The 57,671-nt window shown below is 72.5% G+C and carries 41 protein-coding genes (1 of these 41 running past the window's edge); 21 read left to right on the top strand and 20 right to left on the bottom strand.

Annotated elements, in window-relative coordinates:
- The 3 genes in view from ACFXPK_RS07540 to ACFXPK_RS07530 are tightly spaced (at most 49 nt apart) and all read left to right on the top strand, a layout consistent with a single transcriptional unit that may run on beyond the window.
- Window positions 1-189: the 3' end of a helix-turn-helix domain-containing protein gene (locus ACFXPK_RS07540; RefSeq protein WP_385072720.1), read on the top strand. 687 nt of this gene lie to the left of the window's left edge; 189 of the gene's 876 nt are visible here — the last part of the coding sequence; its start codon lies beyond the left edge, outside the window; it ends in the stop codon at window positions 187-189.
- 26 nt (window positions 190-215) lie between these two features.
- On the top strand, window positions 216-404 hold the full coding sequence (locus ACFXPK_RS07535) for a DUF397 domain-containing protein (RefSeq protein WP_385072717.1): 189 nt from the start codon (window positions 216-218) through the stop codon (window positions 402-404).
- A gap of 49 nt (window positions 405-453) precedes the next feature.
- Window positions 454-2,121 (top strand): serine/threonine-protein kinase, encoded by a 1,668-nt coding sequence (locus ACFXPK_RS07530; RefSeq protein ID WP_385072714.1) that lies wholly within the window; start codon window positions 454-456, stop codon window positions 2,119-2,121.
- Window positions 2,122-2,152: 31 nt separating this feature from the next.
- On the opposite strand, the gene ACFXPK_RS07525 is transcribed toward ACFXPK_RS07530, so the two are convergent.
- Window positions 2,153-3,004: a helix-turn-helix domain-containing protein gene (locus ACFXPK_RS07525; RefSeq protein WP_384999796.1), complete on the bottom strand. Its 852-nt coding sequence runs from the start codon at window positions 3,002-3,004 to the stop codon at window positions 2,153-2,155.
- A gap of 364 nt (window positions 3,005-3,368) precedes the next feature.
- Here ACFXPK_RS07525 and ACFXPK_RS07520 point away from each other — a divergent pair, with 364 nt between their 5' ends.
- The 3 genes from ACFXPK_RS07520 to ACFXPK_RS07510 all read left to right on the top strand — a co-directional run bounded on the left by ACFXPK_RS07520 (window position 3,369) and on the right by ACFXPK_RS07510 (window position 5,144).
- The gene (locus ACFXPK_RS07520; protein WP_385072711.1) at window positions 3,369-3,788 is read left to right on the top strand and encodes a cupin domain-containing protein; all 420 of its coding nucleotides are present in this window, start codon (window positions 3,369-3,371) and stop codon (window positions 3,786-3,788) included.
- 55 nt (window positions 3,789-3,843) lie between these two features.
- On the top strand, window positions 3,844-4,011 hold the full coding sequence (locus ACFXPK_RS07515; RefSeq protein WP_384999790.1) for a zinc-binding dehydrogenase: 168 nt from the start codon (window positions 3,844-3,846) through the stop codon (window positions 4,009-4,011).
- A gap of 98 nt (window positions 4,012-4,109) precedes the next feature.
- On the top strand, window positions 4,110-5,144 hold the full coding sequence (locus ACFXPK_RS07510; protein WP_384999787.1) for an alcohol dehydrogenase catalytic domain-containing protein: 1,035 nt from the start codon (window positions 4,110-4,112) through the stop codon (window positions 5,142-5,144).
- Between the two features lie 130 nt (window positions 5,145-5,274).
- Here ACFXPK_RS07510 and ACFXPK_RS07505 read toward each other — a convergent pair whose 3' ends face one another.
- Window positions 5,275-6,738 (bottom strand): glycoside hydrolase family 16 protein, encoded by a 1,464-nt coding sequence (locus ACFXPK_RS07505; protein WP_385072708.1) that lies wholly within the window; start codon window positions 6,736-6,738, stop codon window positions 5,275-5,277.
- Between the two features lie 198 nt (window positions 6,739-6,936).
- Here ACFXPK_RS07505 and ACFXPK_RS07500 point away from each other — a divergent pair, with 198 nt between their 5' ends.
- The gene (locus ACFXPK_RS07500) at window positions 6,937-7,356 is read left to right on the top strand and encodes a MerR family transcriptional regulator (RefSeq protein ID WP_385072705.1); all 420 of its coding nucleotides are present in this window, start codon (window positions 6,937-6,939) and stop codon (window positions 7,354-7,356) included.
- Entirely contained in the window at window positions 7,353-7,709 is a 357-nt protein-coding gene (locus ACFXPK_RS07495) for a thioredoxin family protein (protein ID WP_385072702.1), read from the top strand. Before ACFXPK_RS07500 ends, ACFXPK_RS07495 begins: the two co-directional genes overlap by 4 nt.
- A gap of 144 nt (window positions 7,710-7,853) precedes the next feature.
- Here the strand turns inward: ACFXPK_RS07495 and ACFXPK_RS07490 are convergent, their stop codons facing one another.
- Window positions 7,854-8,726, bottom strand: coding sequence for a hypothetical protein (locus ACFXPK_RS07490; RefSeq protein ID WP_385072699.1), 873 nt, complete (start codon window positions 8,724-8,726; stop codon window positions 7,854-7,856).
- Window positions 8,727-9,086: 360 nt separating this feature from the next.
- On the opposite strand from ACFXPK_RS07490, the gene ACFXPK_RS07485 reads away from it, so the two are divergent.
- From ACFXPK_RS07485 to ACFXPK_RS07465, 5 genes are all read left to right on the top strand, one after another.
- Complete coding sequence (locus ACFXPK_RS07485) at window positions 9,087-9,851, top strand: DeoR/GlpR family DNA-binding transcription regulator (RefSeq protein WP_385004672.1); 765 nt, start codon at window positions 9,087-9,089, stop codon at window positions 9,849-9,851.
- A gap of 223 nt (window positions 9,852-10,074) precedes the next feature.
- On the top strand, window positions 10,075-11,679 hold the full coding sequence (locus tag ACFXPK_RS07480) for an amino acid permease (protein ID WP_385004674.1): 1,605 nt from the start codon (window positions 10,075-10,077) through the stop codon (window positions 11,677-11,679).
- A 2-nt stretch (window positions 11,680-11,681) separates the two neighbouring features.
- Window positions 11,682-13,118: an FGGY family carbohydrate kinase gene (locus tag ACFXPK_RS07475; protein WP_385004684.1), complete on the top strand. Its 1,437-nt coding sequence runs from the start codon at window positions 11,682-11,684 to the stop codon at window positions 13,116-13,118.
- Entirely contained in the window at window positions 13,115-14,716 is a 1,602-nt protein-coding gene (locus ACFXPK_RS07470; RefSeq protein ID WP_385072695.1) for an NAD(P)/FAD-dependent oxidoreductase, read from the top strand. The genes ACFXPK_RS07475 and ACFXPK_RS07470 overlap by 4 nt, the downstream gene beginning before the upstream one ends.
- Window positions 14,713-16,002, top strand: a complete 1,290-nt coding sequence (locus ACFXPK_RS07465; RefSeq protein ID WP_385004678.1) for an NAD(P)/FAD-dependent oxidoreductase — start codon at window positions 14,713-14,715, stop codon at window positions 16,000-16,002. The genes ACFXPK_RS07470 and ACFXPK_RS07465 overlap by 4 nt, the downstream gene beginning before the upstream one ends.
- An 87-nt stretch (window positions 16,003-16,089) precedes the next feature.
- Here the strand turns inward: ACFXPK_RS07465 and ACFXPK_RS07460 are convergent, their stop codons facing one another.
- Window positions 16,090-16,605 carry a hypothetical protein gene (locus ACFXPK_RS07460; protein WP_385004680.1) on the bottom strand — a complete coding sequence of 172 codons (516 nt, stop codon included), beginning with the start codon at window positions 16,603-16,605 and terminating at the stop codon, window positions 16,090-16,092.
- Window positions 16,606-17,000: 395 nt separating this feature from the next.
- Between ACFXPK_RS07460 and ACFXPK_RS07455 the strand changes: the two genes are divergently transcribed.
- Window positions 17,001-19,349, top strand: coding sequence for a HelD family protein (locus tag ACFXPK_RS07455; RefSeq protein WP_385072692.1), 2,349 nt, complete (start codon window positions 17,001-17,003; stop codon window positions 19,347-19,349).
- Between the two features lie 100 nt (window positions 19,350-19,449).
- Here ACFXPK_RS07455 and ACFXPK_RS07450 read toward each other — a convergent pair whose 3' ends face one another.
- The 7 genes from ACFXPK_RS07450 to ACFXPK_RS07420 all read right to left on the bottom strand — a co-directional run bounded on the left by ACFXPK_RS07450 (window position 19,450) and on the right by ACFXPK_RS07420 (window position 32,353).
- Complete coding sequence (locus tag ACFXPK_RS07450; RefSeq protein WP_385072689.1) at window positions 19,450-21,354, bottom strand: glycoside hydrolase family 97 catalytic domain-containing protein; 1,905 nt, start codon at window positions 21,352-21,354, stop codon at window positions 19,450-19,452.
- 55 nt (window positions 21,355-21,409) lie between these two features.
- The gene (locus ACFXPK_RS07445) at window positions 21,410-22,240 is read right to left on the bottom strand and encodes a Tat pathway signal sequence domain protein (RefSeq protein WP_384998725.1); all 831 of its coding nucleotides are present in this window, start codon (window positions 22,238-22,240) and stop codon (window positions 21,410-21,412) included.
- The gene (locus tag ACFXPK_RS07440; protein ID WP_385072686.1) at window positions 22,237-23,940 is read right to left on the bottom strand and encodes a glycosyl hydrolase family 28-related protein; all 1,704 of its coding nucleotides are present in this window, start codon (window positions 23,938-23,940) and stop codon (window positions 22,237-22,239) included. Before ACFXPK_RS07440 ends, ACFXPK_RS07445 begins: the two co-directional genes overlap by 4 nt.
- A 256-nt stretch (window positions 23,941-24,196) precedes the next feature.
- On the bottom strand, window positions 24,197-26,674 hold the full coding sequence (gene glgB / locus ACFXPK_RS07435) for a 1,4-alpha-glucan branching enzyme (protein ID WP_385072684.1): 2,478 nt from the start codon (window positions 26,672-26,674) through the stop codon (window positions 24,197-24,199).
- Between the two features lie 112 nt (window positions 26,675-26,786).
- Window positions 26,787-28,349, bottom strand: coding sequence for a phosphotransferase (locus ACFXPK_RS07430; RefSeq protein WP_384998734.1), 1,563 nt, complete (start codon window positions 28,347-28,349; stop codon window positions 26,787-26,789).
- Between the two features lie 264 nt (window positions 28,350-28,613).
- The gene (treS, locus tag ACFXPK_RS07425; RefSeq protein WP_384998737.1) at window positions 28,614-30,350 is read right to left on the bottom strand and encodes a maltose alpha-D-glucosyltransferase; all 1,737 of its coding nucleotides are present in this window, start codon (window positions 30,348-30,350) and stop codon (window positions 28,614-28,616) included.
- Window positions 30,347-32,353: an alpha-1,4-glucan--maltose-1-phosphate maltosyltransferase gene (locus tag ACFXPK_RS07420; protein WP_385072795.1), complete on the bottom strand. Its 2,007-nt coding sequence runs from the start codon at window positions 32,351-32,353 to the stop codon at window positions 30,347-30,349. Before ACFXPK_RS07420 ends, treS begins: the two co-directional genes overlap by 4 nt.
- A gap of 619 nt (window positions 32,354-32,972) precedes the next feature.
- Here ACFXPK_RS07420 and glgP point away from each other — a divergent pair.
- Both glgP and ACFXPK_RS07410 read left to right on the top strand, forming a co-directional pair.
- Window positions 32,973-35,681, top strand: coding sequence for an alpha-glucan family phosphorylase (glgP, locus tag ACFXPK_RS07415; protein ID WP_385072679.1), 2,709 nt, complete (start codon window positions 32,973-32,975; stop codon window positions 35,679-35,681).
- 213 nt (window positions 35,682-35,894) lie between these two features.
- Window positions 35,895-37,127, top strand: a complete 1,233-nt coding sequence (locus tag ACFXPK_RS07410) for an alginate lyase family protein (protein WP_385072677.1) — start codon at window positions 35,895-35,897, stop codon at window positions 37,125-37,127.
- 12 nt (window positions 37,128-37,139) lie between these two features.
- Here the strand turns inward: ACFXPK_RS07410 and ACFXPK_RS07405 are convergent, their stop codons facing one another.
- Window positions 37,140-38,099, bottom strand: a complete 960-nt coding sequence (locus ACFXPK_RS07405) for a threonine/serine dehydratase (RefSeq protein ID WP_384998746.1) — start codon at window positions 38,097-38,099, stop codon at window positions 37,140-37,142.
- Between the two features lie 101 nt (window positions 38,100-38,200).
- Here ACFXPK_RS07405 and ACFXPK_RS07400 point away from each other — a divergent pair, with 101 nt between their 5' ends.
- Complete coding sequence (locus ACFXPK_RS07400; RefSeq protein WP_384998749.1) at window positions 38,201-38,854, top strand: TetR/AcrR family transcriptional regulator; 654 nt, start codon at window positions 38,201-38,203, stop codon at window positions 38,852-38,854.
- A 75-nt stretch (window positions 38,855-38,929) separates the two neighbouring features.
- On the opposite strand, the gene ACFXPK_RS07395 is transcribed toward ACFXPK_RS07400, so the two are convergent.
- From ACFXPK_RS07395 to ACFXPK_RS07380, 4 genes are all read right to left on the bottom strand, one after another.
- Window positions 38,930-40,960: a M4 family metallopeptidase gene (locus tag ACFXPK_RS07395; protein ID WP_384998752.1), complete on the bottom strand. Its 2,031-nt coding sequence runs from the start codon at window positions 40,958-40,960 to the stop codon at window positions 38,930-38,932.
- 381 nt (window positions 40,961-41,341) lie between these two features.
- Window positions 41,342-42,427, bottom strand: a complete 1,086-nt coding sequence (locus tag ACFXPK_RS07390; RefSeq protein WP_385072672.1) for a bile acid:sodium symporter family protein — start codon at window positions 42,425-42,427, stop codon at window positions 41,342-41,344.
- The gene (locus tag ACFXPK_RS07385) at window positions 42,420-43,058 is read right to left on the bottom strand and encodes a hypothetical protein (RefSeq protein ID WP_385072668.1); all 639 of its coding nucleotides are present in this window, start codon (window positions 43,056-43,058) and stop codon (window positions 42,420-42,422) included. Before ACFXPK_RS07385 ends, ACFXPK_RS07390 begins: the two co-directional genes overlap by 8 nt.
- Before the next feature lie 19 nt (window positions 43,059-43,077).
- Window positions 43,078-43,953, bottom strand: coding sequence for an oxaloacetate decarboxylase (locus ACFXPK_RS07380; protein WP_385005781.1), 876 nt, complete (start codon window positions 43,951-43,953; stop codon window positions 43,078-43,080).
- Between the two features lie 375 nt (window positions 43,954-44,328).
- Here ACFXPK_RS07380 and ACFXPK_RS07375 point away from each other — a divergent pair, with 375 nt between their 5' ends.
- Together ACFXPK_RS07375 and ACFXPK_RS07370 are read left to right on the top strand one after the other, a co-directional pair.
- Window positions 44,329-46,941 carry a Yip1 family protein gene (locus tag ACFXPK_RS07375; protein ID WP_385072665.1) on the top strand — a complete coding sequence of 871 codons (2,613 nt, stop codon included), beginning with the start codon at window positions 44,329-44,331 and terminating at the stop codon, window positions 46,939-46,941.
- Window positions 46,938-47,591, top strand: coding sequence for a hypothetical protein (locus ACFXPK_RS07370; RefSeq protein ID WP_385072662.1), 654 nt, complete (start codon window positions 46,938-46,940; stop codon window positions 47,589-47,591). Before ACFXPK_RS07375 ends, ACFXPK_RS07370 begins: the two co-directional genes overlap by 4 nt.
- Window positions 47,592-47,627: 36 nt before the next feature.
- On the opposite strand, the gene ACFXPK_RS07365 is transcribed toward ACFXPK_RS07370, so the two are convergent.
- The 4 genes from ACFXPK_RS07365 to glgX form a co-directional block, all read right to left on the bottom strand.
- A complete protein-coding gene (locus ACFXPK_RS07365; RefSeq protein ID WP_385005787.1) occupies window positions 47,628-48,194 on the bottom strand; it encodes a TetR family transcriptional regulator in 567 nt (188 codons plus the stop codon).
- A gap of 71 nt (window positions 48,195-48,265) precedes the next feature.
- The gene (locus tag ACFXPK_RS07360; protein ID WP_385072659.1) at window positions 48,266-50,287 is read right to left on the bottom strand and encodes an ABC transporter ATP-binding protein; all 2,022 of its coding nucleotides are present in this window, start codon (window positions 50,285-50,287) and stop codon (window positions 48,266-48,268) included.
- Window positions 50,284-52,152, bottom strand: coding sequence for an ABC transporter ATP-binding protein (locus tag ACFXPK_RS07355; protein ID WP_385072656.1), 1,869 nt, complete (start codon window positions 52,150-52,152; stop codon window positions 50,284-50,286). Before ACFXPK_RS07355 ends, ACFXPK_RS07360 begins: the two co-directional genes overlap by 4 nt.
- Window positions 52,153-52,377: 225 nt before the next feature.
- Window positions 52,378-54,684 carry a glycogen debranching protein GlgX gene (glgX, locus tag ACFXPK_RS07350; protein WP_385072653.1) on the bottom strand — a complete coding sequence of 769 codons (2,307 nt, stop codon included), beginning with the start codon at window positions 54,682-54,684 and terminating at the stop codon, window positions 52,378-52,380.
- Window positions 54,685-54,835: 151 nt separating this feature from the next.
- On the opposite strand from glgX, the gene ACFXPK_RS07345 reads away from it, so the two are divergent.
- Complete coding sequence (locus ACFXPK_RS07345; RefSeq protein WP_385072650.1) at window positions 54,836-56,068, top strand: Ig-like domain-containing protein; 1,233 nt, start codon at window positions 54,836-54,838, stop codon at window positions 56,066-56,068.
- A 302-nt stretch (window positions 56,069-56,370) separates the two neighbouring features.
- Complete coding sequence (locus tag ACFXPK_RS07340; RefSeq protein WP_385072792.1) at window positions 56,371-57,621, top strand: Ig-like domain-containing protein; 1,251 nt, start codon at window positions 56,371-56,373, stop codon at window positions 57,619-57,621.
- Window positions 57,622-57,671: the final 50 nt, after the last annotated feature.

Raw genomic sequence — 57,671 nt, 5'->3', positions numbered from 1 at the left:
ATCATTCGCTTCCGGGAGGAATCGGCGGTCAAGCCGATCGTGTACCTGGAAAACCTGGCTGACCACTGGGTACTGCGGCGCTCGCCGGATGTGGAGATGTACGAGGAGGCGTTCAATGAACTGCGAGCCTTGGCGCCGGGACCGCAGGAGTCCCTGAACCTGATCACGAAAGCGATGAAGGAGCTTTGATTACTGTGACGATCACGCCTCACTCGTTGGCTAGCGTTGACTGGTTCACGTCGAGTTACAGCAATGACACGGTCGCCGGCGACTGCGTCGAAGGCGCCCACCTCCCCGGTGGCCGTATGGCCGTGCGTGACTCCAAGAACCCCCACGGCCCCGCCTTCGTCTTCACCGGCCCCGCCTGGGCCGCCTTCGTCGGGGCTGTCGGGGCCCGGTCGTAGGTCACGGCCACCCTTCGGCCGGGTGCCGTTGTCTCGTATGCTCCCCGCCATGAGCGACGGGGCGGGCGGCAGACGGGTCATCGACGGGCGGTTCGAGCTGGAGGCGCGGCTCGGCGGGGGCGGGATGGGGACCGTGTGGCGGGCGCGGGATCTCGTGCTGGACCGGGTCGTCGCGCTGAAGGAGGTCCGCCCGCTCGATCCCGCGCTCGCCGAGTACGACCCCGAGGCCGCGTATCTGCTGCGGGCCCGGGTGTTGCGGGAGGCCCGTGCTCTGGCGCGGGTCAGCCATCCCAATGTCGTGACCATTCACCATGTCGTCGACGGTGACGCCTACCCGTACCCCTGGCTGGTGATGGAGCTGGTCACCGGCGGGACGCTCCACGACCGGCTGGCCCGGGGGCCGATGGAGCCGGTCGAGGCGGCGGCGCTGGGGCGGGAGGTGCTGGCCGCGTTGCGGGCGGCGCACGGGGCGGGGATCCAGCACCGCGATGTGAAGCCCGCGAACGTTCTGCTGCGGCCGGACGGCCGGCCCGTTCTCACCGACTTCGGGATCGCCGCCATCCGCGAGGCGACCGCACTGACCGCGACCGGGTCCATCATCGGCACCCCCGACTACATGGCGCCCGAGCGGATCAGCGGGGACGACGGCGGGCCCGGATCCGACCTGTGGTCGCTGGCGATGATGCTGTACGTGGCCGTGGAGGGGCGGCATCCGTTGCGGAGGGGGTCGACGCTGGCCACCCTCGCCGCCGTACTCAAGGAGCCGCTTCCGCCGGCGACCAAGGCAGGGCCGCTGGCCGCCGTCCTCGACGCCGTGCTCGTCCGGGACCCGGCCGCGCGGCCCGACGCGGAGACCGTGGACGGCATGCTGGCGGCCGTGGCGCGCGGGGTGGTGGGCGCGGGCGCCGGGGCCGCCCCGGGAGCGACGGAGCCGGGGCCGCCGGAGCCGGGGACGACGAAGCGCGGGACGCCGGAGCCCGGGACGACGTCGTACCGTCTGGCGCCGCCCGGGGCCGTTCCGCGTACCACCGTGCCGGACGGCGACGTACCGCCCCCGGCCGGCGGGCGGTCCCGGGTGGCGCGCCGGGTCGCGATCGGCGCCTCGCTCGCCGGTACGGCGCTGGCCGTGGTCCTCCTGTGGACGCTGCTACCCGACCTGGGCGACCTGACCCGGTGGAACGTGCCCGACTCCGGCGCGCAGTCCGGGACCTCGGGGGTCTCGGGGCCGTCTTCGGGGCCGTCGTCGGGGTCGCCGGAGGCGGGGCGGGATCTGCTGACGCCGGCCGGGATCCGTACCGCGGTCAAGGCGCTCAAGGCGGAGATGGGCACCGACCGGGTGGGCAGCTTCTCCGTGTACGCGGACTTCGTCGCCGCGCACGGCATGGTCAAGGGGAGCGACACGCGGTACGACTCGTACACGTACCGCGTGGACGAGGGGGTCACCAAGGGCCCGAGCAGCGGGACGCTCATCGGCGGCCAACTGCCGGTGAGCATGGACGCGTTCGACTGGGACGCGGTGCCCGCGCTGCTGAAGCGGGCGGCGGAGGACCTGAACGTCGACAAGCCGACCTCGCGCTATCTCCTGGTCAGACAGCCGAACGCGCTCCTCGGCTCGTCGGAGGGGATGACCCTCTACCTCACGAACGCGTACGGCGCCGGCTATCTGGAGGCCGACAGCAACGGCAAGGTCGTCAAGGTGAACCCGGCGCGGTCCTGACCCCCGGGCGGCGGGCTCCGGTGCGGCCGGGTCAGGTGCGGGAGACGTCGGCGGACCAGGAGGCGAGGAGGCGCAGCCGTTCGTCGGTGGGGGAGCCGACCTCGGCGGTCCAGACGACCATCTGCTGATCCGGGTCGGTGGTGGCGGTCAACGTGTCCCACTCCAGGGAGAGTTCGCCGACGACCGGATGCTGGAGCACCTTCACACCGACGCTCAGGGTGGCGACGTGGCGCGCGGCCCACCACTGGCGGAAGTCCGCGTCCTGGACGGACAGTTCACCGACGAGGGCGGTGAGCCGGGGATCGTCCGGATATTTCACCGCCTCCATGCGCAATTGCGCGACGCAGGTGCGTGCGACGCTTTTCCAGTCGGCGTACAGCGTGCGCATCGCGGGGTCGGTGAAGAGAATGCGGACGTAATTGCGGTGCTTCTCCGGTACGGCGGAGAAATCCGTGACCAGCGCCGCCGCGAGTGGATTCCAGGCGATGACGTCCATGCGCCGGCCCATCACGACGGCCGGTGTCACGGTGAGGTCGTCCAGAACCCTGCGCAATTGCGGCTGCACCTTTTGCAGGGCACGGCGGCGGGGCCTCGCGGTCTCCTTCCCCGCCAGACCGAACAGATAGCGGCGCTGGTCCTCGTCGAGGTGCAGCGCCTCGGCCACCGCGCTCAGTACGGACGCCGAGGCGGGCATACGGCCCTGCTCCAGCCGGGTGTAGTAGTCCGTGGAGATCGCCGCGAGCCGGGCGACCTCCTCCCTGCGCAGCCCGGCCACCCTGCGTGGGCCCGCGCTCTCGGGCAGGCCCACGGCGCGCGGGCTCAGCTCGGCCCGGCGGGCCTTGAGGAACTCGCCCAGCTCGTTGAGATGCGGTGTCGGACTCATGCCCCCAGTGTGACAGTGAGCGCCCTTCGTGTGAGGGGGAGAAAACCCTCCCAGGATGTTCCTCTCCCAGGAGGGAATTCTCCTCTCCACGGCGGCGCGCGCGAGTGCGAGCCTGGGAGCGGAACACGTGGAGATCTGTCGTACGACCGGCCGACCGGTGGAATGGACGCCGGTGGAAGGACGCCGCCGAATGGGCGGCTCCGAAAGGCCGACGTGGAATCCGGAGCGGAATCCGGAGCGGAATCCGGGACGGAGTCCGACGGGGAATCCGGGACGGAGAAGAGGTCTCCCGTGGGAAGGCGCCGGGCGGGAGGGCACCGACGAGGTGCCGCCGCCCGCGACAGGACGAGAGGAACGGCGCGAGATGAAGTTCGTGGAACAGCAGGCCAGCGGCAAGGGACCGGAGGAGTGGTTCACCGGGGATGTGTGGTTCGACGCCCTGTACGCGGGCACCGAACCCTCCCGGATGCGCGTCAACATGGTGCGCTTCGCGCCCGGTGCCCGGACCGCCTGGCACCACCACGCCGTGGGCCAGACCCTGCACGTCGTCGCCGGGGTGGCCCTGATCGGCACCCGTGACGGCACGGTCTTCGAGGCACGCCCCGGCGAGACGGTCGCCTGCCCGCCCGGCGAGGACCACTGGCACGGCGCCACCGAGGACCGCTTCATGGAGCACCTGGCGCTGTGGGAGGCCCCCGCCCCCGGTGACGACCGGCCGGAGACCACCTGGCTGGAGAAGACCACCGACGCGCAGTACACCGGCCCGCGCACCCGCTCCCACTGAGCCCCGTGGCCCTTCCGGCACGCCCGCCCCGTACGACACATGGAGGAGACCGTTCATGCCGTCCACGACGACCGCCCTGTTCGGCCGCGCGGCTCCCGCCGTCGCCGACGGGCGGATACGCCCGGTGGTCGGCGCCACCCTCCCCTTCGACACCGCCGCCGAGGCCGCCGGACGCCTCCGCTCCCACCGGGCCCGCGGAAAGACCGTCCTCACCGTTCCCTGAACACGCGGACCCCGGCACCCCCCCCAAGAACTTCGGGCCACGGGCCACGAGCCACGGGCCGAGAGCCACGAGCCACGAGAAGAAAGCGAGACGTCCCCATGCGGGCCACCTTCATGTACAAAGCCGGCGACGTACGCGTCCAGGACGCCCCCGACCCGGTCATCGAGCAGCCCACCGACGCGATCGTGCGGATCGTACGGTCCTGCGTGTGCGGCAGCGACCTGCACCCGTACCACACCATGACGGCCGCCGACGGGCCCGCGCCCATGGGACACGAGTTCCTCGGCACCGTCGAGGAGGTCGGCTCCGAGGTGACCGGCCTCCACCGGGGCGACCTGGTCGTCTCGCCCTTCGCGTACGCCGACAACACCTGCGAGCTGTGCCGCGAGGGCCTGCACACCTCCTGCCCGAAGGGCGGCTTCTTCGCCGCCGGGATCGGCGGCTGCCAGGCCGAGGCCGTCCGCGTCCCCCAGGCCCAGGGCACCCTGGTCAAGCTCCCCAAGGGGGTCGACGAGGCGCTGCTGCCCGGTCTGCTGACGCTCGCGGACGTCTACGGCACCGGGTACCACGCCGCCCACCAGGCCCGGGTGCGGGACGGCGACACCGTCACCGTCATCGGGGACGGCGCCGTCGGACTGCTCGCCGTCCTGTCCGCCAAGCAGCTCGGCGCCGAACGGATCATCCTCATGGGCCGCCACAAGAGCCGTACCGACCTCGGACGCTTCTTCGGCGCCACCGATGTCGTCGCGGAGCGCGGCGAGGAGGGCATCGCCAAGGTCCGCGAACTGACCGGCGGCCAGGGCAGCCGCGCCGTGCTCGAAGCCGTGGGCCACATGCCCGCGTACGAGATGGCGATCGGCGCCGTCCGCCCCGGCGGCGTCATCAGCCGCGTCGGCGTGCCGCAGTACGAGGACGCCCCGGTCGGGTTCGGCAGCCTCTTCGGCCCGAACGTCACCCTGACCGGGGGCCCGGCCCCCGTACGCGCCTACATCGACGAGCTGCTGCCCGCCGTCCTGGACGGCACGGTCGAACCCGGCCGTGTCTTCGACCGCACCGTCACCCTGGAGGAGACCCCCGAGGGATACCGCGCCATGGACCAGCGCGAGGCGCTGAAGGTCCTCGTCACCCCCTGACCGGTCACCGCTCGGGGACCGGTCAGGGACCGGTCGGGGGAGAGCGTGCGGGGGACGGTGACGGGGACAGGGGCGGGGACGGTTCGCTTCCGTTCCCGCCCCCGCCCCGTCCGTCCCGCGCGGTGGCGGGTCAGCCGAACGGGATCCGTACCACCGACTGGTTGCCGATGCCGAGCGTGCTCGCGCCGTTGCCGATGGCGTTCCACACCTCGACGCGCACCTTGCCGTTGACCAGGTTGCCGTGCGATCCGGTGGCCGACTTCAGCCCCTTCGCCTGGGTGTAGTGCTCGTACCCGGCGACGGGGTCGGTCGCGAAGTACTGGTACGTCTCCGTACGGTCCCAGACGCCGTCGCCCGTACGGTCGTAACTCACCCTCACCTGCGAGCCGTTGGCGACCGACGTGCCCGCGTCCACGAAGAGGTCGAACTGGGTGGCGCCGCCGTTGTACGTCCGTGTGATGGCGCCGGAGGTGAAGACCTGCGGATTGTTCACCGTGCCGTCGTGGTTGGCGCCGCCCGCCGAGGCGATCGTGGCCGTGGCGGCGGAGCCGGTGGAGTCGCCGAGGCCGCCGCCCGTCCGCGCGTACAGCGTGGAGGAGCCGGTGGGGGGATCGGTGGGCGGGTCGGTGGGCGGTGTGCTGCCGCCGCTGGTCCACACGGCCACGTAGTCGACCAGCATCGGGTGGCCGGGGACGGTCGCGGCGGTCGGCGTCTGCCCGCCGAGCGCGTCGGGGAAGGCGCCGCCGATCGCGACGTTCAGCAGGATGAAGTACCCGGCGTGGTCGGTCATGTTGGACCAGGTCGTGGCGTCCATCTGGTTCTGGCCGACGGAGTGGAAGAGCTGGTCGTCCACGTACCAGCGCAGTTGGTTCGGGGTGGACGAGCGGTCCCACTCGAAGCGGTACGTGTGGAACGCGGACTGGCAACTCGACCCGGGGCAGGCCCTGCTGGCGCCGAGCCCCGTCGTCTCGTTGCAGGGGCCGCCCGGGTTCACCCCGCAGTGCAGCACGCCCCAGACCGAGTTGAGGCCGTTGACGTTCTCCATGATGTCGAACTCACCGGTGGCCGGCCAGTTCCAGTAGTTGCCCCGGTACGGGGAGCCGAGCGCCCAGAACGCGGGCCAGTAGCCGAGCGCGGCGCTGCCCGTCACGTTGGGCATCTGGATGCGGCCCTCCATGCGCAGCGTGCCGCCCGCCGGAGCCTTGAAGTCGGCGCGCTTGGTCTCGATCCTGGCCGAGGTCCAGTTGCCCGCGCCGTCCCGCAGCGGGGTGATCCGGAGGTTGCCGCTGCCGTCGAGGCTGAGGTTGCCGGCGTTCGCGGTGTAGTTCTGGATCTCGCCGGTGCCCCAGTTGCCGGGCCCGCCGGGGTAGCTGTGACCGGTGTCGATCTGCCAGTTGGTGGCGGAGGGCGAGGCACCGGCCGCGCCGTTGAAGTCGTCGCTCCACTGGAGGGTCCAGCCGGGCGCGGGCGGGATCGCCCCCTGCGCGGGGCCGGCGCCGGTGACCCCGACGAAGCCCGCGAGGGCGACGACGAAGGCGATGAGCGCGGCGAGGACGGGCGTGCGGGACGTGCGTCTTACGTTGCTCGTGCTCAAGGAACACCTCCGGTACGGATGGTGCTGGGGATGGTTCGGGCGGGGTCGCCACGAGGGATGAGAGCGCTCTCAGTGCTGTCAGTACGTCTTGTAGCGGCGCCCCGGCTGCTCGTCAATGGACCGGACCCGTCCCCGTCCCCTCCCTGTCCGGTTCAGGGCGTTGCCTTGACGTCGGCGTCAAGGATTACGGTCGGCGTCATGCGCATCGGTGAGCTGGCGAGGCGGGCCGGGACCACCACCCGGGCCCTGCGGTACTACGAGTCGCGCGGGCTGCTGCCCGCCCGGCGTGCGGTGAACGGCTATCGCGCGTACGACGAGAGCGATCTGCGGCTCCTGCGGCAGATCAGGACGCTCCAGGACTCCGGGTTCGATCTGGAGGAGACGCGGCCGTTCGTCGAGTGCCTGCGCGCCGGACATCCGGCCGGGGACTCCTGCCCCGCCTCGCTCGACGTCTACCGGCGCAAGCTGACCGAGCTGGACGGTCTGATCGACCAGCTCGTCTCCGTACGGGCCCAGGTGGGCGAACAGCTCGCGCGCGCCGAGGCGTTCCGGGCGGAGACGGAGCCGCTGTGCGCGATGACGACCGTACCCGTGGACGAAAAAAGGGGACAGGGATGATCGAGATCGAGGGCGTCGAGTCCGTGACCGACGCGGACTTCGACGAGCGGGTCCTGGGGGAGGCGAGCCTGCCGGTCCTGGTGGAGTTCACCGCCGACTGGTGCCCGCCGTGCCGCCAGATCGCGCCGGTCCTCGGCGCCGTGGCGGCGGAGGAGCGCGGCCGGATCAGGATCGTCCAGCTCGATGTGGACGGCAATCCGGCGACGACGGCGCGGTACGGCGTCCTCGCGATGCCGACGCTGATGGTCTTCCGCGCGGGCGAGCCGGTGAAGTCGATGGTCGGCGCCCGCGCGAAGCGCACGCTGCTGCGGGAGCTGGAGGACGTCCTCCCGCCGGTCGCCCACCGGAGCTGACGGGGACGAGGGGGAGCCGGGGCCGACGGGCGCGGGAGCCGACGGGAGCCGGGGTCGACGGACGCGGGGCGTGGGGCGCGGGAGTTGACGGCGTCGCGCGGCCGGGCCCCGGAGGCGGGGCGGCCGGCCGCGCAGGTGCCGGGCTCACATGGCGGGCGGGATGGCTCCGGAACTCATCATCTCGATCAGATCCTCCATCTCGTCGCCCTGCTGGTCGCCGTAGGCCGCCCGCAGGTCGCGTTCGGCCTTGACCGAGTCGGCGGCGGACGCCGGGTTGGAGATGAGCAGGCCCTTCGGCAGTGGCCTGCCGGTCATGGCCTCCCACACGTCGGAGGCGAAGCTGGCGCAGTTGTACATCGTGAGGTTGTACTTGGCGTCCTTCCTGGCGAACGCCGCCCGGTACCCCTCAAGCACCTGCTCGAACCCCACGCTCGCGGTCTTCTGCTCCTTGTCGCCCCCGTGCTTGTCGGGGCAGACGATCTCCCCCGGCACGCTGAGGACCGGGGAGGGCGTCTGCGGATAGAACCCGAACTCCGTCGAGTCGCCGAGCGGGGAGGTGACTTCGAGCCAGACGTGACCCACCTCGCCGTCGTCGCGGAACTCCCTGCTCGTCCAGGACGTGCCGGGGTCGATCTTCGCCTTGACGGTCCACTTCTTGTCCTGGGCGTCCGGCGAGATCATGCCCTTCCTGATCACCGTCCGCAGCGCCCTGAGGCTCTTGTGGTACGGCAGTTGGGCTTCCTGCTCGGGCGTCGGCGCGTTGACGGCGGGGTTCGTCACCGTCTCCGCCTCGGATTCCGACTCGGACTCCGTGTCGGATTCGAACACCGAGCGCAGCTCAGGAGCCGGGGCCGGGGCCGGGGCCTGCGCCTGTCCCGGGCCTCCCGCCGTCTCCGTGGGCACCCGCTGGACCGCCGGCCCCTCGGCGGGGCCGCGTCCGTCGCGCAGCATCTGTACCGCGACGGCGTTGCCGGCGGTGGACTGGACGAAGGACAGGGCGGCCGGATCGGACGGCACCGTGCGCGGGCCGGTCTGCGACTCCGGGGACAGGGCACGGCCGGGCGCCCGGACAGGTACACGTCCTCCGTGCCGTCCGTCGCGCTGTGCTTCTTCGTGGGTGTGCCTCGGAGCTCTCATCCCGCCACACCCTTACCGACGGGCGGCGTCCGGGGGAACGGTCGCCCGTACCTCTCCGAGGGCAAGCCCTCTGCCCGAAGGGACGCCCCTTTTTCCCGTGTCGGGACGGTGCGATCCCAGGGAGATTAATTCATGGTTACGAGGCCCGAGTTGAACTGTACGAGCCTTGACGTGCGTCGACGGCACCCTCCACACTCTTCCTCGTGAACGGTCAGGAATCCACAGGAACGGGCATTCGCCGTGCTGCCCGCTGAGCGACATCGCCGTATCTGTGAGGCGTTGCGCGCCCAGCGGATCGTCTCCACGGAGGACTTCTCCCGCATGCTGGACGTCTCCCAGGAGACCGTCCGCCGCGATCTGGTCACCCTCGAACGCCGGGGCCTGCTGGTGCGGGTGCACGGCGGGGCGACCAACACCGCGGGCGGGTTCGGCGAGGAAGCGCCGTTCGACGAGCGGTCCGGGATGGACCGGCAGGCCAAGGTGGCCATCGGGGCCGCCGCGGCGGCGCTGATACGTCCGGGCCAGACCGTGGTGATCGACATCGGCACGACGGCGGTGGAGGTGGCCCGCGCGCTCCCCGCCGACCATCGCGGCATCGTCGCCACCTGTTCGCTGCTGGTGGCCGCCGAACTGGCCGGCCGCCCGCATGTCGAGGTCCTGGTCAGCGGCGGCCGTCTGCGCTCGGGCGATCTCGCCTGCTCCAACGCGCAGGCGCTGGCGTTCTTCGCGGACATCCGCGCCGATGTGGCGTTCCTCGGCTCCGGCGGGGTGGACGCCTCGGCCGGGCTGACGGACTTCCACCTCGACGAGGTGGCCACGCGGCGGGTGATGCTCGCCAACACCGTGCGCTCGTACATCCTCGCGGACTCCAGCAAGTTCGGCCGTGTGGCGCCGTACCGCGTCTGCGGTCTGGAGGACGTCGACGGGCTGATCACCGACACCCGCCCCTCGCCGACGCTGGAGTCGGGCATGGAGCGCTCCGGTGGTGTGGTCGTCGTCGCCTAGTGCGGAACGCGCGAGCGCGCACCCGCGGGGAACGCGGGCACGCGGGGAGACCGCGCCGAGCGCCTACGGGGAGCCGTGCCGAGCGCCCGCGGACCCCCCGAACACCTGTGGAAAAGCGGTCAGGTGACGCGGCTACGTCACCTGACCATGACCGAAATCCCCACCTATCAACGTAAAGGAGTCGATCGTGCCCCAGTCTTCCACACCGGCGGAAAATGCGGCGGTGTCCCCTCTCACCCCCGGCACATCCACAAGAACTGACGGAAACGCGTCCGCCCCGGTTGCGTCGTCCGGGGACCCGGCCACCGCCGCCGCGGTCGCCGCGGCGTCCGCCGCGGACGGCCATGCCACCGGCTACAAGCCGCAGTTCGCCCGTACGCTCAGCCGCTTCGAGTCGTTCGCCGTCGCCTTCTCCTTCATCTCCATCACCACCGGCCTCTTCACCACCTACGGCACGGTGCTGGGCTCGGCGGGCCCCGCCGGCATCTGGACCTGGCCCCTGGTCACCCTCGGCACGGTCCTCGTCGCCCTCGTGTACGGGATGCTCGCCAGCCGTATCCCGATCTCCGGCTACAGCTACCAGTGGGCCAGCCGGCTCGCCTCGCCCGTGCTGGGCTGGTGGTTCGGCTGGGTGTCGTTCGCGTTCCTCGCGATCGTCGTCGTGGCCGTCGACTACGGGCTGACGCAGGTCGCGCTCTTCCCGCTGCTCGACATCACGTACACGGCGACGGGCGGCGCCATCGGCACCGTCATCGTCCTGCTCCTCCAGATGTCCCTGATCATCTGGTCGACGCCCATCACCACCAAGGTCAACAACATGGCGGTGGGCGCCGAGGTGATCGCCATGGTCGGGCTGACCGTGCTGATCGCGGGCGCCGTCCTCTTCTTCGGCAAGGGCGACTGGAGCAACCTCGGCTCGTACGGCACGATCCCGGCGGACGGGTACTACGGCTTCCTCGGCCCGTTCATGCTCTCCGCGCTGCTCGGCGCCTTCACCCTGGTGGGCTGGGAGTCCGCCGCCAACCTCGCCGAGGAGACGCACAACCCGAAGAAGGTCGTCCCGCAGGCCATGGTCCGCGCCATCCTGCTCAGCGGCGGCATCGGCATGCTCTTCCTCATCGTGATCACCGCGGGCGTCGGCGACAACGTCGCCGCGCTCACCGCCGACTCGGCGCCCGTCGCCTCCATCATCGAGTCGACCGTCGGCAGCGCCGTGGCCACCGCCATGCTGGTCGTCGTCTGCATCGCCATCTTCGCCTGCGGCCTGGTCATCATGGTGAGCAACAGCCGTCTCGTGCACTCCATGGCCCGTGACGGACGCCTGCCGTTCTCCGAGACGCTGAGCCAGGTGCCGCGTCCCACCGGCGGCCCGACGTGGGCCACCCTCACCGTCGCCCTCGCGTCCATCGCCATCGTCGCGGTCTTCTCCGGCAACGCCGACGCGCTGCCGCAGCTCCTCGGCGCGGGCACGCTGATGCCCGCCATCCTGTACGCGGGAACGGTCACCCTCTTCATCTTCACCCGCCGCAAGTACACCCCCGCCCCGGACGACTTCCAGCTCGGCAAGTGGGAGAAGCCCGTCGTCGCGGGCGCGGTGATCTGGCTCGTCCTGGAACTCTGCATCTTCATGATCCCGTCCGACTTCCGGGGCGCCCAGCAGTACGCCCTGGCCACCCTGGTGGTCGGCGGCCTGCTCTTCGCGTCGGTCTGGTTCACCCGCCGCGAGAAGCTGGTGCAGCAGCCCAGCCTGGACGGCGAGGGGCTGATCGGCGACGAACTGCCCGCGGACGGCGGCGCGAAGCCCGCCACGGAGGCCGACTCGCTGTGACCGTGCTCGCCATCGATCAGGGGACGTCGGGGACCAAGGCCCTCGTCGTCGACCCGGCGGACGGTGTCGTCGCCGTCGCCGAGGTGCCCGTCACCCCCGTCCACCTGCCCGGTGGCGGCGTGGAGCAGGACCCCGAGCAGCTTCTGGCCTCCGTCCTGGAAGCCGGCCGTCAGGCCGTCGACCAGGCCGGGGGCCGCCCCCTGCGGGCCGTCGCCCTCGCCAACCAGGGCGAGACGGTACTCGCCTGGGACCGGCGCACCGGACGGCCCCTCTCCCCGGCCATCGTCTGGCAGGACCGCAGGTCGGAACCGCTCTGCACGGAACTCGCCGACGCCAAGGAGTGGGTGGCGCACCGGACGGGGCTGGTCCTCGACCCGTACTTCTCCGCCCCCAAGATGGCCTGGCTGCGGGCCAACCTGACCAGGGACGGGGTGGTCACCACCACCGACACCTGGCTGGTGCACCAGCTCACCGGCGCCTTCGTCACCGACGCGTCGACCGCCAGCCGCTCGCTGCTGCTCTCGATCGACTCCGTCGACTGGGACCCGGAGCTGACCGCGCTGTTCGGACTCGACGGGGAGGAGCTGCCCCGTATCGCCGCGTGCGACGAGATCGTCGGTACGACCGACGCGTTCGGCGGGCAGCGGCTGCCGCTCGCCGGGCTGATCGTCGACCAGCAGGCCGCCCTCTTCGCGGAGGGCTGCCTCACCCCGGCCACCGCCAAGTGCACCTACGGCACCGGCGCCTTCCTCCTCGCGCACACCGGCGACACCGCGCTCCGCTCCACCTCGGGACTCACCTCGTCCGTGGCGTGGCGGGCGCGCGGCGAGACCCCGTACTGCGTGGACGGGCAGGTCTACACCGCCGCCTCCGCCGTGCGCTGGCTCCAGGACCTCGGCTTCGTGTCGACCGCCGCCGATCTCGACCGGGTGGCGGCGAGCGACGCGGAGGGCGTCCTGTGCGTACCGGCCCTCGCCGGGCTCGCCGCCCCCTGGTGGCGCCCCGACGCCACCGCCTCGCTCACCGGTATGACACTCTCGACCCGGCGGGAACACCTCGTCACCGCCGTCCTCCAGGGCATCGCCGCCCAGGTCGCCGAGGTGGCCGGGCTGGTCGCCGCCGATCTGGGTGCACCGCTGACCCGGCTGCGCGCCGACGGCGGACTCACCCGGTGCAGGACACTGATGCAGGCACAGGCCGACCTCGCCCGGATGCCCGTCGACGTCTACTCGTCACCGCACGCCACGGCGCTCGGCGCGGCGGCGATGGCGCGGCTGGCGGTCGAGCCGGGGCTGAGCCTCGAACAGGCGGTACCGGAGTGGACGCCCGGCACCACCTACGAACCCCGCTGGTCCGAGGACCGGGCACAGGAGTTCCGCGCCCGCTGGCTGGCGGCGGTGGACGCGACTGTGCCGCCGGCCGCAGGAGGAACCGTATGACCGACGACACCAGACCACCGGCCGGCACCCCCTACGACGTCGCCGTCATCGGCGCCGGGGTCGTGGGCTCCGCCATCGCCCGCGAACTGGCCGGGCACGCGCTCTCCGTGGCGCTGCTCGACGCCCGCGACGACGTCGGCGACGGCACCAGCAAGGCCAACACGGCCATCCTCCACACGGGGTTCGACGCCAAACCGGGCACCCTCGAATCCCGTCTGGTCCGGCGCGGCTACACCCTGCTGTCCGCGTACGCCGAAGCCACCGGCATCCCCGTCGAACGCACCGGGGCGCTCCTCGTCGCCTGGACGCGGGAGGAGCTGGACGCCCTCCCCGGGCTGCGCGAGAAGGCCGTCGCCAACGGGTACGAGCACTGCGAACCCGTCACCGCCGAGGAGGTCTACCGCCAGGTCCCGGCGCTCGGACCCGGCGCGCTGGGCGGCCTCACCGTCCCCGACGAGTCGATCATCTGCACATGGACCACCACCCTGGCGCTGGCCACCGACGCCCTGGCGCGCGGCGCGCGGGTGCTCCTCGGCCACCGGGTGGAGTCCGTACGGCAGAACGCGGCCGACCCCGACGCGCCCGGCGGTACGGGACCCACGACCACGCTGCTCACCTCGCGCGGCCCCGTCACCGCCCGCTGGGTGGTCAACGCGGCCGGTCTGGGCGCGGACGTCCTCGACGGGCTCTTCGGCCACCGGCGGTTCACCGTCACCCCGCGCCGCGGCGAACTCCTCGTCTACGACAAGCTGGCCAGGCCGCTCGCGGACCGTATCGTGCTGCCGGTGCCCAGCAAGGTCGGCAAGGGCGTGCTGATCAGCCCCACCATCTACGGCAACGTCATGCTCGGCCCCACCGCCGAGGACCTGACCGACCGCACCGACACCGGAACCTCCGAGTCCGGCTTCGCCTTCCTCCTCGACAAGGGCGCCCGGCTGATGCCCACGCTCCTGGAGGAGGAGGTGACGGCCTCGTACGCGGGGCTGCGCGCCGCCATCGACCACGGGGACTATCTGATCGAGCCCGACCAGGACCGGCGCTATCTGCTGGTCGGCGGGATCCGCTCCACCGGTCTCACCGCGTCCCTGGCCATCGCCGAACATGTACGGGGAGTCCTCGGCGGGGCCGGTCTGGCCCTGGAGCCGCGCACCGATCTGCCGGGACCGCCCGCCATGCCCAACCTGGGCGAGGCGTTCACCCGGCCGTACCAGGACGCGGCGCTCATCGCCGAGGACAGCGCGTACGGACGCGTCGTCTGCTTCTGCGAGCGGGTGACCGAGGGCGAGATCAGGGACGCCTTCCTCTCCCCGCTGCCGCCCGCCGGACTCGACGGGCTGCGCCGCCGCACCCGTGTGATGAACGGGCGCTGCCAGGGCTTCTACTGCGGGGCGCGGACGGAGGCCCTGCTCGCCGGGCGCGGCGCCGCCGAGCCGGGCGCCGGGTGCGCCACGCGGCAGCCGTCGGAGCAGTCGCAGTCGCGGCAGCCGTCGCAGCAGTCGGAGCCGCGGGAGCCGTCGGAGTCGCGGACCCCGGACCGCCCGGCACAGGAGCGGCCGGCGCAGGCCCCGGCCGCGCAGGACCAGGAGACCTCCACATGACCACGCCCCTCCCCGGCACCGGTGCCCCCGAGGCCCGGCCGGCCGCCGCCACCGTGCTCACCCCCGACGTCGTGATCGTCGGCGCGGGCCCGGCCGGGCTCACCGCTGCCGCAGAACTCGCCCCGCACCTGCGCGGCGGCGTCCTCGTCCTGGACCGCGAACCGGACGCCGGCGGCATCCCCCGCCACAGCGACCACACCGGTTACGGCGTCCGCGACCTCAAGCGGTGTGTCACCGGCCCCGCGTACGCCCGTACGCTCGTCGGCCGCGCCCAGCTCGCCGGGGCGACGATCCGCACCGAGGCCACCGTCACCGGCTGGGCGGGCGACCGCTCGCTCGATGTCACCACGCCCCAGGGGCGGGTACGGGTCGACGCCCGCGCCGTCGTCCTCGCCACCGGCGCCCGGGAGCGGCCCCGCTCCGCGCGGCTGATCCCCGGCGACCGGCCCGCCGGCGTCCACACCACCGGACAGCTCCAGAACCTCGTCCATCTGCACCACCGCGAGGTCGGACGGCGCGCCGTCGTGGTCGGCGCGGAGCTGGTGAGCTGGTCCGCCGTGCTCACCCTGCGCGAGGCGGGCTGCCGTACGGAGCTGATGACGACCGCGTACCCGGTCCCCGACTCGTACGCCGCGTTCCATCTGCCGGGCCGGGCGCTGCTGGGGGTCCCGGTGGCGACCGGCACCCGCGTCACCCGGATCATCGGCCACGGCAGGCTGCGGGCCGTGGAGATCGAGGAGATCGCCACCGGCCGGCGCCGCACCGTCGAGTGCGACACCCTGATCCTCACCGGCGACTGGATCCCCGACCACGAACTCGCGCGCTCCGCCGGGCTCGACATCGACCCGGGGACGAAGGGGCCGCTGGTGGACACCGCGCTGCGGACCAGCCGCGCCGGGGTGTTCGCCGCCGGGAACCTGCTCCACCCGGTCGACACGGCGGACATCGCCGCGCTGGACGGGCGGCACGCCGCACGGCAGGTACGGCTCTGGCTGGACGGCCTGGTCCCCGCCGCCGTCACCGTGCCGATCGTCGCCGACGAGCCGTTCCGCTGGGTGGCCCCCGGGCTGCTGCGGGTCGGCGACCCGGCGCCGCCGCGCGGGCGTCTGCTGCTCTGGACGGACCGGCTGGTCCGCGCGCCCCGGGTGACGGTCCGCCAGGGCTCCCGGATCCTCAACCGGCGGACGGTGCCGTGGCCGGCGGCGCCGGGGCGGGTCTTCCGTGTGCCGTGGAATCTGCTGCGCGGTATCGACCCGAAGAAAGGGCCCGTACGCATCGGGCTGTGAATTCGGTTCCATCGCCCTCTCCACCGGGAAAGTCCGCTTGCCGACTTTCCCGGTGGAGAGGGAATTCCCCGGGCGGACCGCGCGGTCCTACTTGCTCAGCACGTTCGCTCCCACGATGAGGAACCCGAGCAGCATGTCCACCCCGCCTGCCCGGCAGGACGAGGCCCACCCGCGCCCCGCGGCGCGCGCCGCCCACAGCCCCCACCCGAAGAGCGCGACCGTGTTGATGAGCAGCGCGGCGTCGATCGCGGCGTCCTCGCTCCACCAGCCCCCGTACGCGCCGAGCAGCACGGCCACCGTCGGCACCACGGCGGCCACCAGCGGCCACTCGGTCAGCACCGAGCGCGCGGTGCTGGTGGTGACCGTGGTCTCGCCGGCCGTACGGTGCGCGATCGCGTGCGCGTAGCCGTGCGCCGCCGCCGAGGCGAGGGCGGCCAGCAGCACCCACACCGCGTCGTACCCGGGATCGGGCCGCCCGCTGTCGTGGTCCAGCGCCGCCACCAGCACGCTGGCCAGCACGGTGCCGTACACCCCGCCGAAGAGCAGGCGTTGCAGGGGCTCCTGGCGGCGGCGGGGAGGCGGAGGGAAGGAAGCGCTGGACACGGGGCCGCCTCTCGGAGGAGTGAGGAGGGGTGGGAGCGGGGCGGCGTACGGTGACGCACCGCGCGATCACCCGCTCCGGAGATGTAACCCCATGCGGCGCCGCCCGCCGGTCAGGCGCTCCCGCCGGGGCGTGCGCCGACGGCACCTCACCGGGGCGCCGGCGCCCCGCCCGCGGGCCGGCCGGGTCCGGCGCGGGAGCGGCCGGGAAGCCGCCCGGCACAGGAAATGCGGCATAAAAAATACCCCGCTACCGAATTGACGGCCGGGGTGCGACTCTGGGTATATTGATTGTTTCCGTATCTCGCGCATCAACATGCGGGAGCGGGAAATCAATTCATCAAGGGTTAGCGTATCGGACAGGGGCTGAATTGTCAACCGAGGAATCATCCGAGGAATTGCGGAACGAGCAGCAATTCGTTTCCCTCCTCTACGACCGGCTCGACGCTCTGAGGGAGCAGGCCGAATCGTCGATGGACGCGTCGGTGGGGCAGGTCAGCACCGTACGGCAGGCCAGGGTCGAGCGGGACGTCAGCGTCGCGGAGTACGCCGGCCGTCTGTCCACGCTGAACGCCGTGGAGTCCGGACTGTGTTTCGGCCGGATCGACCTCCACGGCCGGTCCTCCGAGGGCGAGGGAGAGGGTACGGACGCGGAGCCGGGCGGGGACGCGGGGACCCGCGACACCGTGACCCACCACATCGGGCGCATCGGCATGCGCCGCGACGACTCCGAGCGGACCCCGCTGCTGATCGACTGGCGGGCCCCCGTGGCGCGCCCCTTCTACCTCGCCACCGGCCACACCCCGATGGGGCTGCGCCGCCGGCGCCACATCACCACCCAGGGGCGCACGGTCACCGCGCTCCACGACGAGATCATGGATCTCAGCGACACCACCCGCACCGGGTACGAGGACCCGGACGGCGACGCCGTCCTCCTCTCGGCGCTCAACTCCGCGCGTACCGGCCGGATGAGCGACATCGTCCAGACCATCCAGGCCGAGCAGGACCGCATCATCCGCGCCCCGCACCGCGGCGTCCTGGTCGTCGAGGGCGGCCCCGGCACGGGCAAGACCGCCGTCGCGCTGCACCGGGCCGCCTACCTCCTCTACGCCTACCGCGAGCAGCTCGCCCGCCGCGCCGTGCTGATCGTCGGCCCGAACCCGGCGTTCCTCGGCTACATCGGCGAGGTGCTGCCCTCGCTCGGTGAGACCGGGGTGCTGCTGGCGACGACCGGGGAGCTGTTCCCCGGGGTGCGCGCCACCGGTACGGACACCCCGGAGGCCGCCGAGGTCAAGGGCCGGGTGTCGATGGCCCGCGTGCTGGCCGAGGAGCTGAGGGACCGGCAGACGCTGCCGGACCCCGTGATGGAGATCCCGCACGAGGAGTACGGCACCCTGCTGCTGGACCGCGCCACGGCGGAGGAGGCCAGGCAGCGCGCCCGTGACACCGGGCTGCCGCACAACCTGGCGCGGCCCGCCTTCGCCTTCCGGATCATCGACGCGCTCACGGCCCAGCTCGCGGAGCGGATCGGCGCCGACCCGCTCGGCGGTGACAACCTCCTCGAACCGGCGGACGTCGCCCAGCTCAGCAAGGAGATCGCCACCAGCCGCGATGTCCAGGCCGCGATCGACGCGCTCTGGCCGAGCCTCACCCCGGAGCGGTTCGTCGCGGACGTCCTGGCGGCGCCGGTACGGCTCGACGCGCGCGACGCCGCCGCCGTACGCCGCCCCGGCCCCCGGACCGGCGCGAACGCCCGGATCGACTGGACCCCCGCCGATGTGCCGCTGCTCGACGAGGCGGCGGAACTCCTCGGCGAGGACGACGCGGCGGCCCGCGCCGCGGCGGCGCTGGAGCGCCAGGAGCGCATCGCCTACGCGCAGGGCGTGCTGGAGCTGTCGTACGGCTCCCGTACGCAGGAGTTCGAGGACGTGGACGACGAGGACTCGGAGGTGCTGGCGGCGCACGACATCATCGACGCCGAGCGGTTCGCGGAGCGCCACGAGGAGACCGACACCCGCAGCGCCGCCGAGCGCGCCGCCGCCGACCGCACCTGGGCCTTCGGCCATATCGTCGTGGACGAGGCGCAGGAACTCTCCGCGATGGCCTGGCGGTTGCTGATGCGCCGCTGCCCGAGCCGGTCCATGACGCTGGTCGGCGACCCGGCCCAGACGGGCGACGCGGCGGGCTGCGACTCCTGGGGCCAGATCCTGGAGCCGTACGTCCAGCAGCGCTGGGAGCTGACGAAGCTGGGCGTCAACTACCGTACGCCCAGCGAGATCATGGAGGTCGCGGCCGGGGTACGGCGGCTGGCCGACCCGCTCTTCGAGCCGCCGGCGTCCGTACGCTCGACCGGCACCGGCCCGGTCGTACGCGCCGTGGAGCGCGGCGAACTGGCCCGTACGGCGGCCCGGTTGGCGCGGGAGCGGCCGAGGGAGGACCCGGGCGCGGGCCGTCTCGCGGTGATCGCCCCGTCCGCGCTCCTGCCGGCCCTGGCGGCCGAACTCCCCGACGCCTCCTGGGGTGTCACCCCCGACCTGACCCGGCCGGTGGTCCTCCTCGACCCGCGTCAGGCGAAGGGCCTGGAGTTCGACACGGTGATCGTCGTGGACCCGGAGGCCGTCCTGGACGGCTCCCCGCGCGGTACGAACGACCTGTACGTGGCGCTGACACGGGCGACGCAGCGGCTCGGGATCGTCCGGGACAGGGCGGTGCCCTCGCGGCTCAAGACGGCGTCCGAGGAGCGGTAGGCCGGTGGCCCCGGTCCGCCCCCGGCGGCGCGGGCCCCGTGACCGGGGCGGCCCGCGTCGCCGGGCGCTCCGTGCGGAGCGTCCGTGCCCGAGCGGCGCGCTACGAGCCGCAGTCCGCGCGCCCCGGCGCGGCCGGGCAGATCCGGGCCGCGAAGCCGCCGTTCACGGGTACGTCGACGGTCAGGCGGGAGGCGGCGGTCACCGTACGGGTCTCCACGGCGAGCCCGCCCCCGGGAGCGTCGGTGTAGAGCTCCATCAGCCAGCTCCCCGTCCCCAGGAAGCGCAGCGGCTCGTCCAGGGTGCGGGCCCGGCCCGAGGTGATCGCCCCCAGGAACCACTCGCCGTCCGCCTCACGGGCCAGTACGGCCCGGTCCCCGGGGGCGCCGTCGACCAGCCGGGTGTCGTCCCAGACGGTGGGGACGGCGCGCAGGAAGCGCCGGGCGAGCGGCCTGGCCTCGTACGACTCCACGCTGTCGGCGAGGTGCTGCACCCCCGACTCGTACACCACCGAGAGGGCCAGTTCCGCGGCGTCACTGGTGGGGCGCACCCCGGTGAAGGTGACCGGTGTGAAGTCCATCGGGCCGATGAGGTTCCGGGTGAACGGCAGGGTGGTGTAGTGCGCGGCCGGGAACGGCTGACGGCCGGGCCTGGGGCGGGTGCCCTCGGCGCCCCGGACGGCCTCGACGCTCATCAACTGGGGCCAGGTGCGCTGCTGTCCGCGCGGGATGGTGCCGCCGTGGAAGTTGAGCATCAGCCGGTTCTCCGCCGAGGCCCGGTAGACCGCGTCGTACCAGCGCATCCGGTCCTGGCCGTCCGACTCCATGAAGTCGATCTTCAGCCCCGCGACGCCCCAGGACTTCCAGAGCGGGAGCAGCCGGTCGAGCTCGCTCCGCGCGTCGATGGTCTGCCAGCGCACCCACAGCCAGATCCCGACGCCCTTCTCCTCGGCGTAGGCGGCCAGTTCGGGCATCCAGTCGTTGCTCCAGCCGGAGTCGACCAGGACGTACTCCCACCCCTCGCGGGCGGCGAAGTCCACGAACTTCTTCTGCTGGTCGAGGCTGCCAGGACTCTGGCCGTCGGACCACCAGGACCAGGCGGCCCGGCCGGGCTTGATCCACGAGGTGTCGGCGACCTTCGAGGGCGCAGCGAGATCCGTGGTCAGATCGCTCCCGGTGACGGTGGCGAGGTCGCCGACGACCATCGTGCGCCACGGGGTGGCGAAGGGGGCGGAAGCCACCTCCGCCGGGTCGGGGAGGGTGAGCCGGAAGCGGTCCTGACCGGCGCCGAGCGTCAGCCGGGAACCGCCGTAGGAGCTGTCGAGCCCGGCCTCGCCGATCAGCAGCCAACTGCTCCCCACCCGGAACAGCGAGGGGTAGCCGTAGTCGCCGGCCCGCGCCGCGGCGGCCGTGGTGTGCCGGTGGACCGACTCGTAGTCCTGGCGCCCGTTGTCGTACGGCAGCAGATAGGCGTCGGCGGTGCCGGGGACGGCGTACTCCGACGCCTCGTTGAGCACGGTGACCGTTCCGCTGCCGGGCAGCGCGTAGCGGTAGGCGACCCCGTCGGAGGAGATCCGCAGGGTGACCCGGAGTTCGCGGCCGCGTTTGCCGAAGGTGAAGACGGACTCGGTGGCGTCCGCGGTGTGCCGGGTGCGGCTGCCGGTGGTCGTCGTGTACGTCTCGTGGATCCGCCGGTCGCGCCGGCCCTCGTAGCGCAGGCCGCCGGTGAAGTCGGTCTCAGCCGTGCGGATGCCCAGGGCCGAGGGGCGCAGAACGGTCGTACGGCCGTGCCGCACCGTCAGTGTCAGCCCGCCCGAGGCGGTGAGGGCCAGCTCGGCCCCGACCCGGTCCCGGCTGCCGCCGGGTGCGTCGAGAGACCACGAACGGGCCTGTTCCGCCGTGTCGTCCCGTTCCTGCGAGGCGGCCCCGGGCGAGGCCGGGACGAGTAACGCGGCCACGCAGGCCGCCCCCGTCAGGGCTCTCGTGAGAGTGGATCGTGCCAAGCGCATCGTGCCTCCTGGTGAAGTCGGCTCGTCCTGTCGCGCGCCCTGTCGTCCGGTGTTCTCAGACGAGCTGGTAGCCGCGCAGGTTCGTCAGCAGCATGTGGCAGTCCCGCAGGGAGCCCGAAGTGTCCCCGAGGGAGCGGTAGATGCCCCACTTCGGCCGGACCCGGTCGGCGAGGAAGGTGTCGACACCGGTCTTCCGCGCGTCGATCAGCGTGGTGCCGCCCTTGCGGAGGATCCATCGCACGGTGCCGCTCGTACCGTTGCCGATCTTGAGCTGGAAGTCCACGTCGACCCACGCGTCGTGCAGCGGCGCCAGGGGTGTCCGGCCGACGAGGATGTCCTGTTCGAAGATCTTCAGCTCGATGGTCTGCGCGCCGTCGACCCGGCGCAGCGACTGCACGACGATCGGGGAGGAGCCGGTGCCGGGCTGCTTCATCTGCATGATGTGGGTGAAGCCGGTGGTCGCCCGCAGGGTGTTCGGGAGGTACATCGAGTACGTCACCCGCCAGCTCTCGCCCTGCTTCCACCGAAGGTACGAACCGCCCGCCGGGGTGCGCATACCGGTGACCTCGTGGCGCTGCCGGTCGGTGGAGGTGTCCCGGTCGGCCATGTGCATGGTGAAGCGGTAGTTGTCGCCGTCGGCGGAGATGTGCGGGGAGGCGGAGGGGTGGGAGTCCGCGCGGTCGTCCTCGACGGTCTCGAAGGCGGCCAGTTTGTCGGTACGCGCCGAGGGCGCCCAGCGCTGCTGCCAGGAGGCCGCGGCGGCGGGGCCCGTGAGCTGCGGCAGCCCGGTGGCGACGGCGCCGCCGAGCGCGGCCCCCAGGAGGACGCGCCGGGTCGGCCGCGGCGCGGAACCCGAGCCCGGGGCGGGGCGGGGGGAATCGGTCATCGCGGACCACCTTGTCGTCGGGGCGCCGGGAGGCCGAGGCGGCGCTGGGCGGTGTGGAGGTTGGGCGGGGTGACGGCGGGGGTTCCGTAGCCGTCGAGGCGGGAGTGGAGGGGCCCCGGGAAGTCGGGCCGGTCGATCTGGCCGAACGCGGTGACCTCGGAGATCCCCACGGTGGCGCTGTACGGGGCCACGTCGTCGATCCGTACGCACCCCGCCCGGCCGTTGGTGACGGTCACGTTCCAGTGGGTGAAGCGCGCGCCGTACAGGGGGCCCGCGACGGCGTCGCCGCCGTGGGCGCCGTCGTTGTGGAGGGTGATCTCGGTGCGTACGCCGGCGAACGGCAGGCCCCGGTGGGTGTCGAAGGTGCCGGTGGCCATCCGGCCGCGCGACCAGACGTTGTGGCTGGACAGGCCCTCGACGTTGATGCCGTGCACCTGGGTCCCGGCGGGCGGCGGGGTGGCCGGCCGCTCGACGGCGAAGTCCTCGACCAGGTTGTCGTGGGAGCCCTCGCGGCACGCGTACGGGTGGTGGCTGCCGCGCCCGGAGACCCGGGTCCGGCGCAGGGTGACGGCCTTGGCGGCGACGAGCAGGAAGCCGTTGTCGGCGTTGACGACATGGACGTCGTCGGCCCAGCAGTCCCAGGCGCACTGCATGGCCAGGCCGTTGTACCCGGTGTCCAGGAGGTGGGGTGACTGGGTGGTCTCCCGCATCTCGATGGTGAGCCCCTCGACCCCGGACCCGGTGACGGGGGCGGCCAGTGTGGTGAACCGCGGAACCCATTCCGGGCGCGCGTCCAGCGGCAGCGGCCGGTCGAGGGTGACCCGGCGGCCCCGTACGGCGGCGATCCGCACCGGCCACTCGTACGGCACATAGCTCAGCAGCTTGGTCTTGTCGGACCAGTCGTAGCCCGCGGCGCCCTCGACATCGCCGCACATGTGGGCGAGCAGGCCGTGCCCCGGGTCGTCGGAGAGCTGGAACAGCACCCGGTCGCCGGGGCGCAGCGCGGCCGGGGCGTCCACGGTGACGGTGAGGTCGCCCCGGCGGGCCGCCGAGGTGACCCGGGCGAGGGTGCGCCACTGGTCGCGCCGGTTGCCCGTCCACCCCTCGAAGGGCCACCGGCCCGCCCTGATCGCTTCGGTCAGCGCCCGGTACCGCGCACGCGGGCACACCCACACCAGCCCGCCGGCCCAGGACCAGGAGGACTTGTCGCCGCCGTACCGGCTGCCGTAGGGGCCGATGATCTCGGTGAGCGAGCGGGTGGCGTACAGGGTGGTGGCACCGCTGCCCGCGCCGCGCAGGGTGACACCGCTGTGGCCGATCCGGATGATGTCGTCGATCCGGAACCGGCCGGCCGGGAGGCGGACCGTGCCGCCGCCGCGCGCGCCGGTCTCGGCGATGGCCCGGTTGATCGCGGGCGCGGCGTCGGCGGAACCGTCGGGTCGGGCCCCGTACCGCAGCACGTCGGCGCGCACGGGGCGGCGCGGGAAGGGGGTGGAGCCGCCGGCGAAGCCGGCCCGGCCGATGAACGGGATCTGTGGATGTGTACGGGGCGAGGCCCGGAACTCGTCCCAGAGGGAGAGGGAGGGCGGGCGTCCCGTGGCGGTCTCCGGGACGTGTCTGGCGTGCGCCGTGCCGGTGAGGGCGGTGGAAGCCGCGGTGGTGGCGGTGGCCTGGAGCAGAGTTCTTCGGCTGATCACCATGCATGCGCCTTTCAGGGCATGTTTCATGTATATGAATGGCGTTCAGATGTGCATCCATGGGGGAGAGTGCCACGGGCCCGGGGAGCGGGGAAGGGTCCCCGGTCAAGATTTTCCCGGGCGGAGACCGTCCGGACGGCCCGGAGCACCGTGCGCCTGCGGGCGCGAGGGGGCCGGGAACGCACCACGGCCCCGCCGGCGAGCGGATCCGGCGGGGCCATGTGCTCCTGATGCTATGTCAGTTGTGGGCGCTCCGCCGTCACACCGGCCGCAGCCAGACCGTCGCGAGCGGCGGCAGCGTGAGCTGGAGCGAGACCGGCCTGCCGTGCGCGGCCACCGACTCCGGCTTCAGCGGCTCCGGGTTGCGGATGTCGCCGCCGCCGAACCGCGCCTCGTCGGTGTTGAGCACCTCCGTCCACGCCCCGAACTCCTCGGGCACGCCCAGCCGGTACTGGTGACGGACCACCGGCGAGAAGTGCGAGACCGCCAGCAGCGGCGCGCCCTCGGCGTCGAACCGCAGGAAGGCGAAGACGTTGTCCTCGCCCGCGTCGCCGTCCACCCAGGCGAAGCCCTCGGGGACGGTGTCCCGCTGCCAGAGCGCGGGCGTGGCGCCGTACACCGTGTTGAGTTCGCGGACCAGATCGCGTACGCCCCGGTGGTCGGCCTCCGCCCCGTACGACGGGTCCAGCAGCCACCAGTCCGGCCCATGGCTCTCCGACCACTCGGCGCCCTGGGCGAACTCCTGTCCCATGAAGAGGAGTTGCTTGCCCGGGTGCGCCCACATGAAGCCCAGGTACGCGCGCTCGTCGGCGCGCTGCTGCCACCAGTCGCCGGGCATCTTGGCGACCAGGGCGCCCTTGCCGTGCACGACCTCGTCGTGCGAGATCGGCAGGACGTAGTTCTCGCTGTACGCGTACACCATGGAGAACGTCATCTCCCCGTGGTGGTACTTGCGGTGCACCGGCTCCTTGGAGATGTAGTCCAGCGAGTCGTGCATCCACCCCATGTTCCACTTCAGCCCGAAGCCCAGCCCGCCGAGCCCGTCGGGACCCGTGAGGTGGGTGGCGCGGGTGACCCCGTTCCAGGCCGTGGACTCCTCGGCGATCGTCACCACGCCGGGACAGCGCCGGTAGACCGTCGCGTTCATCTCCTGGAGGAACGCCACCGCGTCCAGGTTCTCCCGCCCGCCGTGCTCGTTCGGGGACCACTGGCCCGCCTCGCGCGAGTAGTCGAGGTAGAGCATCGAGGCGACCGCGTCCACGCGCAGCCCGTCGATGTGGAACTCCTCGCACCAGTACACCGCGTTGGCGACCAGGAAGTTGCGGACCTCCGTACGCCCGTAGTCGAACTCCAGCGTCCCCCAGTCCGGGTGCTCGGCCCGCAAAGGGTCCGCGGGCTCGTACAGCGGCGGCCCGTCGAAGCGGGCCAGCGCCCAGTCGTCCTTCGGGAAGTGCGCGGGCACCCAGTCGACGAGCACCCCGATGCCCGCCCGGTGCAGGGCGTCCACCAGGTACCGGAAGTCGTCGGGCGTGCCCATGCGGGAGGTCGGCGCGTAGAACCCGGTGACCTGGTACCCCCACGAACCGCCGAACGGATGCTCGGCGACCGGCATCAGCTCGACATGCGTGAAGCCCAGGTCCTTCACGTACGCGGGGAGCTGTGCGGCGAGCTGACGGTACGTCAGTCCCGGTCGCCAGGAGGCGAGATGGACCTCGTAGACGGAGAACGGAGCCTCGTGCACCGGGCGTTCCCCGCGCCGTGCCATCCACCGCTCGTCGCGCCACACATGGTGGGACTCGGTGACGATGGAGGCGGTCGCGGGCGGCACCTCCGTACGCCGGGCCATCGGGTCGGCGCGCAGGGTGTGCGAGCCGTCGGGGCGGGCGATGTCGAACTTGTAGAGCGCGCCCTCCCCGACCCCCGGCACGAACAGCTCCCACACGCCCGAGGAGCCGAGCGAGCGCATCGGCAGACTCGTACCGTCCCAGTAGTTGAAGTCACCGGCGATCCGCACTCCGCGCGCGTTCGGCGCCCAGACCGTGAACCGGGTGCCGGTCACGCCCTCATGGGTCATCGGCCGGGCGCCGAGCGCCTTCCACAGCTCCTCGTGGCGGCCCTCGCCGATCAGATGCAGATCGAGGTCACCGAGCGCCGGCAGAAAACCGTACGGGTCGCGCACCTCCAGCTCGTCCGGATCCGCGGCGGGGTCGGCGGTGTCGCCGTAGCGGACGAGCAGGGTGTACGCGGGGATCGCGCGCAGCGGCAGCACCCCGGAGAAGAAACCGTCCCCGTCGTCGTTCAGCTCCGCCCGCAGACGCTCGGCGCGTACGGTGACGGCCCGCGCGTACGGCCGCAGCACCCGGAACACCACACCGTCCGCCACGGGGTGCGCCCCCAGCACCCCGTGCGGATCGTGGTGGGTCCCGCCGAGCAGCCGGTCCCGGTCACCCGCGTCCAGCGGCGGCGCGACCCGCACCCGGGGCGCCGTCGCGGCCGGGCCCCCGGGGGCGGCGGGGGCCGCCGCGGGGGCGGGGATCGGGAGCGTGGCGGCGGGCGGCGCGGACGGTGCGGCGGGCGCTGCGGACGGCGCGGCCTTCGGCCTGGGCTTCGCCTTCGCCTTCGACGCGGACTTCGACGCCGGCTTCGCCGCGGACTTCGGTGTGGACTTCGACGTGGCCTGGGGCGTGGACTCGGGAGACCGGTCGGACGAACGGTCGGACGGCGTGCGGGCGGTCACGGGGGCTGCCTCCTCGAAGGGGCGTCGTTGGGGGGCTCGTCGGCGGACAGGGGAGGGGGAGGGGGAGAAGGAGAGAGGGCAAGGAGGAGGCGCGGCGGGCGGGCGGCCCCGGTCAGGCGCCCGCGGCCAGCCGGCGGATCGCCGCCATGGGCACGGGGAGCCAGTCGGGGCGGTGCCGCGCCTCGTACAGGACCTCGTACACCGCCTTGTCCGTCTCGTACGCGCGCAGCAGCTCGGGTTCCGCGCGCGGATCGGTGCCCGCGGTGGCGTACCCCTCGCAGTAGGCGTCCCGGCAGCGCGCCGCCCAGTCGGGGCGCCACGGCTCGTGGGAGCGCGCCGCGTAGTCGAAGGACCTGAGCATGCCCGCGACATCGCGGACCGGTGGCTGCGGACGGCGCCGTTCCGCGAGGGGCCTGGCGGGCTCGCCCTCGAAGTCGATGACCGACCAGCGGCCGTCCGGTGTCCGCAGGGCCTGCCCGAGATGGAGATCGCCGTGCACCCGCTGGGCCGGCCTGCCGCGCCCCGCCTCGTCCAGCGCGGCGAGCGCGTCGAACGCCGTGCGCAGCCCGGGGACGTACGGCAGCAGCGCGGGCACCGCGCGCGCCGCCTCCTCCAGACGTTCGGTCATCCCCTCGGCGAGATGCGCGGTCTGCCTGCGGCCCAGCGTCACGGTCGGCAGCGCGGCGGCGAGCGCGGTGTGCACCTCGGCGGTGGCCCGGCCCAGCGCCCGCGCCTCCGCGGTGAACTCCCGGTCGCCGGTGAGCGCGGCCAGCGCCAGCCGCCAGCCGTCCCGGGAGTCGCGCAGATACGGCTGGAGCACACCGAGGGTCAGGGTCTCCCCACTGCCCGGCAGTCCGCCGCCGGACGGGTCGGCCGCCTCGATCCAGCCGACCGGCGCCGGGACGCGCTCGCATCCCTCGGCGGCCAGCGCGAGCGGCAGCTCCAGATCGGGGTGGGGGCCGGGGAAGACCCGGCGCAGGATCTTCAGGATGTACGCGTCCGCTCCGCCGGACCCGTACACCAGCGAGGAGTTCGACTGCTCCGCGTCGAGCAGTCGGCCGGTGAGCCCGGCGGGCAGGGGCGCCGCGCGGCAGAACCGCAGCGGTCCCCGGACGCCGGGGGTGCGCAGCCGCTCCAGCAGCAGATCGGCGACGCGCGGGTCGTGCAGCCCCTCGTAGACGGTACGGCCGGCCAGCGGCCCCTGTTCCACACGGCCGATCGCGGCGGCGGCCAGCGACGGGGGCAGGGAGTGGCGTACGCCCAGGAGAAGCTGGTAGCAGTCCTGGTAGCGGCCGCTAGCGGGGGGCGGATCGGCGGCGCCGTGCTGTTCCACCCGTACGAGCAGATGGAGCAACCCCGGTCCGCCGGCGCTCTGCGCCAGCAGTTCCGTGACGGCGACGGGCACGAAGCCGGTGACGGGGCTGCCCTTGCCCGCGAACCAGCGCTGGCGCGGCAGCCACGCGTGGAGCAGTGGCGCGAGGGAGCCGACCAGGGCCCGTGCCTCGGTGTCGGAGAGAGCGGGGGCGGGGGGCTGCGCGGGGGACAGGGCGCTCCTGAGTCGCGGGACGCCGTGGTCCGGGCGGTTGTCCTGGGCCGGGGACGTGACGGGGTCCTGCGGAGGGTGGCTTCTGTCGGCGAGACCCGGAGTAAACCGGGTGGATGCAGCCTTCGACATGGCATCGCGTCCTTTCCCCGGGCACACCACAAGGTGCGCAGAGTGTCCCGGATTGCGGCAACGGCTGTCCGGCTGTGCGGGACGTGTCGGGTGAGGATGATCCGTACGGATCGATTCCGTACGAACTCAATACGAATTTGATCGAATCGATCGAACTGGATGTGGAGGAGAGTGCCCCGTGCGCGGCGGTGCAAACCGCCCCGCATCACGACACGCGTCACCACCGTGCGGACAGGGGCTCCCCGCCGGGCGGGGAGCCGCGGCTCACACCGGTGGCGCGGTGGCGGCGGTGTCCTTCCGCAGCCTGAACCAGTAGAAGCCGTGTCCGGCCAGCGTCAGCAGGTACGGCCACTCCCCGATCGCCGGGAACCGCACGCCGCCGATCAGCTCCACTGGATGACGTCCGCTGAACGTCCTCAGGTCCAGCTCCGTCGGCTGGGCGAAGCGCGAGAAGTTGTGCACGCACAGCACCAGGTCGTCGCCCTCGCCCTCCTGGGAGGGCGCCTCGCGCAGGAAGGCCAGCACCGCCGGGTTGGACGACGGCAGCTCGGTGTACGAGCCCAGCCCGAAGGCCGGGTTCTGCTTCCTGATCTCGATCATCCGCCGCGTCCAGTGCAGCAGCGAGGACGGCGACGCCATCGCCGCCTCCACATTGGTGACCTGGTACCCGTAGACCGGGTCCATGATCGTCGGCAGATAGAGCCGCCCGGGGTCGCTGGAGGAGAAGCCCGCGTTCCGGTCCGGGGTCCACTGCATCGGTGTCCGCACGGCGTCCCGGTCGCCCAGCCAGATGTTGTCACCCATCCCGATCTCGTCCCCGTAGTAGAGGATCGGGGAGCCGGGCAGCGACAGCAGCAGGGCCGTGAACAGCTCGATCTGGTTGCGGTCGTTGTCCAGCAGCGGGGCGAGCCGGCGCCGGATGCCGATGTTGGCGCGCATCCGCGGATCCTTGGCGTACTCCGCGTACATGTAGTCGCGCTCTTCGTCCGTGACCATTTCGAGGGTCAGCTCGTCGTGGTTGCGCAGGAAGATGCCCCACTGGCAGCTACTGGGGATGGCCGGGGTCTTCGCCAGGATTTCCGAGACCGGGTAGCGGGACTCGCGCCGTACGGCCATGAAGATCCGCGGCATCACGGGGAAGTGGAACGCCATGTGGCATTCGTCGCCCCCCTTCGCGTAGTCGCCGAAGTAGTCGACGACGTCCTCCGGCCACTGGTTGGCCTCGGCGAGGATCACGGTGTCGGGGTAGTTCGCGTCGATCTCCGCCCGGACCCGCTTCAGGAACTCGTGGGTCGCCGGCAGGTTCTCGCAGTTGGTGTTCTCCTGCTGGTACAGGTACGGCACGGCGTCCAGCCGGAAACCGTCGATGCCCAGGTCCAGCCAGAACCGCAGCGCGGAGACGATCTCCTCCTGCACCTTCGGGTTCTCGTAGTTGAGATCCGGCTGGTGGGAGAAGAAGCGGTGCCAGTAGTACTGCTTGCGCACCGGGTCGAAGGTCCAGTTCGACGTCTCCGTGTCGACGAAGATGATCCGCGCGTCCTGGAACGCCTTGTCGTCGTCGGCCCAGACGTAGTAGTCGCCGTACGGCCCTTCGGGGTCCTTGCGGGACTCCTGGAACCAGTCGTGCTGATCGCTCGTGTGGTTCATGACGAAGTCGATGATCACGCGCATGCCGCGCTGGTGCGCCGCGTCGACGAACTCCACGAAGTCGGCGAGGTCGCCGAACTCGGGGAGCACCGCCGTGTAGTCGGAGACGTCGTAGCCGCCGTCGCGCAGCGGCGACTTGAAGAACGGCGGCAGCCAGAGGCAGTCGACCCCGAGCCATTGCAGATAGTCCAGCTTCGCGGTGATGCCCTTGAGATCACCGATGCCGTCGCCGTTGCTGTCCTGGAACGAACGCACCAGGACCTCGTAGAAGACGGCGCGCTTGAACCAGTCGGGATCGCGGTCCTTGGCCGGGGTGTCCTCGAACGTGTCGTGGACCGGCTCGTTGACGATCATGATGTGGGTGACCCTCCGATCGGCGGGGACGGTCGCAGCACCACGATGTGCGCGGGCCTGACGCCCGGCTCCAGACGCACATAGGTGGAGCTGCCCCAGTGATAGGTCTCGCCGGTGAGCTCGTCGCGCACCGGAACGGTCTCGTGCCCCTGCATCGATGCGAGGCCGAGCCGTGCCATGTCCAACGAGACCGTCGCCTCCTGGGTGTGGTGCGGGTCGAGGTTGACGACCACCAGAACGGTGTCCGTGCCCGACCTCCTGCTGTACGCGATGACCGCGTCGTTGTCCGCGTGGTGGAAGTGGATGTCGCGGAGCTGCTGGAGCGCGGGGTGGCGCCGTCTGATCCGGTTGAGCGCCGTGATCAGGGGCGCGATCGTCCGGCCCTCGCGCTCGGCCGCCTCCCAGTCCCGGGGTCTGAGCTGGTACTTCTCCGAGTCGAGGTACTCCTCGCCGCCCGGTTTGGCCGGGGTGTTCTCGCAGAGTTCGAAGCCCGCGTACACCCCCCAGGAGGGCGCCATCGTCGCCGCGAGCACCGCCCGCGCCTCGAAGGCGGGCCGCCCGCCGTTCTGGAGATAGGCGTGCAGGATGTCCGGGGTGTTGACGAAGAAGTTGGGCCGCATGGACCAGGCCGACTCACCCGACAGCTCCGTCAGATAGTCGGTCAGCTCCTGCTTGCTGTTGCGCCAGGTGAAGTACGTGTACGACTGCTGGAAGCCGACCGCGCCGAGCGTCCGCATCATGGCGGGCCGGGTGAACGCCTCGGCCAGGAAGATGACGTCGGGGTCCGTGCGGTTGACGTTGGCGATGACCTTCTCCCAGAAGAGCACCGGCTTCGTGTGCGGATTGTCGACGCGGAAGATCCGTACGCCGTGCGCCATCCAGTACCGCAGCACCCGGGTGGTCTCCCTGACCAGCCCGCGCAGATCGGTGTCGAAGGCGATCGGGTAGATGTCCTGGTACTTCTTCGGGGGGTTCTCCGCGTACGCGATCGAACCGTCCGCGCGGTGGTGGAACCACTCCGGGTGCTTCTCCACCCACGGATGGTCCGGCGAGCACTGGAGCGCGAAGTCGAGCGCGATCTCCATCCGCAGGGTGCGGGCCGTCTCCACGAAGTGGTCGAAGTCCTCGATCGTGCCCAGGTCCGGGTGGATCGCGTCGTGACCGCCCTCGGCCGAGCCGATCGCCCACGGCACCCCGACATCCTCGGGCCCCGGGGTGAGGCTGTTGTTGGGGCCCTTGCGGAACGTGGTGCCGATGGGGTGGATCGGCGGCAGGTAGACGACGTCGAACCCCATCGCGGCCACGGCGGGCAGCCGTTCCGCCGCCGTCCTGAAGGTGCCGCTCACCGGCGGCTCGCCCGTCCGGACGACCGCACCCTCGGAGCGCGGGAAGAGTTCGTACCACGATCCGTACAGCGCACGCCGGCGCTCGACGAGCAGGGGCACCGGGCGGGAGGAGCTGACGAATTCACGCAGCGGGTGACGGTCGAGGGGGGCGGTGGCCTCGGGGGAGAGCGCGGCGGCCAGCCGGGCTGCGGCGGGCAGCGCCGTGTCGCGCAGGGTGTCGGCGGCGGCGAGCACGGCCTCCCGGCCGTCGCGCTTGGGCACACCGGCGGCGGCGCGCTCGTACACCTCGGCGCCCTCCGCGAGCACGAGGGCGATGTCCGCCTCGTCGGTGCCGGCCGGGATCTTGATGCCGGCGGCGTGGCGCCAGGTCGCGACGGGGTCGCTCCACGCCTCGACGGTATACGTCCACCGGCCTTCCGCGGTGGGGGAGACCTCCGCGCCCCAGCGGTCGGTGCCGGGGGCGAGCTCACGCATCGGGGTCCACGGGCCGGGGCGTCCGCCCGGATCCACGAGGACGACATTGGCGGCGACGGCGTCATGGCCTTCGCGGAAGACGGTCGCGGTGACCTGGAAGGACTCACCGACCACCGCCTTCGCTGGGCGTCTTCCGCAGTCGACGAGAGGGCGTACGTCCAGGACGGGAATGCGTCCGATCAGCGGTTTCACGGGATCACCTGAGGGCTGTGCGGGCTTGACAGGCAGGGCGGGTGAAGCGGGTGGCGCGAGTGGAGCTGCTGCAGTGCCGTGGCGAGAGAAGGGTGACTGGATTTCTGTGGGTTTGATGTTCTTTGTAGCTGCTCTGTGGGCGACTGCGAGGCTGCGAGCATGGCCGCTCCTGTCCGCGTTCACTCGAATAGCGCTGGAAATCGGGACGAGACGCGCTCGTGTGCGGTAGGTACCGCTGGAGCCTTCCCACTGGTTTCGGTGCGGTAATCCAGCGGTGTGTTAACTCCTCCTACTCCGGCCGGGTCGGGTCATGCGTGCCGCGAGGGGGTGGGTTTCGGCCGATACGGGCGGTGGCGCGTGTCGCGACGCCGGACCGCTCCGGTGTCCGTACGGCGATCCCGTCACCACGTCCCCGATATCACCGAGGGAACAACGGGGGAAACCACCGGGGAGGGAGCGAATGGAGTGCATTCACCGTCACGAGTGCGCCGTGGCCCCGCCCGTGGGGGTAGGGCTACCTTCGAGGAGAGGCGGGCGCACCGACGGTGTGTCCGCCCCGGCTCTTCTGCTGTCCGGCTGTCCGCCCCTCCCGGTTGCGAAGGTGGAACACGTGAAGGCAATCCGTCGGTTCACCGTCCGCCCCGTCCTGCCCGAACCCCTCCAACCGCTCAGCGACCTCGCCCGCAATCTGCGCTGGTCCTGGCATACCGAGACCCGCGAACTCTTCGAGTCCGTCGACCCCGCCGGGTGGCGCGCGGCGGGCGCCGACCCCGTACGGCTGCTGGGCGGAGTCTCCGCGGCGCGCCTCACGGAGCTGGCCGCCGACCCCGCCTTCCTCGACCGGCTCACCGCCGCGGCCGCCGATCTCGACACCTACCTGCGCGGTGCGCGGTGGTACCAGGAGCACGGCGGTGACACCGGTGGCGCGAGAGCGGCCGACGGCGCGGAGGGGGGCGCGAGCGGGGGCGCGGAGCTGCCCGCCGCCATTGGCTACTTCTCGCCAGAGTTCGGGGTCACCGCCGCCCTGCCCCAGTACTCCGGCGGGCTCGGCATCCTCGCCGGTGACCACCTCAAGGCCGCCAGCGACCTCGGCGTACCGCTCATCGGCGTCGGCCTGCTCTACCGGCACGGCTACTTCCGCCAGTCGCTCTCCCGGGACGGCTGGCAGCAGGAGCAGTACCCGGTCCTCGACCCCAACGAGCTGCCGCTGACCCTGCTGCGCGAGGTGGACGGCACCGCGGCCCGGGTCAGCCTCGCCCTGCCGGGCCACCGCACCCTGCGCGCCTGCGTCTGGCAGGCCCATGTCGGACGCGTACCGCTGCTGCTCCTCGACTCGGACGTCGAGGAGAACGGCCCCGGCGAGCGTGAGGTCACCGACCGGCTCTACGGCGGCGGCAGCGAACACCGCCTCCTCCAGGAGATGCTGCTCGGCATCGGCGGCGTCCGCGCACTCCGTACCTACTGCCGGCTCACCGGCCACCCCGCGCCCGAGGTCTTCCACACCAACGAGGGGCACGCGGGCTTCCTCGGCCTGGAGCGCATCCGTGAACTCGTCAGCACCCCGGCCGACGCCCTCTCCGGTACGGGGTCCGGTGCGGCGATGGGGTTCGAGGCCGCGCTGGAGGCGGTGCGCGCCGGCACCGTCTTCACCACGCACACCCCCGTACCGGCCGGCATCGACCGCTTCGACCGCGGACTGGTCGCCCGTCACTTCGGCGACGACGGCGAGCTGCCCGGCGTGCCCGTCGAACGGGTCCTCGGCCTCGGCATGGAGAGCTACCCCGGCGGCGAGGGCAACCTCTTCAACATGGCGGCCATGGGGCTGCGGCTCGCCCAGCGCGCCAACGGCGTCTCCACCCTGCACGGCGCCGTCAGCCGGAGGATGTTCGCCGGACTCTGGCCGGGCTTCGACCCGGAGGAGGTGCCCATCGTCTCCGTCACCAACGGGGTGCACGCACCGACCTGGACCGCCCCGGAGGTGGCCCGCCTCGGCGCCCGTCCGCACGGCACGGGAGAGCCGGATCCCGCCGGGCTTCCCGACTTCGCCGCCACCCCCGCCGCCGCGCTCTGGGACGTACGGCGCGCGCTGCGCGGCCAACTCGTGACCGAGGTGCGCCGGCGGCTGCACGCCTCCTGGCGGCTGCGCGGCGCCGAGGACGCCGAGCTGGGCTGGATCGACGGCGTCCTCGACCCCGACGTCCTGACCATCGGCTTCGCCCGCCGCGTCCCCTCGTACAAGCGCCTCACCCTGATGCTGCGCGACCGGGACCGGCTCACGGAGCTGCTGCTCCACCCCGAGCGGCCGATCCAGATCGTCGTCGCGGGCAAGGCGCACCCGGCGGACGACGGAGGGAAGCGGCTGGTGCGGGAGCTGGTGCGGTTCTCCGACGATCCGCGCGTACGCCACCGCATCGTCTTCCTGCCCGACTACGGCATGGGTATGGCGCAGAAGCTCTACCCCGGCTGCGACGTCTGGCTCAACAACCCGCTCCGCCCCCTGGAGGCGTGCGGCACCAGCGGGATGAAGGCCGCGCTCAACGGCTGTCTCAACCTGTCGGTCCTGGACGGCTGGTGGGACGAGTGGTTCGAGCCCGACTTCGGCTGGGCGATCCCCACCGCCGACACCGGGACCGCCGACGAGAACCGCAGGGACGACCTGGAGGCGAACGCCCTCTACGAACTCATCGAGGACCGGGTCGCACCGCGCTTCTACGACCGCGGCGACAGCACTGCCGGTGGACTGCCGGACCGCTGGATCGAGATGGTCCGGCGCACCCTGGTCACCCTGGGGCCGAAGGTGCTCGCGGGGCGGATGGTGCGCGAGTACGTGGAGCGGCTCTACGCCCCGGCCGCCCGCGCCCACCGCTCGCTCGACCCCGGCCGGGCCGCCGAACTGGCCGCCTGGAAGTACCGTACGCGCACGCTCTGGCCGTATGTCTCCGTCGACCATGTGGAGGCGGTGGCGGCCACCGGCGCCGGGGGCAGCACGGAGCTGGGCTCCACGCTCACCCTCCGGGTCGGCGTCGGCCTCGGGGAACTGCGGCCCGACGACGTGGAGGTGCAGGCCGTCGCGGGCCGGGTGGGCTCGGACGACGCGCTCGTGGACGCGCGGGCCTTCCCGCTCAAACCGGCGGGCGGCCCCGACCTGGACGGCCGCTGGGTGTACGAGGGCCCGCTCGCCCTGGACCGTACGGGTCCCTACGGCTACACCGTTCGCGTTCTGCCCGCCCACCCGCTGCTCGCCACCAGCGCGGACCTGGGGCTGGTGGCGCTGCCGACGGAGGCGACCGGGGAGGGCGCGGGGGTCCTGCTGCGCTGACCGCCGTGGAGGGTCCGGGGCTCGGGGTCGGGACGACGGTGATCGGGCGACGGGGTCGGGACGGCGGTGATTGGTCCAGACCTTGACGGGCCCAGGTGATGGTTCTAGGTTCCACGGTCAGCTCCCCGGTTCACCCACCCGCCCGGCGTTCATGTGGGTGATCGGACCGGGGGATCACTGAGCCGTTCCTCACCGACCGGAAGGCACCCCCACATGCGCCCCGGACCCCTCGCCCGCGTCCTCGGACTCTCCGCCGCACTCGCCGCGCTCACCGCCGCGGCCCTCGTGGCACCGGCCTCCGCCCGGCAGGCCCCCGGCCCCGCCGCGCCACCGGCCGCGGCCCCCGTCGCCGCCGCGCCCGCGAACTTCACCCACCCCGGCGTCAACCTGAACACCGCCCAACTCGACTTCGTACGCGGCAAGGTGCAGGCCGGGGCGCAGCCCTGGAAGAGCGCGTACGACGCGATGGAAGCGAGCAGGTACGCCTCCCTCTCCCGTACCGCCAAGCCCCGCGCGGTCGTCGAGTGCGGCTCGTACTCCAACCCCAACAACGGCTGCACCGACGAGCGCGAGGACGCGATCGCCGCCTACACCGACGCGCTCGCCTGGTACATCACCCGCGACGACCGCTACGCGCAGAAGGCGATCCAGCTCATGGACGCCTGGTCGGCCACGCTCCAGGACCACACCAACAGCAACGCCCCGCTCCAGACGGGCTGGGCCGGCTCCTCCTGGCCCAAGGCCGCCGAGATCATCAAGCATGTGTACGGTAACTGGCCCAACTCCGGGCGGTTCGCGACGATGCTCCGCACCGTCTATCTGCCCGAGATCATCAACGGCTCCCACTCCAACGGGAACTGGGAGCTGACGATGATGGAGGCGGCCGTCTCCATCTCCGTCTTCCTGGACGACAAGGCGAGTTGGGACAAGGCGATCAACACCTATCTGGTCCGGGTGCCCGCCTACATCTATCTGGCCTCGGACGGCGACCTGCCCAGGACCGTGCCGAGCCAGAACCTCGACACCCGCGCGAAGATCGTCAGTTACTGGCAGGGCCAGTCCACCTTCGTCACCGGCCTCACCCAGGAGACCTGCCGCGACTTCGTCCACACCGGCTACGGCATCTCCTCCGTCGGCCATGTCTACGAGACGGCACGCCTCCAGGGCCAGGACCTGTTCCCGCAGGTCGGCGAGCGGCTGCGGCAGGCGCTGGGCTTCCAGTCGAAGTACGAGGTGCAGGCCGAGCCCGTACCGTCCTCGCTCTGCGGCGGCAGCGTGAACCGGGGCCTCGGGCCGGTCACCGAGGTCGGCTTCAACGCGCTGAACACCCGGCTGGGTTACGCGATGACCAACACGCAGCGCCTGACCGAACAGCAGCGCCCGGCGGGCACCAACAGCCTCTTCGTGGCCTGGGAGACGCTCACCAACGCGAGCAACCCCCACTGACGGGTCGGGCGTCTAGGAGCCCGAGGCCAGCGAGCGGAGATCGGTGTTGGCGCCGCAGAGCACCACGCACACCCGCTCGCCGGCCTCGGGTCGGTAGCCGTACCCCCCGTCCTCCCGACCGGAGACGAGCGCCGCCAGCGCCGTCGACGCCGCGTGCTCCACCGCGAGGCGGTGGTCCTGCCACAGGGCCTCGCGGGCGGCCGTGATCGCGGCGTCCGTCACCAGGACCGAGCGCACCCCCTCCCGCCCGGCGGTCTCCAGCGCCATCGCGGAGGCGCGGGAGGCGCCCAGCGAGTCCGACGCGACCGAGTCGACCGGGACGTCCACCACCCGGCCCGCCTCCAGCGCCGCGTTCAGCGCGCGGCAGTGCTCGGGCTCGACGGCGACGACCCGTACGCCGTGGTGGAGCGCGGCGGTGGCGACGCCCGTGAACAGGCCGCCGCCGCCCACCGACACCACCACCGTGTCCAGTTCGGGCAGCCGGTCGTGGATCTCCTCCATCAGGGTGCCCGCGCCGGCGGCGATCAGCGGATGGTCGTACGCGTGCGAGGAGAGCGCGCCCGTCGTGGCGCCGAACTCCGCGCACGCCGTCAGCGCCTCCCCGTACGTGGCCCCGGTCAGCCGCACGTCCGCGCCGTACGACCGGAGGCGGTCCACCTTCACCGGCGGGGCCGTCTCCGGCAGGAAGACCGTCGCCCGTACGCCCTGCTGCCGCGCCGCCCACGCGCACGCGAGCCCCGCGTTGCCGCCGGAGGCGATGGTCACGCCCGCGTCCGGCAGGGTGCCGGAGGCGCGGTGGGCGCGCAGGAAGTTCTGCGCGCCGCGCGCCTTGAAGCTGCCCGTGTACTGAAGGTGCTCCAGCGCCAGCCAGGTCCCCGCGCCGGGGTCCGCCGGTGCCAGGGACACGGGGCGTACGTGCCCGGTGACCCGGTCCACCGCCTGCTTGACGTCGTCGTAGGTGATCGTGGACATGTGCTGCTCCTGCCGACGGGGCGCGAGGGGCCGTGGGGGCGGAGGGGGTGGGAGGTTCCCGCCGCCGATCGATCGATACGCTGTACCGTACGCTGGCTCACATGCCCAGGCAATCCGCTTCCCTCGACGCCGCCACCCCCGAGCGCATCGCCGCCACCGCGCTGGCGATCATCGACACCGACGGCCCCGGCGCGCTGAGCTTCCGCACGCTGGCGGCCCGCCTCGGCGTCGCCCACGCCACCGTCCAGCGGCGCTGCGCCGACCTCGCCGGGCTGCTCGACCTGTGCGCCGACCACCTCGCCGCCGAACTCCCCGACCCGCCGCCCGGCACCGGCTGGGCCGAGGCGACCGAGACCCGCTTCCGGGCCCTGTACACGGCGCTGACCGCGCACCCCGGACTGCTCGCGCTGCGCGGCAGCCGACCGTGGCTCGGCCCCCGGCTGCTGGGCAGGCTGGTGGAGCCGCAGCTCGCCGACAGCGTCGCGGCGGGGATGACACCGGGCGAGGCGATGGCCGCGTACCGCAGGATGTATCTGCTCACGCTCGGCAGCGCGACCTTCGTCGACCACCGCGACCCCGCGGGGAGCGCGGCGCTGACCCGTAGGGCGCTGGCGGCGCTGGACCCCGAGGAGTTCCCCGTGCTGACCGGACATCTCCCGGAGATCCTGCCCGTCGTCGTGGACCACGAGGTCTACTACAGCGCCCTGCGCCAGCTCGTCGGGGCGGCCGACCCCGGGGCCCGCGGGAACGGGTGAAGCCGCCCGGGGCGGGGACGCCCCGGACGGCTTCCGGTGGAACGAGGGCTCAGACGGCGTGGCCGCTCACACGGTTCAGAACGTGAGCTTGAAGCTGTTCAGCCGGCCCGTGTCCTGCGACGCGACATCCTGGACCTTCAGCGTCCAGGTGCCGTTGGCCACCTCGGACGAGGCGTTGACGTAGTACGTCTCGATCACGTTGTCCGCCGAGTCGCCGCTGCTCGACGCCTTCAGCCGGTACGAGGTACCGCTCGGCCCCACCAGGTCGATGACCAGGTCGCCGCGCCAGGTGTGCGTGATGTTCACGTCGACCTGGAGGGAGGACGGGGCGTTGCCCGTGACGCCCGAGACGACGAGCGGCGAGGTGATCGCCGCGCCGTTGTCCGGGATGGCGATGGACGTCGTGGACTCGAACGCCTGGCCGGTGCCGCCGCCGCCCGGACGGGGACCGACCGCGATGCCGGCCCACGCGTTCTGCACGGCCGTGTACTCGGCGCTGGTCGTGCCGTACAGCTCACCGGCGACCGCGAGCGTGCCGGTGCGGGCCGCCGCGTAGTTGGTCGTGGAGGTGAACTTCGTGGCGAGCGCCTTGAACCAGATCTGCTCGGCCTTCTCCCGGCCGATACCGGTCACCGGCAGCCCGTCGGAGGTCGGCGAGTTGTACGAGACCCCGTTGATGGTCTTGGCGCCGCTGCCCTCGGAGAGCAGGTAGAAGAAGTGGTTCGCCGGGCCCGAGGAGTAGTGGACGTCGACCCCGCCGATGCCGGAGTACCAGTAGTCCTTGGACGCGCCGTCCTTGCTCGGCTGGTCCATGTAGCGCAGCGGTGTGCCGTTGCCGTTGATGTTGATCTTCTCGCCGACGAGGTAGTCGCCCGGGTCGTTCGGGTTGTTGGCGTAGAACTCGACGGCCGCCGCGAAGATGTCGGAGGTGGCCTCGTTCAGACCGCCGGACTCGCCGCTGTAGATCAGGCCCGCCGTGTTGGCGGTGACGCCGTGCGACATCTCGTGGGCCGCCACGTCGATCGAGGTCAGCGGCCTGGCGTTGCCGGAACCGTCGCCGTACGTCATGCAGAAGCAGGAGTCCTGCCAGAAGGCGTTGACGTAGCCGCTGCTGTAGTGGACGCGGGAGTACGCGCCGACACCGTCACCGCGGATGCCGGTGCGGCCGTGCACGTTCTTGAAGTAGTCCCAGGTCTCGGCGGCCCCGTACGCGGCGTCGGCGCCCGCCGTCTCCAGGTTGGCCGGCAGCCCGTTGCCCCAGACGTCGGTGGAGTTGGAGAAGAGCGTCCCGGTGCCCGACGTACCGCGGTTCAGGTTGTACGTACGGTGGTTGCCGCGGCCCCCGTCGGTGAGGTTGTACGTCGAGCCCGACGCGGTGGAGCCGAGGGTGACCTGGCCGCTGTACTGGGAGTTGCCCACACCGTTCTTGACGGCCTGCCACTCGTACAGCTTCTTGCCGGAGGCCGCGTCGGTGACGACGTGCAGCTCGTTCGGGGTGCCGTCGTGCTGGAGACCGCCGACCACCGTCTCGTAGGCGAGCGTGGGGGAGCCCTGCGCCATCCACACCACCTGGCGCGGCGCGCGCTCGGCCTCGGCCTTCTTCGAACCCTCGGCCGCGGCGGCGCTCAGCGCCTGCTTCTCGGCGGCCGCGGGCGCGACCTCCGCCGTGGTGGCGACGTTGGTGAGCGCCGCCTTGGACGCCTTGCTCACCGACCGCGTCGCGCCCGCCTTCGACGTGGCGACGACGAGGTCACCGCCGAGGACCGGCAGCCCCCGGAAGGTGCGCTCGTACCGGGTGTGCGTGGTGCCGTCGACGTCCTGGACGACATCGCGTACGACCAGCTTCTCCTGGGCGCCGAGGCCGAGTTCCCCGGCGGTCTCCGTCTTGGCCGCGTCGGCGTCCCGCAGCAGCGCGGCGCGCTGGGCGGGGGAGAGCGAGCGCGGCAGCCCACCGGGGTCGGCCTTGCCCGCGACCGGCGCGGCGGGCGCGCCGTCCGGCTGCGCGACGGCGGTGCCGGCCTGCACGCCGACGGTGAGAAGGGCTGCTGCGGCGATCAGTGCGCCGGTGGCGGTGGCGCGCCGGCGGGGTCTGTGCGTGGGTCTCACGCGAACTCCTTCTGCGAGGGGGGACCGGGCGGCTCGGTGGGACACCCGGACAGTGCACGCGGAGCTGGGTGGAGCCTGGGAGCCTGGTGGCGCTCGGTCGGGCTCGGTGGTGCGGAGAACGGGGGAAGAGTCGCAGCAGGGGCGCGTATCTGTCAGGGGCGCGTCAAAAAGTTGGCCGGAATTCGTTCGCTGCCCGAAATTGCCTGTTCGTTAAGCGGACGTTTCACCGATCATCGGGACGCCGTGGCCAGGCGTTCGTCCGGGCATGGCCGTGTGAACGGAAGGTCAACCGGACCAGGGCGGCCGTCCGCCCGGATCCGGTGGCAGTGTGGCGCGTTCCCGGCGTGTCGCCGGGGGAGATGTCCTCGCGGGCGGACCGGCTCAGACCGCCGTGCTCCGCGCGGTGGTCCTGGACGGGGGCGCGGGCGTCGCGGACTCCGGCAGCCCGGTCCTCCCGGCCGTCCCCACCGGCTCCGGTCCCTGCCGGGCCCAGCGGGACGCGACGACCGCGCACACCATCAACTGCATTTGGTGGTAGAGCATCAGCGGCAGGATCACCGGCCCGGCGGACGGGCCGAACAGCACGGCCGCCATGGGCAGTCCCGTCGCGAGGCTCTTGTTGGAGCCGCAGAAGACGATGGCGATCCGGTCCTCCCGGTCGAAGCCGAGGCGCCGCGCCGCGTACGCGGTCGTCGCGAGCGCCAGCGCCAGCAGCGCCGCCACCACACTCACCAGGCCGGTCAGCCGCGCCGGGGTGATCTGCTGCCAGATGTTCCCGGCCATGCCCTGGCTGAAGGCGGTGTAGACGACGAGCAGGATGGAGCCGCGGTCCAGCAGCGCGAGCCCCTTCCTGTGGCGCCCCACGAACCCGCCGATCCAGCGCCGCAGCACCTGACCGGCGAGGAACGGCAGCAGCAACTGGACGGCGACGGCGAGCAGCCGCTCCGCCGAGAAGCCGACGGTGGAGCCGATCAGCCACGCGGCGAGCAGCGGCGTGGCGACCATCCCGGCCAGGCTGGAGTACGTACCCGCGCAGATGGCGGCCGGCACATTGCCCCGGGCGGTGGAGGTCAGCGCGATCGAGGACTGGACGGTCGAGGGGACGACGCAGAGGAAGAGCAGCCCGATGTGGAGCTGCTCGCTGAGCAGATACGGTACGACGCCGCCCGCGGCCACACCGAGCAGCGGGAAGAGCGCGAACGTGCTCGCGCCGACGACGAGATGGAGCTTCCACCGGCGCAGCCCGTCCAGGGCCTCGCGGGTGGAGAGCCGCGCCCCGTACAGGAAGAAGAGCAGCCCGATCGCGAGATCGGCGGCATCCCCGACGACCACGGCGGCGACGCCGGTCGCGGGCAGCAGGGCCGCGAGGGCGACCGTACCGAGGAGGGCGGCCACATAGGGGTCGACCGCCTTCCTCAGCCGGCCCGGCCAGGACGCCGGCCGGGGCTCCTGTGTCACATCAATCACCTTCGCCGTCGTCGCCTTGCCATGGGGGGTGGCCGATCTGCGGGATCCACCCGAGGAGGGAGGGTGCGGGGGCGGCGGCCCGCGCGGGGGGAGCGGGCCGGGCCGCCGGGGGAGGCGCGGCCTGGTCCTGCGGGGGCGCCGCCGTGGCCGGGGGCGCCGGTGCCGGTGCGGGCGCCGGTCCGGGGTCGGGCGTGGGCGCGGGGCCGGACGGTGCGGTGGGCGGGGGTGCCGGTGCGGGCGCCGGGGCCGGGGCGGGTGCGGGTGCCGCCACCGGTGCCGGTGCGGGTGCCGGAGCGGTGCCGGTGTCCCCGGTCCTCACGTCGATCGCGCCGCCGCCCCCGTCGTGGTCGCTGCCCGCCGTCCCCTTGCTGCTGATCAGCGTGTTGAGCGTGCGGTCCACCTCCAGCCAGGAGTCGGCGTGCGAGTTGTCGATCACGATGAGCCCGACGTTCCGTCCGGCGACGGGGCCGCTCGTCGGCGCCTCGTCGTCCGCCAGGGCGACGGAGGCGCCGCACAGGATGCTCGCGCTCGCGACGGCGACGACGCCCGCGGCGGAGCCGAGCGCCGTACGCGGTCCGCCGGTGGTGCTCCGGTGCCGGCCGGTGCCGGCCCGGAAAAGGTTCGACGACACGGGAGTTCGGCAGCCTCGCTCAGACGGTGACGGGAACCGGTACGGAATCGCGGAGGTCGTGGTGCCTGCTGATGTTCTTCTCCAGCAGTTCCGTGGCCCCCTTCACTCCGATGGCGCCGGTTTCCCGGGTGTCGGGCAGCCGCCCGTCCTCCATCTTCAGATCGATGAGCGCGCTGTCGATCGCACCGTGCGCCGCGAAAAGACACGGCGTGCTGTAGATGGCGACGTCGACGCCGAGTTCCGACAGTTCGGTGAGCGAGAGCCGCGGGGACTTTCCGCCCGCGATCTGGTTGAACAGCAGCGGCTTGTCGCCGACGACGGAACGGATCTTCCGGATCCATTCCACGCTGCGCACCCCGTCGACGAGGACGACGTCCGCGTCGGTCTCCGCCAGCGCCTGGGCCCGCCGTACGATCTCCGCCTCCTCCGTGGCGTCCGTACGGGCCACCACGAGCAGGTCCTCCCGGCTGCGCAGCACCAGGTCCAGCTTGGCCAGGTACTCCTCCAGCGGCAGGATCAGCTTGCCGTCCGCGTGCCCGCAGCGGCGGGGGCGCTTCTGGTCCTCCAGGATCACCCCGGACGCCCCGGCGCGCTCCAGCCGCTGGACGACGTGGCAGGCGACCTCGGGGTCCACGTAGCCGTCGTCGATGTCCACCAGCATGTGGTGCTTGGGGAAGGCCAGCCGGAGCCGTTCGGCGAAGGCCACCATGTCGGGCCACGCGATGTATCCGATGTCCGGGAGCCCGTAGTGCGAGGCGGCGAACCCGAATCCGGAGACGAAGAAACCGTTGTAGTGCTGGGCCGCGATGGAGGCCGAGTACATGTCGTAAATACCGATGAGCGGTGTGGTGCGAGGTGATTGGACCGCTTCTCGCAGGGCGTTGCCGTAGCGCATGGCTCTCCTCTGTCCGGAATCGGATTCCTCGACGGATTCCGGGACGGGGTGTGTGGGGGATTACGGGAGAACATTTACAGAAGACAAAGAGCTGGTAACGCGACACACCGGAGTATTCCCCGGTTTGGCAAAATTTGCTTATCCGTCCTGTCCGGATCCGATTGCACCGATCAGGTCGGTTGGGCCGATGGGCCCCGGAATGGGTCCTGGGGCCCATGACGTGTTCCGGTCAGCGGTTGTACGCTCCCCCGCAACGGGGGGTGGGGCGAGGTGCGCCACCATGAACGGCCCTTTTCTCAGGGCAGTTTGAGGTCTGACATGTCTTTCCATGGTGGTGTTCGACAGGTACCGGGTGCTCCGCCGGGTCCGCGGCCGATGCCCGGTCAGCTCGTGGCGGCGCGCCTGCTGGTGAACGTCCTCTTCGGCGCGACGCTGCTCGGCGGTCTCGGGATCTTCCTGACCGCCGTCACGCTCGGCGCGGTGGACGGCACGCTGATCGGGGCGGTCGGGTACGCGGCCGTGCCCGGTGTGGCCGGCTGGCTGCTGGCGCGGCAGGCGCCGGCCGGCGGGATCAGGGTCTGGTGGGGGCTGGTCGCCGTCCAGGTGTGGCTGGTCCTCGGCGCTCTCTTCACCATCGGTGACGGTTCGGGCCGTGGCTTCACCCAGCTCCTGCTGCCCGTGGTGATCCTGGCGCTGCTGAGCCGGGTGCGGAGCCGCGAGTGGTTCGCGCTCGCGGAGCACGAGCGGGCCGGGAGCCCGCCGTTCTCCCTCTCCCACATGATCAGGTGGCGGCGCGACCGCGGGCAGACCGCGCTGGAGTACCTCGGCCTCGTGCTCGTCGTGGTGGCGGTCGTCGGGGGCCTGGTGCTCGGGGCCACGCGGATCGGCGGCGGGGTCCAGGCCCGTATCTGCTCGGTCCTCGACCTCTCCTGCGCGTCGGAGGGCACGGGCGGGGACGACACGATCGAGGCCCACGGAGCCGAGGGCGACGAGGGGGATCCGGGGGGCGCCACCGGCGGAACAAGGGGCGCCACCGGCGGTACGGGGGGCGGCACCGGCGGTACGGAGGGCGCCACGGGCGGTACGGGGGGCGGCACCGGCGGAACAGGCGGCACCGGGGGTACCGGCGGCACCTCCGGGGGTACGGCCGACGTGCCCGTCGGCTCCGACGGCGACGAGGCGGGCGACCCCACCGACCCGTACGAGCCCGTCTTCGCGCCCGGTGAGGAGAACCGGGACGGCGGGGGCGGTGACGACGGTGACCAGAAGCCCGACTGCTCGGGCTTCTGGGGATGCGCCTGGGACTACTCCGGACAGGTCCTCGAAGGGCTGTTCGTCGACGGGATCTGGGGCGATGTCACCGACCTGTTCGACACGGTCGTCCACCCGGTCGACACGTTCAACGGCATCCTCGACTACGGCAGGTCGCTCGGCGACACATGGTCCGAGGACTCCGAGGACGCCTCCGGCAAGTGGGGCGACGGCGACTACCTCGGCGCGCTGGGCGACTGGGCCGGCGCCTCGCTCAAGACCGGCGGCACGGTCCTGGACGACATGTTCATCGGGGACGACGTCCGCGAGACCTGGAACCGGGGCGAGAAGACCCAGGCCGTCACCAACGTCGTCTGGAACATCGGTTCGCTCTTCATCCCCGGCTACGACGCCGCCAAGGTCGCCGGGAAGACCAGCAGACTCGGCAAGCTGGGCAAGCTGACCCAGGCCATCGCGGACGGCGCCGAGAAGGCCAAGGGCGCCGCGAACGCGGCCCGCAGGGCGGCGGGCCTCGGCGACTCCAAGGCCGCGCGCGAAGCGGCCGACGAGGCCCGGCGCCACGCCGACGAGGCGGAGAGGAAGGCCGAGGAGAAGGGCGCTTGCAGCATCGCGCTGGGCGGCGCGCGGCTCGTACCGTACGGGGGCGGCCCGTCCGGTGGTCCGTACGGCGGCCCGGCCGGTGTGGCCGGCTCCGGCACCGGGGTCCTCGCCGCGCCCCGCGCCTCCGTACCGCTGATCGTCCTCGCGGAGGGCAGCGGCCCGAAGCGGTGCGAGGGCGCCGAGGCGGACGACGCGCGCGACGCGCGGAAGGAGGCCGACGACGCGGACCGGGCCGCCGACGGCGCCGAACTCGGTGACGCGGCCGACCGGGCGAAGCGGACCATCCTGGACGCGCGGGACAAGCAGAAGACGCCCAGGAACGAGCGCTTCACCCTCAACGAGGGCGCGGTCGACAAGCTCACCGCGAAGGCGAAGGACACCCCGGACCTCCGGCGCGGGGAGTTCGGCAAGGACGAGCTGGCCGCCGCCCTGAACGACCTCTCCGACATGCTCGGGACCAAGGGCATCGACAACCAGAGCCGCGGTGCGCTCGGCGCGACCGTACTGAAGGCCAACGACCGCCACCAGCTCGCCGAGGCCATGGCCGAGGTCCGCGCGGCGCGGCGCGCCGCCGACCTGGAGGCCGCGCCCGGGACCAAGGTGTACGCGGCCGTCGGCAAGGAGAAGGGGCGCCAGTCGGTGGACTTCGGGGACGGCACCACCGCCGACCTGACGGGCATCGACGACGCCGACGTCGTCTACAGGGGCAAGGACGGCACCGTCAACGTCGTCGAGGTCAAGAACACCGCCAACGCCACCACCCAGGCATCCCTGGGCGCCCAGGCGAAGAAGCTCGGCGAATGGGCCAGGGAGGAGGGGGCGAACCCGCCACGGGCGGCACGGTACGAGATCCAGACCGGCAAGGACTGGGACAAGATCTTCAACACCTTCCAGAAGGACAAGAAGACGGGCACCATCCCGGAGGGCACCCCCGCACGGACCCTCGCGGAGAACGGCCTCGGGGCGAGGATCGCCGGACAGGACCTCACCCCCGAGCAGCTCACCGGCCTCGACGCCGCCTGGAACGCGAAGAGCCCGGCGGAGAAGCAGGCCGCGCGCGACTCGGGCAGGATGAAGGATCCCAAGAGCGCGATGGAATACCTGGGAGTGTCATGACGACGGCGAACGACGGAGGGGACGGCGGGGCTCCGCTGCTCCCCGAGGCGGTACGGGCCCTTCCGTACTCCTGGGGCACCGGCTACGTCTGGCCGCCCGAGACCGAGGAGAGCCCCGGGACCCTGGCGCTCGCCCGCGCCGTCCTGGAGGGCTGCCTCCCGGCCGGCCGCCTCGCCACGCCGGAACCGCCCCCCGAGGTCCGCGCGAAACACCTCGGCGAGGGGGAGGAACTGCCCGACTGGATCGAGGCCAGGAGCGTGCTGCGGTCCCTCATGCCGTACGCGCGCGACGTGACCCGGGAACGGATGGCCGAGGCCGAGGCGCGGTGCGCGCGGGCGGGCCTGGACACCACCGACTTCACCGAGCGGTGGACCCGCCGTATCTCCGCCTGGATCGCGCAGGAGGTGCTGCGCTGGTGCGGCCTGATGGTCGACGACACCGGCGCGCTCAGCCCCTGGGCGACCGACCTCGCGGAGCGGTACGCCCACCGCGGCATGGCCGCCGAACAGGCCGTGTGGCTGCTCCGCCTCACCCCCGAACTGCCGGGCAGCCACGCGGCGCTGGCCCGGCTGGCCCAGGACGCGGAGCTGCCGTCCGAGGTGCGGGAGCTGGCCGCGGCGGCGGTCACCGGCCCGGCGGAGGGGAACTGACGCCCGCCCGGCGGTCCCGCTGGGGCCCGGCGCGCGTCACGCGCCCGCGGCGACGGCTTTCAGTTCGGCCAGCGAGTCCCGGATCAGTTCCCGGAGGTCCGGCCGGCCGCTTCCCTCGATCCAGCGTTCGAAGGCGACCTTGAAGACGGCGGTGCCCGCCTCGGCCGCGAGGCTCGCGCCCGGGTCGCCGACGCCGCGCCCGCGCAGGGTCCCGGCGAGCGCGGCGGAGAGGGACGCGAGTTTGATCAGCTCACGCTCCCGGAGTTCGGGGTGGGCGGCGATGACGGCGTGACGCCGCAGGGCGCTCGCGCGGCGCTCCTCGAAGAGGTCCCCGGTGGCTTCCAGCGCGGCGCAGACCGCGTCGATCGGCGCGACGGAGCCGGGGACACGGGTGAGCGCGTCCACGACGAACTCCTCCAGCGCCCTCGCACCCGCGAACAGGACCTCGCGCTTGTCGGCGTAGTGCCGGAAGAACGTCCGCTCGGTGAGCCCCGCCCGCTGGGCGATCTCCGCCACCGTCGTCTGCTCGAAGCCGCGCTCCCCGTAGAGCTCCAGCGCGGCCTGTTCGATCCGCCCGCGCGCGTTGGGCTCCCATCGGCTCATGGCCCGATCCTACGCGAGGACAGTGACTGTCATCCCGGCGGGCCGGGCCGCCCCCCGTCGCCCCGCCGCGCTCACGCCAGGCTGTCGCGCCACGCGCGGTGGAGGCCCGCGAAGCGGCCCGTGCCCGCGATCAGCTCGGCCGGGGCGCCGTCCTCCACGATGCGGCCGTCCTCCATCACCAGGACCCGGTCCGCGATCTCGACCGTCGACAGCCGGTGGGCGATCACCACCGCCGTACGGCCGTGCAGCACCGTGTCCATCGCGCGCTGCACCGCACGCTCGCCCGGGATGTCCAGCGAACTGGTCGCCTCGTCCAGGATCAGCACCGCCGGGTCCGCGAGCAGCGCGCGGGCGAACGCGACCAACTGACGCTGGCCCGCCGAGATCCGGCCGCCCCGCTTCCGTACGTCCGTGTCGTAGCCGTTCGGCAGACCGCTGATGAAGTCGTGCGCGCCGATCGCCTTCGCCGCCGCCTCGATCTCCGCGCGGCCGGCGTCCGGGCTGCCGATGGCGATGTTCTCCGCGACCGTGCCGGAGAAGAGGAACGCCTCCTGGGTCACCATCACCACCCCGCGCCGCAGCTCGGGGGTGTCCAGCTCGCGCAGATCCACGCCGTCCAGCAGGATCCGTCCCTCCGTCGGGTCGTAGAACCGGGCCAGCAGCTTCGCCAGGGTGGACTTGCCCGCGCCCGTCGAGCCGACGACCGCGACCGTCTGGCCCGCCGGGATGGTCAGATCGAAGCGGGGCAGCACCTCGCCGCCCGTGCGGTACGCGAACCGCACCCCCTCGAACACGGCCGCCCGGCCGGGGAATCCGCGCTCCGTCGCGGGCAGCTCCCTCGGCCGCTCCGCCTCGGGCACGGACGGCGTCTGGGTCAGCAGTCCCGCGATCTTCTCCATGGAGGCGGCGGCCGACTGGTACGAGTTGAGGAACATCCCGAGCCGGTCGATCGGGTCGTACAGCCGCCGCAGATAGAGCGCCACCGCCGCGAGCACCCCGAGCGGCAGGGAACCCTCCGCCACCCGGTAGGCGCCCCAGAGGACGATCCCGGCGACGGCCGTGTTCGCGACCAGCCGGGAGCCGGTCACATAGCGGGCCATCTCCAGGATCGCGTCGCCGTTGCTCCGCTCGTGACGGTGGTTGAGCGCCCGGAAGTCCGCGTCGTTGGCCCGCTCGCGGCGGAACGCCTGCACCGGCCGGATGCCGTTCATCGTCTCCGCGAACTTCACGATGACGGCCGCGATCGCGGTGGAGCGCCGGGAGTAGGCCAGGGCGGCCCGCCGCTGGTAGAGCCGTACCAGCAGGAAGAGCGGGACGAAGGACGCCACCGCCAGCGCGCCCAGACCCAGGTCCAGATAGAGCAGCATCGCGGAGATGTAGACGAACGCGAGGACCACGCCGATGAGCTCCTGAAGGCCCTCGCTCAGCAGCTCGCGCAGCGACTCCACGTCCGTGGTCGAGCGGGAGATCAGCCGCCCCGACGTGTACCGCTCGTGGAAGTCGACGCTCAGCGCCTGCGCGTGACGGAAGATCCGGCCGCGCAGATCGAGGAGCACGTCCTGGTTGATCCGCGCGGAGGCCCGGATGAACGCGTACTGGAGGGCGCCCGACCCCACCGAACAGATCAGATAGCCCGCCCCGACCGCGTACAGCGGCCCGTACTCCCCGTCGCGGAACGCGGGCACGCCCCGGTCGATGGCGTACGCGACGATCAGCGGCCCGGCCTGCATCGCGGCCTGCTGGAGCAGCAGGAGCAGCGCGGCCACCACCACCCGCGCGCGCCGGGGGCGCAACAGCGAGCGCAGCAGCGCGCCGGTGGCACCCGGGGGCGTGGGCAGCGCGTCCTTCCCGAAGGGATCGTCCGGGCCCGCTCCTCCGTCCTGGCCGGCCGTGTCGCTCCGGCCCGATCCCTCCGGGCCGGAAGGGCCTGAGGGGCCCGAGGGGTCTGACAGATCGGACGCGGGCCCCGGCGGGGACGGTGACGGGGGCGCCTCGACCTCGTCCAGGGGTACGGACCGGACGGCGCCCGCTTCCCAGCGCGCCTCCCGCTCCGGCTCCGGGCCGTGCGCGTCCGTCGTGGTCGACGTCGTCATCGGACACTCTCCTCAACGGGCTCCGGCACGGGCTCCGACGCCCCCGACATCAGCCACGCGTACTCCGTGCTGCCGCGCAGCAGCTCCTGATGCGTCCCCACGGCGGCGATCCGGCCGCCGGAGATCAGCGCCACCCGGTCGGCGAGCAGCACCGTCGACGGCCGGTGCGCCACGACCAGCGCCGTCGTCCCGCGCAGCACGCGCCGCAGCGCCGCCTCCACCCGCGCCTCGGTGTGCACGTCCAGCGCGGAGAGCGGGTCGTCCAGGACCAGGAAGCGCGGCCGTCCCGCCACCGCCCTGGCCAGCGCGAGCCGTTGGCGCTGGCCGCCGGAGAGGCTGTGGCCCTGCTCGCCCACCTCGGTCTCCGTCCCGTGCGGCAGCGCCCCGACGAAGTCGGCCTGGGCCACCTCCAGCGCGCGCGGCAGCGCGTCCTCCCCGGCGTCCGCCGCGCCCATCAGCACGTTCTCCCCGACGGTGGCGGAGAAGAGCGTGGGCTCCTCGAAGGCCACGGAGACCAGCTCCCGCAGCCGTCGCCGGGGCAGCTCCGTGATGTCCTGCCCGTCCAGCGTGATCCGCCCGGCCGTCGCCTCGTGCAGCCGGGGCACGAGCGCGGTCAGGGTCGTCTTGCCCGACCCCGTGGCGCCGACCAGCGCCATCGTCTCGCCGTGCCGGATGTGCAGATCGATCCGGTCGAGGACGGGCACCGAGTCCGCCGCCGCGTCGGGGTAGCGGAACGCGACGCCCTCGAAGCGCAGCCCGCCGCCGGCGTCCTCCGGATCCGTGGCTTCCGCCCCCGCGCCGTCGCTTCCCGCTTCCCGGTCGCGCGTCGTCCCCTCGGCCTCCGCCTCCTCCCGTACGTCCATCACCTCGAAGTACCGGTCGGTGGCGGTCGCCGACTCCTGGCTCATCGCCAGCAGGAACCCGATCGACTCCACCGGCCAGCGCAGCGCCAGGGCCGTCGACAGGAACGCCACCAGCGTGCCCGCCGAGAGCCCGCCGTCCGCCACCTGGACCGTGCCCAGCACCAGCGCCGCACCGATCGCCAGTTCGGGAACGGTCATGATCACGGCCCAGATGCCCGCCAGCAGCCGCGCCTTGCCCAGCTCCGTCGTGCGCAGCCGCCGTGTCAGCTCGCGGAAGGCCAGCGCCTGGCTGCGGTGGCGGCCGAACCCCTTGATGATCCGGATGCCGAGCACGCTCTCCTCGACCACCGTCGTCAGATCGCCGACCTGGTCCTGTGCCTTCCGCGCCACCAGCGAGTACCGCGTCTCGAAGAGCGAGCAGACGATCATCAGCGGGACCACGGGCATCAGCAGCACCAGACCCAGCGACCAGTCCTGGAGCATCAGAATGACGAAACCGATCAGGATCGTCGCCCCGTTGACCAGCAGGAACGTCAGCGGGAACGCCAGGAACATCCGCAGCAGCATCAGATCCGTCGTGCCGCGCGACAGCAACTGGCCCGAGGGCCACCGGTCGTGGAAGGCCACCGGCAGCCGCTGGAGGTGGCGGTAGAGGTCGGCGCGCATCGCCGCCTCGACACCCGCCAGCGGCCGGGCGACCAGCCACCGCCGCAGCCCGAACAGCAGCGCCTCCGCGACCCCCAGCGCCAGCAGCGCCAGCGCGCCGAGCCAGACCCCGCCGGGGTCCCGGTCCTTGACCGGGCCGTCCACCATCCACTTCAGGACGAGCGGCATCACCAGCCCCAGGCACGACGCGACGATCGCGACGACCGCCGCGGTGACCAGACGCCTGCGCACCGGCCGTACGTACGGCCACAGCCGCAACAGCGAACGGACGGAGGAGGACCGCTCCCCGGGGCTTTCCCCGGGCCGGTCCTTGGCGGGTGCATCTGTCTCGGTCATCAGAGCGAGCCTACGGTCCGCCACTGACAACGCTCATGTGGTTTTCCTGCCACTCTCGTCCGGTCGTACCAGCGCATCAACTGATCGGATGACGGCAGGCCGGACGCGGTGGCCGATGGTACGCACCCCCGCCGCCGCGCTCCCCCCACCGCGTCCCGGCCCGCCGTCCGGACGACCGTCGTGGACAGAACGGCTCCCCGTGTCGAGCGGCCGGCCCGCCGCCGGTCAGGCGACCACCCGGAAGAGCAGCACCGCCCGCGCCGGGACCCGGACCACCGCACCGCCCTTGTGCACCGTGCCCGGCGCCGCCCGCTGGTCCGTCCGCGCCGTGTCCACCACCAGCTCGTACGCGCCCGCCCAGGGCGGTCCCGGCAGCGTGAAGTCCACCGGTCGCGCACCGGCGTGCAGGACCGTCAGGAAGCTGTCGTCGGTGATCTTCTCGCCGAGGGCGTCCCGCCCCGGGATGTCGCGCCCCGAGAGGAAGAGCCCGAGGGTCGACGCCGGGGCGTACCAGTCCGCCTCCGTCATCTCCGCGCCGTACGGGGTGAACCACGCCAGGTCCCGCAGCCCGTCCGGGGCCTGACGGCGCCCGGAGAAGAAAGCGCGACGGCGCAGGACCGGGTGGGCGCGGCGCAGGGCGAGCAGCCGGACGGTCAGCCGGTGCAGCCCCAGCGGCCCGTTCTCCGTGGGGTCCGCGCCGTCCGGGGCGTCGGTGCCGGCGGTGCCGTCAGCGCCGCCGGCGGGCTTCTCGTCGAGCAGCGACCAGTCGACCCAGCTCACCTCGTTGTCCTGGCAGTACGCGTTGTTGTTGCCGCCCTGGGTACGGCCCATCTCGTCGCCCGCGACCAGCATCGGCACCCCCGTCGACACCAGCAGCGTGGTCAGCAGGTTCCTGAGCTGGCGCCATCGCAGGGCGTCGACGGCGGGGTCGTCGCTCCCGCCCTCGGCCCCGCAGTTCCAGGACCGGTTGTCGTCGGTGCCGTCCCGGTTGCCCTCCCCGTTCGCCTCGTTGTGCTTGCGTTCGTACGACACCAGGTCGCGCAGCGTGAAGCCGTCGTGCGCGGTGATGAAGTTGACGGAGGCGTACGGCCGCCGGCCGCCCCACGCGTACAGGTCGCTGGAGCCGGAGAGCCGGTAGCCGAGGTCCCGTACATCGGGCAGGGCGCCGCGCCAGAAGTCCCGTACGGCGTCCCGGTAGCGGTCGTTCCACTCCGCCCACAGCGGCGGGAACGCCCCCACCTGGTAGCCGCCGCTGCCCACGTCCCACGGTTCGGCGATCAGCTTCACCCGGCGCAGCACCGGGTCCTGCGCGATCACCGCGAGGAACGGCGAGAGCATGTCCACGTCGTGCATGGAGCGGGCGAGCGCCGCCGCCAGGTCGAAGCGGAAGCCGTCCACGCCCATCTCCGTCACCCAGTAGCGCAGCGAGTCGGTGATGAGCCGCAGCACATGCGGCTGGACCACGTGCAGGGTGTTCCCGCAGCCCGTGTAGTCGGTGTACCTGCGGGCGTCGGCGGGCAGCCGGTAGTAGCCGCGGTTGTCGATGCCGCGCAGGGAGAGCGTGGGCCCGTGCTCGCCGGCCTCCGCCGTGTGGTTGTAGACCACGTCGAGGATGACCTCTATCCCCGCCGCGTGCAGCGCGCGCACCATCTCCTTGAATTCCTCGACCTGCTGGCCGCGCGTGCCGGTGGCCGCGTACCCGGCGTGCGGGGCGAAGTAGCCGACGGAGTTGTAGCCCCAGTAGTTGCGCCGTCCGCGCCGCAGGAGGTGGTCCTCGTGCGCGAACTGGTGGACCGGCAGCAGCTCGACCGCGGTCACCCCCAGACGCCGGAGATGGCCGATCGCCGCCGGGTGCGCGAGCCCCGCGTACGTGCCGCGCAGCTTCTCCGGGATCCCCGGATGGAGCTGGGTGAAGCCCCGTACGTGCAGCTCGTAGATGACGGAGTCGGCCAGCGGCGTCTTGGGCCGCCGGTCGTCCGTCCAGCCGTCGTCGGGCGCGTCGTCGTGGACGACGACCCCCTTGGGGACGTACGGGGCGGAGTCGCGGTCGTCGCGCACGGTGTCGGCGACCTGCGGCTGCGGCCAGTCCCGTACATGACCGTAGACCTCGGGGGGCAGCTCGAACTCTCCGTCGACGGCGCGCGCGTACGGGTCCAGCAGCAGCTTCGCCGGGTTCCAGCGCGCCCCCGTCCAGGGGTCCCAGCGGCCGTGGACCCGGAATCCGTACCGCTGCCCGGGGTGCACGCCGGGCACGAAGCCGTGCCAGATCTCATGGGTCAGCTCGGTCAGCGGCAGCCGGGTCTCGGCGCCGCGGTCGTCGTACAGACAGACCTCGACCGCCTCGGCGCCGCCCGCCCACAGCGCGAAGTTGGTGCCCGCCACACCGTCGGGGGCCACCCGGTAGCGGGCCCCGAGCGGGGTCGCCGAGCCCGGCCTGACGACGGGCGCGGGGGCGCCGGGCGGCTCCCCCGTCGCGGCGTGCCCGGTGGCGTGTTCCTGGTCGACTGTCTCCTGCTCGGCTGCGCTCGCCACTGACCGGCCTCCCGCGGCTCATGGGCCCCGCTCCCCGGCGCGCACGGCGTCCCGGCCGTGGGCTGCTCCTCGCGGTGGTCCTCCCCCTGTTCTGCCCCCAAGAGGCCCCGCCCTCACGTTTCCCCGGGAGGGGGGTGGTCGTTGGGCGGTCATGAGAAACATGACAAAGCGGGCAGGGGTCTATCGGGCGGCCCTGCTGACGCGGGCCGGACTGATCGCCGCGCTGACCGCTCTCGCGGGCCTGACCGGGTGCGCCGGCGGCCCGGCCGCCCTGCTGGAGAGCAAGGCGGGGACCTCCGCCGACACCATCACCGTCACCCCCGCCGACGGCGCGAAGGGGGTCGTGCGGACGGACCGGATCCAGGTGGGCGTCCCGGACGGCCGGCTCGAACGGGTGAAGGTGACCCAGGTGGAGGACGCGCGGCCGGCCGAACTGCCGGGGCGGCTCTCCGCGGACGGCCGTACCTGGACCCCGAGCGCCGGCGCGGTCGTCGCCCTCGCGGCCAGGTACCGCGTGGACGCGGTCGCCGTGGACGGCGCCGGGCGCCGCTCGACGCGCCACACCACCTTCACCACGGCGGTGCCCGAGAACCGGTTCACCGCCTACTTCTCGCCGGAGAACCGCGCGACCGTCGGTACCGGAATGATCATCTCCGTCGACTTCAACCGGGAGGTCCGGGACCGCGCCGCCGTCCAGCGCGCCATCACGGTCACCTCGGACCCGCCGGTGGAGGTGGCGGCCCACTGGTTCGGCCGGGACCGGCTCGACTTCCGCCCGCGCGAGTACTGGCAGCCGGGCACCGAGGTCACCGTCGAACTGGCGCTGCGGGACGTCCAGGCGGCGCCCGGGGTGTTCGGCATGCAGCACAGGACCGTCGGCTTCACGGTGGGCCGCTCACAGGTCTCGCTGGTCGACGCGGAGGAGCACACCATGGAGGTACGGCGCGACGGCGAGCCGCTGTCGACGCTGCCGATCACCGCGGGCGACGCCAAGAACCCCACCTACAACGGGAAGATGGTGGTCACGGAGTTGCACGACGTGACCCGGATGAACGGCGGATCGGTCGGGTTCGGTGCCGAGTACGACATCAAGGACGTCCCGCACGCGATCAGGCTGACCACCACGGGCACGTTCCTGCACGGCAACTACTGGGAGTCCCGTTCCACGTTCGGCTCCGAGAACGTCAGCCACGGGTGCGTGGGGCTGCGCGACGCCAAGGGAGGTGACCCCGACTCACCGGCCGGCTGGTTCTTCGAGCGGACCCTGGTCGGCGATGTGGTGGAGGTGGTCAACTCCCGTGACCGTACGGTCGCTCCGGACAACGGCCTCGGTGGCTGGAACATGGAGTGGAACAAGTGGAAGGCGGGCTCCGCGGTCCGCTGACGCCCCCGGGCTCCCGCCGCGCGGGACCACACCGTCACCACGCCCCGCCGCGGGCTCCGTCCGCCCCTCCGTACCCTCGCCGCCGCCCCTCGCGCGCCCGTCCGCCGGCCCCGTACACCTGCCGGCCCGGCCCCGTACCACCGCCATGACCTGGGCCGTCCCCGCCTGTTGGGACGGAATGGTGACATAAGAGAGATCTAGGTCCCGCTCGCCGTGTGATTATCTATCGGCATGCGCGTGCACTCGACGCGCGGGGGTGCGGGCCGTGGCGGGGCCAGGCCGCGCGAGGGGAGACGACCATGGTGAACAGGGCGCCGATATCGGCCACATCGAGCATGTCCGGCCGGGGCCGCGGGCACGGGAGCACGGGGCCGCTCGCGCTGCTGCTGGGAGCGCTGCTTCTGCTGGTGACGGCGTGCGGCGGCGGCTCCGGTACCGGCGACGAGGGGAAGAGCGGCGGTAAGGGCGCGGCGGAGGTGAAGAACGCCGCCTCCGTCGCGGTGGTGACGATCGAACCCAAGGACGGCGCCAAGTCCGTGGGCACCATGGGCGCGCTGAAGGTCTCCGCGGCCAAGGGCAAGCTGACCACCGTCACCGTCCAGGACGACAAGGGCGAACCGGTCGAGGGCAAGCTCTCGGCCGGCGGCGCCGCCTGGGAACCGCTCCAGCACCTCGCGTCCGGCACCCGGTACAAGGTGCACGCGATCGCCGAGGACGCCGACGGGCGCGCGTCCGCGAAGGACACCACGTTCACCACGCTCGTCCCGGAGAACACCTTCATCGGCACCTACACGCCCGAGGACGGTTCCACGGTCGGCGTCGGCATGCCGGTCTCGATCAACTTCACGCGGGGCATCACCGAGCCCGAGGCCGTGGAGAAGGCCATCACGGTGACGGCCGAGCCGTCCGTCCCCGTCGAGGGCCACTGGTTCGGCAACGACCGGCTCGACTTCCGCCCCGAGAAGTACTGGGCGCCGGGCACGAAGGTGACCGTCAAGCTCAACCTGGACGGCGTCGAGGGCCGGCCCGGGGTCTACGGCAAGCAGGCCAAGACCGTGTCGTTCACCATCGGGCGCAGCCAGGTCTCGACCGTCGACGCGAGCGCCAAGACGATGAAGGTCGTCCGGGACGGCAAGCTGATCAAGACCATCCCGATCACCGCGGGCGCCCCGTCGACCACCACGTACAACGGCCAGATGGTCATCAGCGAGAAGTACGCGGTGACCCGGATGAACGGTGCCACGGTCGGCTTCGGCGGTGAGTACGACATCAAGGACGTGCCGCACGCGATGCGCCTGTCCACCTCGGGCACCTTCATGCACGGCAACTACTGGGCCTCCGCGGGCACCTTCGGCTCGGCGAACGTCAGCCACGGCTGCGTCGGACTGCGGGACCTGCGGGGCGGCGGGAACAACGGCACCCCGTCGGCGTGGATGTACAACTCCTCGATCATCGGCGACGTGGTCGTCGTGAAGAACTCGAAGGACAAGCAGATCGCCCCGGACAACGGCCTAAACGGCTGGAACATGTCCTGGTCGGAGTGGACCGCCTAACCCCCGGCCACCGGAGCCCCCGGGCCCGGGGGGGGGGGGGCCCCCCCCCC

Source organism: Streptomyces sp. NPDC059142, from assembly GCF_042755665.1.
In the GTDB taxonomy this organism is placed as follows: domain Bacteria; phylum Actinomycetota; class Actinomycetes; order Streptomycetales; family Streptomycetaceae; genus Streptomyces.
The sequence above is the reverse complement of the archived record's forward strand: the minus strand, read 5'-3'. Positions and strand labels throughout refer to the sequence as shown.

Excerpts from the sequence above, each read along its gene's own strand:
- ACFXPK_RS07450 (WP_385072689.1), bottom strand. The coding sequence starts at position 21,354 with ATGCGCTTGGCACGATCCACTCTCACGAGAGCCCTGACGGGGGCGGCC.
- ACFXPK_RS07525 (WP_384999796.1), bottom strand. The coding sequence starts at position 3,004 with ATGAGTCCGACACCGCATCTCAACGAGCTGGGCGAGTTCCTCAAGGCC.
- ACFXPK_RS07380 (WP_385005781.1), bottom strand. The coding sequence starts at position 43,953 with ATGCGCTACGGCAACGCCCTGCGAGAAGCGGTCCAATCACCTCGCACC.
- ACFXPK_RS07495 (WP_385072702.1), top strand. The coding sequence starts at position 7,353 with ATGATCGAGATCGAGGGCGTCGAGTCCGTGACCGACGCGGACTTCGAC.
- ACFXPK_RS07365 (WP_385005787.1), bottom strand. The coding sequence starts at position 48,194 with ATGAGCCGATGGGAGCCCAACGCGCGCGGGCGGATCGAACAGGCCGCG.
- ACFXPK_RS07465 (WP_385004678.1), top strand. The coding sequence starts at position 14,713 with ATGACCACGCCCCTCCCCGGCACCGGTGCCCCCGAGGCCCGGCCGGCC.
- ACFXPK_RS07370 (WP_385072662.1), top strand. The coding sequence starts at position 46,938 with ATGACGACGGCGAACGACGGAGGGGACGGCGGGGCTCCGCTGCTCCCC.
- ACFXPK_RS07470 (WP_385072695.1), top strand. The coding sequence starts at position 13,115 with ATGACCGACGACACCAGACCACCGGCCGGCACCCCCTACGACGTCGCC.
- treS (WP_384998737.1), bottom strand. The coding sequence starts at position 30,350 with ATGATCGTCAACGAGCCGGTCCACGACACGTTCGAGGACACCCCGGCC.
- ACFXPK_RS07405 (WP_384998746.1), bottom strand. The coding sequence starts at position 38,099 with ATGTCCACGATCACCTACGACGACGTCAAGCAGGCGGTGGACCGGGTC.
- ACFXPK_RS07430 (WP_384998734.1), bottom strand. The coding sequence starts at position 28,349 with ATGTCGAAGGCTGCATCCACCCGGTTTACTCCGGGTCTCGCCGACAGA.
- ACFXPK_RS07345 (WP_385072650.1), top strand. The coding sequence starts at position 54,836 with ATGAGAAACATGACAAAGCGGGCAGGGGTCTATCGGGCGGCCCTGCTG.
- ACFXPK_RS07530 (WP_385072714.1), top strand. The coding sequence starts at position 454 with ATGAGCGACGGGGCGGGCGGCAGACGGGTCATCGACGGGCGGTTCGAG.
- ACFXPK_RS07520 (WP_385072711.1), top strand. The coding sequence starts at position 3,369 with ATGAAGTTCGTGGAACAGCAGGCCAGCGGCAAGGGACCGGAGGAGTGG.
- ACFXPK_RS07445 (WP_384998725.1), bottom strand. The coding sequence starts at position 22,240 with ATGACCGATTCCCCCCGCCCCGCCCCGGGCTCGGGTTCCGCGCCGCGG.
- ACFXPK_RS07360 (WP_385072659.1), bottom strand. The coding sequence starts at position 50,287 with ATGACGACGTCGACCACGACGGACGCGCACGGCCCGGAGCCGGAGCGG.
- ACFXPK_RS07500 (WP_385072705.1), top strand. The coding sequence starts at position 6,937 with ATGCGCATCGGTGAGCTGGCGAGGCGGGCCGGGACCACCACCCGGGCC.
- ACFXPK_RS07440 (WP_385072686.1), bottom strand. The coding sequence starts at position 23,940 with ATGGTGATCAGCCGAAGAACTCTGCTCCAGGCCACCGCCACCACCGCG.
- ACFXPK_RS07375 (WP_385072665.1), top strand. The coding sequence starts at position 44,329 with ATGCCCGGTCAGCTCGTGGCGGCGCGCCTGCTGGTGAACGTCCTCTTC.
- ACFXPK_RS07400 (WP_384998749.1), top strand. The coding sequence starts at position 38,201 with ATGCCCAGGCAATCCGCTTCCCTCGACGCCGCCACCCCCGAGCGCATC.
- ACFXPK_RS07355 (WP_385072656.1), bottom strand. The coding sequence starts at position 52,152 with ATGACCGAGACAGATGCACCCGCCAAGGACCGGCCCGGGGAAAGCCCC.
- ACFXPK_RS07515 (WP_384999790.1), top strand. The coding sequence starts at position 3,844 with ATGCCGTCCACGACGACCGCCCTGTTCGGCCGCGCGGCTCCCGCCGTC.
- ACFXPK_RS07510 (WP_384999787.1), top strand. The coding sequence starts at position 4,110 with ATGCGGGCCACCTTCATGTACAAAGCCGGCGACGTACGCGTCCAGGAC.
- ACFXPK_RS07410 (WP_385072677.1), top strand. The coding sequence starts at position 35,895 with ATGCGCCCCGGACCCCTCGCCCGCGTCCTCGGACTCTCCGCCGCACTC.